The sequence below is a fragment of the Nocardia sp. NPDC004604 genome (genome assembly GCF_040609795.1).
In the GTDB taxonomy this organism is placed as follows: domain Bacteria; phylum Actinomycetota; class Actinomycetes; order Mycobacteriales; family Mycobacteriaceae; genus Nocardia.
Genome location: NZ_JBEXLC010000062.1, coordinates 1 through 51,304 on the forward strand (window position 1 = coordinate 1; position 51,304 = coordinate 51,304).

Below are 51,304 nucleotides of genomic sequence, written 5' to 3' on the forward strand. Positions count from 1 at the left end.
GGCCGGGCTCGCGGCGGGCAGCGCGCGGGACAGATCATCGAGTTGCCAGTAGCGGCCGTCGAAATCGTTTGCGCCAAGTGGTCCTCCAGTCCGGCGCGGATGATTTGCTTTCCGTCGTAGAGGTATTCGGGTCCGATGAAGCCGACAACGGTATTGATCAACAGCGGGTCGAGGTCTCGCGCGATGGCGTAGGCGCGGGTTTCCAAGGTCTGCTGGTCGACTGGTCTGCCGCCGACACCCAAGTGCGCCCCCGCCGAAAGCGCGGAGCCCTGACCGGTTTCCAGGTACATGACATTCTCGCCGACGGTGCCGCGCCGTAGTGCGCGCCCGGCCTCGTTGGCTTCGCGCAGCAGCGAAATATTCACGCCGAAACCTGAATTCGCCCCCTCGGTGCCGGCGATGGACTGGAACACCAGGTCCACTGGCGCGCCCGCTTCAATGAGTCCCAGCGTGGTGGTCACGTGCGCGAGCACACACGATTGGGTGGGAATGTCGAAGCGCTGCCGCACCTCGTCGAGTAGGTGCAGCAGGTCCGTGGTGGCCTTCGGCGAGTCGGTCGCGGGATTGATGCCGATGACCGCGTCACCGCAGCCCAGCAACAGCCCGTCCAGAACGGCGGCGGCAATGCCATGCGGATCGTCGGTGGGATGGTTGGGTTGCAGCCGGGTGGCCAGCGTGCCGGGCAGGCCGATCGTGGTCCGGAATCCGCTGCGCACGCGCACGGCGCTCGCCACCGCGATCAGATCCTGATTGCGCATGAGTTTGCTGACAGCCGCCACCATTTCGGGGGTGAGTCCGGGTGCGACCGCCGCCAGCGTGTCGGCGGCGTACTGCTCGGCCGCCACGGTGAGCAGCCAGTCGCGCAGCCCGCCCACGGTCAGATGCGAAATCGGTTGGAATGCGGCGCGATCGTGGGTATCGATGATCAGCCTGGTGACCTCGTCGGTCTCGTACGGCACCACAGGATCGTTCAGGAAGGTGGTGAGCGGCACCTCGGCCAGGGTCCACTGGGCCGCAGCGCGTTCGGCGTCGGAATGCGCCGCGCATCCGGCGAGTTCGTCGCCGCTGCGCCGGGGTGTGGCCTTCGCGAGCAGATCGATCAGACCGTCGAAGGTATAGGTCGTCCCGCCGATTCGCTGGTGGTACACGGTCATAGAGGTTTCCTTTTCAGCGCGGACAGTCGCCGCTCGGAAAACCGATAGTCAGCACCGTGTATTTCTGCAATGTAACCGACGCCTACCTGCCGCGTTAATACACGTAACGCCGCCTGACCCGCTGCGAATTGGTTACTACTTCGCGCCGATGCCGTCGCGGAAGAAGTCGCCGAGCTGCTCGCCGAACGGTTTGGCGATCTGGGTGTGGTAGTCGTTCCAGCCCTCTTGCTGTGCCTGCTGCAGGTAATCGGGCAGCGGTCGGTGCAGTTCTTCGCTGACGGCCTGGTCGTGCAGTCGGCTCATTGCCTCGCGCAGGCTCCCGCCTCTCGCGGCGGTGTTGTCCAGTTCGAGTTCACCACCGCGGGTCGAGTAGTCGTAGAGCTCGTATTCCTCCTCGAGCGATGGGTCGATCTCCGCGGAGCCCTGCACCCAGTGCGAATAGCGGACGTACTTCGCGTCGGCGGTCCGGACGGCCACCACATGGCCGGGTGCGTTGTGGTCGAACAGCACCGCGGCTTCCTCGATGGAGTGTTCGTCGGTGGTGTGCACGATCCAGGGCCGCCCCGGCGCGCTCGGGTCGCGGCAGACCGCGGCGATGTCGTGTCTGCCTGCCAGATGGGCGTAGCGGTTGTCGCCGCGCCAGCCGTTGCCGCCCGCGCCGATGGTCAGGAGCAGCGGGGCGAGGTCGACGCTGGAGGTCAGCTGGGTGCGGGTGCCGGCTGCCGGAGTGAGGTCAGCGCGCGGGTCGTAGACGAACAGCGGCACCCGGATGGCCTCGTCGTAGGCCCCGCCGCCCTTGCCGTGTAGGCCGTGGGAGCCGGCGTAGTCACCGTGATCGGAGGTGAACACCACCACGGTATTGGCCGCCACCTCCGGACGAGTCGCCAGTTCCGTCAGTACCCGACCGATCTGGATGTCCACCTGCTGCTGGAACCACAGGTAGAGATTGAGCAGGTCGATCCACTCCTGGTCGGCGTCGGGCGTGCCGTACGGGGCGACGCCGAAGGTCGCCGCCGACACCTGCACCAGGGCCATCTGCAACCGAGGCTTGCGCGAGAGTTGTTCGAGGGTCTCGTGATTGGCGGGCAGGGTGTCGATCCAGCGCGGAATGTTGTTGAACGCCAAGGTGCGCCGGGTCCACCGCGGCCACCACTGGACATCGTGCGGGTTGACCAGCGACACCGTCGTGCACCAGGGGCCTTGGCCCGCATCGGTATTGAACCAGTCGACGAACTGGTCGACGATCCGGCCGTCCATCTGCAGGCCCTGCTCGGGCGTGCCGTTGGGCGAGGGGTAGGTGCCGCCGTCGAAGCCGTGACGCGCCAACCCGCCCGGCGTCGTGTCGGCGTCGTGGCCCAAGTGCCATTTGCCCCACCACGAGGTGCGGTAACCCTGTTCGCGCAGCATCGAGCCCCAGGTCGGGAAGCTCGGCGACAGCTGCGAGGTCGAGGTCGACAGGCAGCCGGTCTGATGTGAGTACAGGCCGGTCACCAGCGCGCCGCGGGAGGGCGTGCAGTCGTTGGCGGCGGTGTAGTGCTGTTCGAACGAGACCGACTTGGCTCGCAATCCGGCGATATTCGGCAGGATGGTGTCGAGCACGGCCTGGTCTGGGAACCACATGGGGGTCCGCATCTCGTCGACGATGACGACGAGAATATTCGGCTTGTCGGGGTGAATGTCCATCCGCGGCTCGGCGGATGCGCTCGGGCTCCCGGTGGCCATGGCAGCGGTCGCCATGGCGGCGGTCGCCGCCGCTCCGCTACCGAAGAACCCACGCCTGCTGATCGACACGTGTCCTACTGCCTTTCGGTCGGGTGCTGAGAAGAAGCGTCCATGAAGTGGTTCACCACCGATGCGAGCCGAGGACCGCTGTCCTCCTGTAGAAAATGTCCCGCGCCCTCGATCACCGTGTGCGGTTGACCGGACGCTCCGGGAATCTTGCGCTGGAAGACCTTCTCGCCGCCGGCGGTGATCGGGTCGCCATCGGAGAAGGCGGTGAGGAACGGTTTGTCGAAGCGGGCCAGCTGCTCCCAGGCCCGGCGGTTCGCCGCGGCGGCCGGATCGTCGGGCCGGGTCGGGACCAGGAGGGGGAAGGCGCGGGCACCGGCCTTGTAGCTCTCATCGGGAAACGGAGCGTCGTAGGCGGCCACCGCCTCGGGGGAAAGATTTGTCCGGCAACCATTTTCGATAATGGCACCGACCGGGAACTGCGGCGTCTCCTGGGAGAACCGCTGCCAGGCGAGAAAGGCGTCGGTCAGCTTTGCCGTTCCGTCGGGAAGTCCGGTGTTGGCCGTGACCACCCTGGCGAAGCGTTCGGGATGTTCGGCGACGAGCCGCAGCCCGATCAGACCGCCCCAGTCCTGGCAGACCAGCGTGATGGACGCGAGATCCAGGTGGTCGAAGAGCGCTTCTCGCAGCCATTCGACGTGGCGGGCATAGGTGTAGTCGGCTCGGTCGACGGGCTTGTCGCTGCGGCCGAAGCCGATCAGATCCGGCGCGACACATCGCCGGCCCGCCGCGACGAGCACCGGAATCATGCTGCGGTAGAGGAAACTCCAGGACGGCTCGCCGTGCAGCAGCACGACGACTTCGCCGTCTCGCGGACCTTCGTCGAGGTAGTGCACCCGCAGGCGGGTGTCGCCGCCGTCACCGGCCGCAACCTCGACATAGTGCGGCGAGAACGGAAAGTCGGGCAGGCCGGCAAACCGTTCCTCGGGCGTGCGCAGTGCGTGCATGGTCCTGACCCTAAATGTTCTTGCATCATGAGTGCAACTTTTTCTCCGGCTTGTTAAGGTGATCCGCGATGGATGGACGCACCGCTCGGGCGGCAAGGAACCGTCAGGCGGTACTCGATGCCGTGCTGGCGCTCACGGAAGAAGGCAATCTGCAGCCGACCGCGCGGGCCGTGGCCGAGCGGGCCGGAGTCGCGACCAGGTCGGTGTTCCATCACTTCACCGATCTCGAGTCGTTGTATGTCGACGCTGCGCAGACGCAAATGGAGCGACACTGGCTCCCCCTGCTCCGTCCGGTGACCGGCGATCCGGGCCATCGCATCGAGACCCTGGTCGAGCTGCGCGCCGAACTGTACGAGCGCATTTCGGGCACCCGCCGCGCCGCCGTGCTGCGCGAGCACGAATCCGTCTTCCTCGCCGAGCGTTTACACGAAAGCCGCGCCGCCCTGCGCGCCCACCTGCGCGCCAACCTCCCCGAACTAGAGCGCCTCGACCGCCCCGCCCGCGAGGCCGCCTACGCCGCCGCTTCATGGGAGACCTGGGACGTACTCCGCCGCCATCAAGGCCTCTCCGTGGCGGCCGCCCGAGCCGCCGTCGGCGCTACCCTTACCGCCCTGCTCGCCCCCGCACCGACCACTACCGACGGAACCCGGAAGTAGGAGCTACCGCGATCAGGCTCGTCGACCAGGATGATCTGCAACGTTCCTGACCGCGACCACCCATGAGACTCCTCACGGCCTTCGGGGTCTTCAGCAGTGATGCTGGTTGATGGGATGGGATGAGTGTCAGACAGGTGTGATGTCCGAGATGAGCCATTGGTCGGCGACTTTCGTCATGCTCACTCGCACCCGGCTGCCATCCAGGCGTGGTCCCTGGTACTTGCTGCTGGTGGTCTCCTGATCGAGGAACAGTAACAGCGTGACCTTGCCCGGGTCGGCCGCTACCACGGACGTGCCGACGACTTTCGCATGCGTGATGATCGAATCACGGTGTGCCGCAGGCACGATGACCCGCGAGCTGAGCTGAGCGAAATCCGCTCGGAACGGGCCGGTGAGATTGTCTGTGGCGGAGGCGAATTCACTGTCCATGGTGTTGAAGTCATAGGACAGCACCCGAGGAATACGCGACTCCGCGGAATCCTTGGCCGCCTGCCCGGCAGCAACCGTCGCGCGATGATCGGCCGCACTGCGTTCCAGCAGCATCGTGGCTGTTGCCAACGCGACCAATAGGATTCCCAGCACGGCAAAAGTGGCGACGGTGGTGCGGGGGCTCAGGGTCGATGCGCACTGAAGCCAACCGCGTGGACCGCGCGGTACCGGCCTGACGGGCGCGGACTCCACACCGGTCGGGGCGGCGGTGTCGGACTCGGGTGCGTCGTCATCGCTGGAGCCGACGGCGCCGGTGATATCGGTGCTGCTGGTGGTCATGCGACGAACTCCACGTTCGAGACGAGCCATCGACCGTCGTTGTGGTCGAGGGTCATCTTCATGCGGTAGACCCGCTGCTGTCCCTCGGGAGCTTCGGTGTTCTTGACCACGGAAGTGACCGCGGTCAGCACGGTGGCATGGTGATCGTCGATCGCGACGATGCCGGATTCCTTTATTTCGCCGGTGGATTCGACCTGACCGCTCTGTAGCACCGAGGCGAAGTTGCCGGAGATCTTGTCCCACTGGTCGCGGAACGATCCCGTCGAATCGGCCGCGATCGTGTCGAGATTCTGCTTCGCCGAGGTGTGGTTGAGTGAGACCAACTGAACTGCGATTCGACGAGCGGTGTCCGCAACGGCCTGGTCGCGGTTATCGTCGTGCTGGTTGTCGCGGACTTCGAGCGCGAGCTTCACACTCACCACACCCAGCGTCAGCACCGCGACGGTGAGCGCGATGATCGCCCACGCTCGCCACCGTGGACCCGGCGGATTCAGCGAATTCACCGACTCGGTACTGGATTCCACCTCGAGTGGGGTCGCGACCTCAGCTACTTGATCAGTAGTGACTGCCATCCCTGGTACTCCTTTCCTTGGGTGGCGAACTGGGCTGATTGCCCCAGGACGTAGGTAAGACCGTCGGGTCCCCGGAACGTTCCATCTCCTTCGGCGTAGGGGGCGGTCACGGCCGCCGGAGTGTCCGGAGCCCGCGGCGGAGCCGCGGCCGGAACCTGCGGCGGTGCCGCACCAGGAGCGGGCGGTGCCGTGGGAACCGGTTCGCCGGGACGGGCCAGCATCTCCGGCCAGGTAGCGGGCAACCCGCCAGGGCAGTTCGCGACATCGGCGGTACGGACGGCCGGATCGGTAGCACACGGTACGTTTCGAGCGCCTCGCGCGGCCTTCGGATTGTCCGGCGCGACTTTGCAATAGTTGTCGCGCGGGACCTCAGCCGGGCTGGTATCGGACGGGTCGCGCCGCTGGGTGGCTTGATACCCCTCGGTGCACGGCGGCGGGTTGAGTGTGTCGCCCAGTTTGACATCCAGTGCCGCCGCCGGCGCGCGCAAATCGTCGTCGGTCTGAAATCCAGCGCCAACCACGCTGTAGGCCGTGGCGGTCGCAAGGGCTGGATAGACGACGAGGATCTGGCGCAGTTGCGGCACATTGACCCGAAGTACCTGACCGACGGTCTGCAGATCCGCCAGCAGCACCGGCAATGGTGTGGTCAGGTCGGCGAGCGTGCCCGTGACGGTGTCGGCGGCGAGCGGCCCCTGGTCCAGTATGTCGCGAACCTGGGCGTCGTTGCGCACCAGCTGTTCGGTGAAGGATGCGAGATCACGTGTTGCGGAAGGGATCTCGGTACGCACCGAGTTCCCGGTCCGCAGCAACGGCTCCGCGTCGTCGAGTAGCGCGATGGTCGGGCCGATATCGGCTTGCGCGAGATCGAGCAACTCGGCCGAGGACTCGATCAGCGATGCCAGCGCCGGCCCGGTGCCATTGACCGCCTGGTAGGTCTCGTCGAGCGCGGTGCGCAGGGAATCGGTGGATACGCTGCGCAGCAACATCTGTGTCTTGTCGAGCACCTGTCCCGTCGTAATCGGCACGGTGGTCTTCGTGCGGCGGATGACGGCTCGGTCCTCGAGATAGGGACCGTGGTCCTCGGACGGAACAAGATCCACGTACTGCTCACCGATGGCGGACATGCTCTTGATCGCGGCCGCGGCACTCGCCGGGATATTCCGGCCGTGACGCAACTGCATCCGAACCAGGACGGAACCGGAGTCCAGGTCTACACCGCTGACCCGGCCGACCTCGACGCCGCGGTAGGTGACCACCGCGGACTCGTAGATCCCACCCGCGTCGGCGAACTCGGCTGTCACCGTATACGTTCCGAGCCCGGTGACACGCTGGACGCTCACGTAGTGGATCGAACCGTAGACCAGGCTGACCACCGCGAGAATCGCAAAGACGATCAGCTGACCCCTGACCAATCGGGTTTTCATCACCGTCCCCCGTTCTGGTCGCCGGTACCCGGTGCGGGCAGGGTCGGCGCGACCAATGGATCCACCGCCCGGTTCGACATCGGTACCAGGTCCTTGAACGGGATGCTGCCGATGATCTTCTTGTCGATGGCCTCCACACTGAGGTCGAGGGTGAGGAACAGGTTGACGTAGTCACCCTTGATGGCTTTGTCGGCAACGGTGACCGGGAACGGGAAGGTCAGACCGACGAGCAGCGCGCCGGTCAAATCCGAACCGGCAGCGGCGAGTTGAGTCAACGCTGGTTCGAGATTGTGCAGGTCGGCGGTGAGGTCGGCCTTGCTGGTACGCAGCACCTGAGCGGCTCGGTCACCGAAGTTGCCGACGCTGTCGAGCATGGTGACAAGTTGTGCCTTCTGATCATCGAGAATGGCCAGCGCCGGCTGGATCTGTTCGATGCCGGTGCGGAGTGTGTCCTTCTGGTCGGCGAGTTCCCGGGAGAAGGCGTCGAGACTGTCGATCGCGCGCACGATGCTGTCGCGTTGGACGTCGAGCCCGTTGACGAATGTCGCGATTCGCTCGAAGGACTCGTTGATGGCACCTTCCCGACCGCCGAACGCACCGTTCAGCTCGGTCATGATGGTCCGGATCTGTTGCAGCCCACTTCCATTGAGAACCAGCGACAGCGCGGCGAGAACCTCTTCGGTCGCGGGGTATTCCGCACTGGCGGCGAGGGGAATCACATCGCCATCGCGCAGTTGCCGATTTGTCCTGCCGTCCTTCGGGGTGGTCAGCTCGAGATACTGAGCGCCGAGCACACTGGTCTGCGCCAGTTGGGCTTTCACATCGGCGCGCAGGTGGACGTCGTTGTCGATCTCGACGGTGGCCACCGCAATGTTGTCGTGCACCGCGATCGAGGTGATCGTGCCGACGGTGACGTTATCGGCCTTGACGAATGAGTTGCCGACCAGATTCTGGATGTCTCGCAGTTCCACCCGCACGGTGTATGAGCCGTTATGGATCGAGTTGCCCGGCAGCGGAATCGAATTGGCTCCGTTGAACCGGCAGCCAGCGGACAGTAGCGCGCTGAGCAGCAGTACGCCGCCGGCCCGCAGTGCTGTCGAGGGTTTCATCGTCCTGCTCCTGGAATGAGTAGCTCGGTGAGCCCGGGAATGGCTGGCAGACCGGGAATACCGGGAGCCGCCGCGGCGGGACCGGGAGCGGACCCCGAACTGCCCATTGCCGCACGCGTGGCGGCACCGAAGAGGTCGCCGAAGTGTGCGCTGGCGCGCGTGCATTCCTCCTGTGGCGCATCGACAGTGGTGAGCAGCGCGCAGATCAGCGACATGGGGTCGGGGAAGTCCGGAAGTGCGACGTTGCCGGTCAGCGAGTTCGATTGGGGGTCGTAGATGTTGTAGAGGTTGTCCACTACGGTCGGCGCGAGATGCAGGATCTGGGCGAGGTCGTCCGCACGGTTCACCAGCAGCGAGGTAATGCGCGTGAGCGATGCGACGTCTTTGTTGAGCGCATCGCGGTTGTCGGCGACGAAGCTGCGGATCTCCGGCAGCATCGCCTGCATCGACTGCAATGCCGCGTCGAGCTGAGTGCGATTATCGTTCAACAGATTCGATACTCCGGCAAGCTGGTTGACGAACATCCGAACCTGACCGTCGTTGGCTGCGAGTGCGGACACTACGGCTTGCAGGTTGCGTATCGTCCCGAACAGATCTGGACCGCCATCGGCAAGGGTCCGCATGGCCTGCGACAGGTTCGTCACGGTGTTGTTGAGGGTTGCTCCGTTGCCGCCCAGGGCCTTGGCGGTGGCATCGGTGAACCGGGTCAACGTGCCGGTGGGGTCGCCGTCCTTGGGGCCGAGTTGGTCGGCGAGGTCGGTGACCTGCCGCTTGATCTGGTCGTATTCGACGGGCACCGCAGTGCGCTCGAGTGGAATCACCGCTCCGTCCCGAAGTTCCGGCTCGGTCCCGTGCTTCGGCATGAGCTGGATGTAGCGGCCCGACACCAGCGTCGGTGCAACGATCACCGCGTGTGTGTCGGCGCTGACCGGATGCGATGAGTCGAAGTGCATGGTGATGCGGACGCGGTCACCGATCGGTGTGATGTCGTCGATTTCGCCGACCGGAACGCCACGGATCGTCACCCGGTCACCGGGATAGACGCCGACCGAGTTGGTGAAGTACGCGGTAACCCGCACCGTGGCGGCCCGGGCCAGCCACGGTGTGGCGCCGACAGCGATGACCGCCAAGGCGATCAGGACGGCGAGAATCCGTCCGGGCAAGGGTACGCGGGACAGGCCCGCGCGCAGTGCTGTCATCGGTGACTGTCTCCTCCAGGGCTTCCCGGCTGTTGTCCGTTGAGATTCGCGGGAGTGATGTTGTGCAGCAGTGCCCCGAAGAATGGCCCGCTGGCAACCGCCTCGCCGAGCTGGGTGATGTAGGGCCGCAACCCGAGGATGGCAGCGTTCAGATTGTCGTAGTTGGCGTTGAGCAGCCCGAGCACGCGATCTACCTCGGCAAGCATCGGAGCGGTCGTGCCCTTGTTGTCCCGGGCCAGTCCGTGCAGTTCGTCGCTGACCGCACGGACATTGGCCAGCAGGGTCCGGATCATTGCGGCGCGGTCGTTGAGCGCGGCGAACAGCGATCCGCCGTCGGTCATCAGTGCGGTGAGGTTCTGGTTGCGTTCGGCGAGAATGCCGGTGACCGAATTGGCATGGGCCAGCAGATCCCGCAGGGCACCGTCGCGGGAGGCGATGGTGGCCGACAGCCGCGAGACACCATCCAAGGACGAGCGCAGATTGTCCGGGAGAGTATCGAGCACGCGCGACACACTGTCGACCGCATCGGCGAGCTGCTTCTTGTCGGTGCCTGCCAACCGGCTGGTCAACTGGTTCAGTGATTCGGTGATGTCGTAGCCAGAGGTGGTGTGGTCCAACGGAATCCGGTCACCGATGCCACCGTCACCGTCCGGACGCAGCTCCACGAACCGACGTCCGAGAGCGGTTTCGACCTTGATCGCCGCAGTAGTTCGCCTGCCGAAGGTTCGACCGTGCGTGTCGACCCGCATCGCAATATCGACGTGGTCGTCGGTCAGCGTAATGTGTTCGATCCTGCCGACTTCGATACCCGAAATCTGCACGGCATCACCGGGTTTCAATCCGCTGGCATCCGCGAATTCGGCCACCATCGACTTCGCGCCGGGCCATCCTGGAATGCTCTCGTAGTTGAACGCCAGGACGAGCAGCGCGAGGACGACACCGGTTCCGATGAGACTCATCCGGACCGGATTGCGTTCCGAGAACGGTTTCATGGCTTGCACCTTTCGGCGGGCGCGGTGAACATCGGCGTGTCCTGATGGCCGCCGCCGATCGCCGGGTAGCGAATCGCGAGTCCGCAGACGAACCAGTTCACGAAACTTCCGTAACTACCGACGCGGGTGATCAGCGGGTACGTCGTGGGCAGCTTGGACAGCAGCAGCGCCAGCGTGTCCGAATCCGCGTTGAGATTGCCGGCCAACTGCTGTAGTTCGGTGATGTCACCGGCAATAGCGGGCCGGTTGTCCGTGAGAATCTGCGCCAACTCGGCCGTGCCCGCGTCGATCCGCTCCAGGCCCGTGATAAGGGTGGCTCGGTCGTTGTCGAGGCCGCTGACCAGCGACTGCAGGTTGACGACCAGTTTGTCGAATTGATCACCGGTCTGGTGGATCGCACCCAACGCGGTATCGAGCCTCGCAATGGTCTGGCCGATGACCTGGTCGCGGTCTGCCAGCGAATTGCCGAGTGTGCCGATCTGTTCCACCAGCGCGGCGATGTTCTGTTCCTGGCCGTTGAGCACGGCGATCAGCGACCCGGACAATTTATTGGTCTGGTCCGGGTCGAGACCTTGCAGCAGGGGTTTGAACCCGTTGACGAGACTGTCGATGTCGAGGGCAGGTTTGGTTTGCGCCGCCGGAATCGGATCGTGCTCGGATCGGATACCGGAACCGTCCGGCTTGACGGTGACCTCGAGGTAGCGGTCGCCGATGAGGTTCTTGTATTTGATGGCGACGGTGGAACTCTGGAGCACATCGATGTCACGGGAGACGGTGAACGCGACCTCGATCAGCTTGTCGTGCGCGAATGCCACCGACTTCACCTTGCCGACCGGGACACCGGCGAGCTTCACATCGTCACCGGACTTCATGCCCGAGGCCGAGGTGAACAGCGCACGGTAGCTGCGTGTGGGGACGAAGCGCAGGTCACCTACGACCACGACGAGCAAGGCGGTGATGATCGAGGTGATCGTCAGGAAGATCACGAGCTTGATTCCGGAATGACGGGCGTTCATCGGGTGAGTCCGTAGATCAGTGCGGCGAATGGGTTGCCGAGCAGGTCTTCGGGTGCCCGTACCGGACCGTAAACTGTGGTGCCGGTGTTGAAGTCGGTGTGGCCAGGGGGTGTGCTGCCGGGCCCATACGGGTATCCGAAGCAGCTGGGCGGGTTGTCGGCACCGTTCACGGGGAGGTCTTTCTGGTAGGTGTACGGCGGGTCGCCCATCAGGATCGTGCCGAGGGCGTTCAGGCCGGGCCTGCCGCCGCCGAATGCCCGCTCGAGATACTTTCGGTCTTGGTTGAGGGCGGACAGGAAACACGGGAACGACGGCGACTGCTCGGCGAGCAGCCGAGTGGTCGGTTCCAGTGCCTCGACGGCACCGACAATCGGTGTGGCCGAGAAGTCCAGGAACTTCTCGCCGGTATTGCCGAAGTTGGTGAAGGAGAGCAGGAATGCGGTCAAGCTCGCCTGCTTCTCGACGATGGTGTTGCTGGTGGTCGACAGATTCCGCATCGTGGCCAGGAAATCGGGTGTGGCCGCGGCGAAGGTATCCAGGTTGTCGGCGAGCAACGGAACATCGCGCTGTAACACCGGGATCGAGTCGTTGAACTGTCCGAGGTATCGATCCAGGGCGACCATCAGGTCACCGAAGCGGCCGCCATGCCCATCGAGTGCGGTGCTGAGCGCGGTAAGGGTGGCGTTCACCTTTTGTGGCTCAACGGTTTTCAGCACTGTCAGCAACGCATGGAAGATGTCGTTGATCTCGACGGTCACCTTCGAGCCGTCGATCACCGAGCCGGCGGACAGGTTCGCCGGGACCGGTTGCTCGGGCCACATCAGGGTGACGAACTTGCGCCCGAACAGTGTGGTCGGCGTGATTTCGGCGCCGACATTGGCCGGAATCTGTTGCGCCAGGCCGGGATTCAGATCGAGGGTCAGCTTCGCCCGCTCGTTGTCGAGGTCGACCGCACTGACCCTCCCGATAACGACGCCGTGCACCTTGACGTCCGACCCTGGCGCCATCAACAACCCGGCCCGGTCGGCATACATATAGACGCGCATACTCGCGACGAACGTCCCACTGCAGGACGCTACGGCGCCGGATACGGCAAGGACGAACGCGGCCAGCGCGCTGATGCCGAGCAGAAGTGCGCGACGACGGGAGACCTCGAGCTTCATCCGGACACCCGCACAGTGGAGTGGATACCGCCGTAGACGGCGATCCCGATGATCAGGTCGATGATCATGATCGAGATGAGCGAAGTGCGCACCGCGCGACCGACGGCGATACCGACACCGGCGGGGCCGCCGGAGGCGTGATAACCGTGATAGCAGTGCACGGACATGATGACCAACGAGAACGCCACCACTTTGACCAGCGACCACAGCACGTCGCCCGGCACGAGGAAGATATTGAAGTAGTGCGTGTAGGTGCCCTGGGATTGATCGGAGAGCACAATGCTGACGAATTCGGTTGAGGCGTATCCCATGAACAGCGCGATACCGTAGAGCGGCACGATGGCGATGAGGCCGGCGAGAATTCGGGTGGTCACCAGGTACGGAACGGCGGGTATCGACATCACCTCGAGCGCGTCGATTTCCTCGCTGACCCGCATCGCCCCGAGCTGCGCGGTGAAGCCGGCGCCGACCGTCGCGGTGAGCGCGACACCGGCGACCACCGGGATGGCCTCGCGGGTGTTGAAAAAGGCGGAGATGAACCCGGACATCGCCTCCATGCCGACCCGGCCCAGTGAGTCACTTCCCTGCTGTCCGACCTCGTATCCTGCTGCGGCGGTGAGGAATCCGACGATCACGATGGTGCCGCCGATCACCGCGAGCGCACCGGTGCCCAAGCTGACCTCGGCAATGAGGCGGACGACTTCGCGACGATAGCGGCCGAGCGTCCGCGGAATCCAGCCGATGCCGTGCAGATGAAACGAGAGCTGATCGCCGAGTCCGACGACGCCGTGTACCGGGCTCGCCGCGGCCCGAACGGCTTTGCGTCCCAATGATTTCCGACCGAGTGCCGCTACGGCACCGGATTCGCTAGTGGTGGTCATTTCGTTGATCCGTTCAGCGCAGCGACAGGGTGGTGATAACGGAGTTGGCCAGGAATAACAGGACAAAGCTGAAGACCACGGTTTGGTTCACCGCGTCACCAACGCCCTTTGGGCCGCCCTTCGCATGCAGCCCCAAATGACAGGCGACCAGTGCGGCGAGCAGCCCGAAAACACCGGCCTTGAGCTCGCTGATCAACAGGTCGGGGATCCCGGTGAGGATCGGGATCGCGGTGATGAACTGCCCCGGAGTCGCACCCTGCAGGAACACCGCATAGAGGTATCCGCCGGTGAGGCCGACCGCGGTCACCAATCCGTTCAGGAAGAGCGCGACCACCGTGGAAGCGAGCACCCGCGGCACAGCCAGCCGCTGCAGCGGGTCGATGCCCAGCACTCGCATCGCATCGATCTCCTCGCGGATGGTTCGTGAACCCAGATCGGCGCAGATCGCGGTGGCACCACACCCCGCGACCACCAGCACCGTGGCCACCGGGCCGATCTCGCGGATGACGGCCAAGCCCGCGCCTGCACCGGACAGATCGATGGCGCCGACCTCGTTGAGCAGCACATTGATCTGGAAAATCACCATGACGCAGAACGGAATCGCGATCAGCAGGGTGGGCACAATCGAGACGCTGGCGATGAACCACGCCTGGTCGATGAATTCGCGCAACTGGAAAGGGCGGCGCGGGACCATCCGCAAGGTGTCCAGTGTGGTGCCGTAGAACTGCCCCACCGCCCGTGGGGCGATCTTCGCCTTCGCCAGCATCGTGTCCCAGCGCGTCTGCGATGACGTCTCAACGGACGCAGAGCTGTTCACCGTCATCGAGCCTTTCCGCTCCGACTGTGGGTCGATCGACCGACAGTTTCATTTGCTATTGACCGGAATCAGCCCGCGGGGCGGCCCCGGTTCCGATAATCGAAAATCTCGACTCCGGCGCCGCCCGCCCGGGCGTATGGGATGTCGGTCCGCATACGCCGCCTCGGCCTTCGCCCCGCACGGCGACGTTCGGTGCGTGGCACACCTGGCCGATGCCCAGCTGGGCGAATATTCACGGAAGTCGCCGACGACATTCCCGGGACGCGCGGAGCTGCGCCGCGGTCAGTAGGGTTTCGAGCCCACGATCACGCGCGCATCTACTGAGTTCTGTCGAGCTCGCCGACCTGTTCCCGCAGGAACGGCACGACGAACTTCGCGACCTTCTCCGGTTGCTCGAGCCAGGCCCAGTGGCCGACGCCGGACAGCGTCTCGATGCGTCGTTCCGCACCGCCGAAGCCGGGCATGTCCGGAGCGATGACCCGCGCGAAGGTCGCGACCTGTGTCAGCAGCGGCATCCAGTCCCTCCGGCGTCCGGATTTCCGTGCACGAACACCACCGCTTCGTCGGTGCCGTCCGGGCCACCGACCAACACGGGTGAGCGCACATCGCCGACGACGAGTTGCCGCTGCTCGAGCATCGCGGCATCGGTCATCGGCCGACCGGCCATGGGTCGGTCGCGATCAGATGGGTGCTCTCCAGCGCTGCCGCCCGGTAGGGGTGGGCCTTTTCCTGGTAGTCCTGGCTGGTCACCATGGTGACGAACGCGGTCCGTGAGGGGTACTGGACGACGACGATCGCGTCCCACCACGCCTTGTCGACGTCGCCGGCTACGACGTGACTGGCGTCGCCCGCATACAGAATGGTGGCACCGACGGCGTCGAGATGGGGCTGGACGGCCTCGGCGTATTGCTGATAGGTAGCCGCACCGTCGTTTTCGTCGAACTTCAACAGGTTGATCATCACGACCGGGTCGCTGTTGTCGGACGCGGCCGAAAACAGGGTCGCGATCTGGTCCGGGTTCGGTTCGATGGCGCTCATCGCTCAGGCCTCCCAGCTGCGCAGATCGCGCGGGTAGCTGACGTCGAGTTGTTGCACGGACTGCATGATGGCCCTCCATTGGATGCGCTGCGGGGCCGAGCGGCCCGCTGCGCAGCAACGTTAAGAGACCCAGGTCACATTCTCTCAGCGCCGGGCAACAACGTTCGCCGCGCTCGTTGTGCTCACGTCACAGTTCGTCGGGACGGGGACGCGCGAGGCCGGGTCGAGCGGGGAGCATCGCCAGCGCGACCTGAAGGTCCAAGGAGTCGTTGGCAACGCTGCGTCCGAGCAGTGCCTCGGCCTGGTGGACTCGGTAGCTGACCGTGTTGGGATGAACCATGAGACGCTCGGCAGCGCGACTGCGGCTGCGGTTTTCGTCGAGATACACCGACAGCGTCATCGCCAGCCGGGAGGTGGCCTCGTCGTCTGCGGCCAGCGGCCCGAGCACCCAGGTAATGAACGACAGTGCGTGATCGCGGTCGGTGGTGCCGAGCGCCGCGACGGCGACGCTGCGGTAGCGAGTGATCGCTGCCCCACGCGGCCCCACCAGCGATACAACCCGCCGCGCATGGTCTGCCTCGAGGTGCGTGCGGCGAAAGCCCTCCAGGCCGCGGCCCGCCTCGCCCACCGCGATCCTGACGCCGGGGATCACACCCGGCACTTGTTTGCCACGAACCACCGCATCGAGGCTGTCGGCGGTGAAGGCGTCTCTGCGGCTCATCCAGCTCGCGACCGCAAGCGAGCCCAGGGAATGGATGAGGGTGCTCTCGGCACCCAGCGTCTGGGCGAGCCCCGCGAGAGCTTCGCCCAGAGCCGCCTGGGTTTCGCCACCCTCGGAAGCCTGCTCGACCCACGCGATGGCCCCGACATGGTGCCGATTCACGTCGTAGCGCAGTCTTTTCGATGCCCGCTGTGCATTGCGCTCGCGGTCGGCCAGAATCTCCTCGACCGCGGCCGCGCGGACCGCGGCGGCGCTGCGCAGCCAGGCCTCGCGCTCGACCTCATACGCTTTCTCGGCTCGGACCATCGCCTCATCGACATACGCGAACAGCCAACCCGTGGCCAGATCCAGCGCTACCGCCTGATCGGCTGCGTCCGACGCCTTATCGACAATGTGCGCGAACATCCACTGCCATACCCGTTCCTGAGCCAGCCGGTAAAGCCGCATCAAATCCGCGAGTGCGACCTGTCGGTGCACCGCTGACCGTGCGATGGCCAGGGTTGACGGCGGCAACTCGACCTGCCGAGGGTCGCCGGCGAGTTCGATGATCTGAGCCAGCTGCCGCAGGCTCGCCTCGGTGCTGACCAGGTTCTCCTGGACGATCTGCGGATCGGAGAACAGTTCTGGCAACTCGGTCTGCATCCGGGCGACCGACCGCCGCGCGAGGTCACTGGCGGAGGCACGCATCTGCGTGCCCATCGGCCGCAATATCTCCCGCCAGACCCGTTGCGCAGACGGCTCACGCACCGGCGGCCATTCGACCTCCATGCCGGCCGAATATAGTCACAGTTATCGCTCCGCGACAATCAGCCGCGACCAAGCTGGCATCGAGTGCCCTGCCCCAACTGTGATCGCGCCGGGTAGGACAGCTCAGCCATCCGCTACCCCCGCCGGTGACCATGGGCCTCGGTTACGACGCGACCGGTTGCGTTCGGCCGGTGAAGGGGTTGTAGACCGGGAGCGGCTTGATGAGGGGGTCGAGCAGTCTGCCGGACTGCTCGACGGTGAGGACCTCACTCGGGTCGAGCGGGATGACTTCACGCAGCGATTCGTCGTATTCCCAGACGTCCTCGCCGACCAAGCGGCCCTCATCGTCGTAGGGCCAGATCATGTGCTCGCGGGTCTTCATCAAATAGGTGGCGTCCGGGTCCACGTCCACACCGGCCTCGGCGAGGATGCTGCCCGGTGTCTGCTGGTACAGCGTGGCCGACGAGACGATCATGTCGTCGCTCACCGCCAACTTCTCGTCGCCTCCGGTGTAGAAGACGCACTGGGCCGTGCCGGTCCACTCGCGATAGACCCCCTTGACGGCCTCGGCCCCAACGAGCGTGGTGATCGTGCCGAACAAGTTGAAGTGGTAGACGGGCTCGGCGACCGTCATATCGGGCGCGAAGATCTCTTCGAAGCGGCCCGCCATCTCCAGATAGCGGTGGCGGTTATAGGCGTGCAGGAGATAGAGGTGGCGGGGGTTCTCCGTGGTCTCGATCAGTCGCTCCACGGCGATGTTGGTCTGGGTGATATCGAAGCGGCTCATTTATTGATTCCTTTGTGCCAGATCATTGTTTGTTGTTGAGCCCGGGTCAGGCTGATGGACCGGCCGCCAAGAACTCGACGATGTGCCCGGCGAGTTCCTCACCGGAGTCCTCCTGCAGGAAATGACCGGCTCCGTGAATTACCGGATGTTCGATGCCCTGAGCGCCACGCATCTCGCTTTGCAAGACGCCCGCCATCGGACCGGTGATCGGATCGGCGTCGCTGAACGCCACCAACATCGGTGTCGTGCTCTGGCTCAGCACCGCCCAGGCCGCCCGGTTGGCCGGCGCGGCCGGGTCGTCGGGCGAGGTGGGCACCAGGCCGGGCATTACCCGCGGCCCGGCGCAGTAGCTGTCGTCGGGGAACGGTGCGTTGTATCCGGCGCGTACCGCGCCGCTCATCACCTTGGTGCAACCCCACTGGATGAATTCGCCGATGTCGATCGTCGGTTGGCTCTGGATGGCCTCCCGGAACTGCCACCAGATCTCGGGCATCGGGAAGTCACCGGCCGGCAGACCGCTGTTGGCGACCACGATGCGCGAAAACCGTTCCGGGTGTTCGGCGGCCAGCCGCAACCCGATCAACCCACCCCAGTCCTGGCCGACCAGGGTGACGTTGTGCAGGTCCAACGCGTCGAAGGCGAGCGCGCGCATCCATTCGACATGCCGGGCGTAGGTGTGATCTTCACGGCGGGTCGGTTTGTCGGAGCGACCGAAGCCGACCAGATCCGGGCAGATGACCCGATGGCCGGCGGCGGCCAGGATCGGGATCATCCGCCGGTATAGAAACGACCACGATGGCTCGCCGTGCAGCATCAGGATCGGGTCTGCGTCTTCGGGCCCGGCCTCGACCCACGCCATCCGCAGCGATCCGCCCTCGGTGTCATCGACCTCGCAATACCGAGGTTCGTAGGGAAAGTCGGGCAGCTCAGCGAACCGCTCCTCGGGGGTGCGCAGCGTCAGCATGGCCGAACCTGACCGGCCTGCTTGTCCACGGTATGCATCGAATCTCCTTACTCCTGTTTCACGGCGGCTGTTGGCCGCGGACCCGAAGTTAGGTGGCCGCACACCGGTTGTCTCGGCGCTCTGCGCCAAAGTTCGGTGCCAAGGTTGTGCCCGCGCCACTAGCGCCGGCGGATTTGGGTGAAATGAAGTTCCCCCGCTCAACGGAGGCTCTGATCGTGGTCCGATTGGACAGGAAAAAGCCTTTCGCGGCAGCTCCCGCGGCTCGGCCCACACCGCCATAAGATTCGCAAATAGGTTGGCCGACAACGGAATTGCTTAATCGATGGAGTCGGTCGGCAACCGTTCAACGGGGAACCTCAACATCACCGGGCAAGAGGTTGCACGTCGAGATTCGGGATCTAGATGTGAGCATGGCCGGAAGTTAGAGCGCTGTCGTATTGGTGGCTCATGCGCCCACTCCAGTATTTACGTCCTCCATTGTGAGCGTGCCACAGTTCGCAGTCGGAATTGGCCGGTCGGCCGGTCGCGGATGTGTGATGCGGGCACAATTGACATCGGGAAGCTTGTTGTCCCGCAACGAGCAGATTGTGAACTGCATCTCTTACTGTGGCGTGTCGTGGCCGGTCGGTCACGTTCCCTTCGGAGGTCGCACGCAGATGTCCTGCGGCCCGCAGACCTTCGCATTACGCCGCGGATCGGTGGCAGGAAGGAACCGCGACATGAGCCGGTTCGACATCACCAAGACCAACCTCGCTGTGGAGCGACTGATCGAGATCACTGACAACCCGCGCCACCTGTACCTGCTGCATGCCTACAACAGGCACCGCTACCTGGAGATGGCCGGCCGCTGGCGAGAGATCTTCGACCCGGAGATGACCGTCGCGCACCCCGTCTACAACTTCAACGTGTTCGGCATCAGTACCGTCTTGGACGGTGCCGAAGCAGTGCAGGCCGTCTACAACGAATGGTCCGGCACCGGACAGTGCATCTTCTACGTCGATGACGAAAAGCTCGCGGTCGGCGACAACACGATCTGCTCGACCGCGGCGATCTATCAGCAGACACCCGGCGTCATCCTCGCCGAGGCCGGCGCGGACGTGGACCCGGACGCCACCTATCTCGTCAAGAACGTCGAGCACATGATCTGGCCCTACGACGACCAGGGCCGTCTGATCGGTGAGGACGTGTGGGAGATCGACGAATCCAAGCGCGAGATCATCAAGCTCGACCCGTCGGAGGTGCTCACGGTCGAGCAGTCCGAAGTCCTGCTGGCCCCGCTGATCAAGCCGCTGCCCGTCCGCACATTCTGAACGCAGACGACAGACCAGCCGAGGATGTCATCGCGTCAGCGGGCGTTCCCCGGTGGCCCGTTGCGCCCAGATCATTCAGGAGTTGTACGTGATCAATGGACTGACCATGGATGACTATCCGCTGTCGCTGACCGCGGTGGTGGAACGCGCCGAGCGCTTCCACGACAGAGCGAAGGTCGTCTCACGCCGCCCCGACGGCAGCGTCGAGCGGACCACGCTCGGGGCGTGCGCCGTACGCGCGCGCCAGCTGGCCTCGGCCTTGGCAGAACTCGGAGTCGGCGACGGCGACCGGGTCGCGACGCTGTTGTGGAATCAGTCCGAGCACCTCGAGCTGTACTTCGCGGTTCCTGCGATGGGGGCGGTCGTACACACCCTCAACCCCAGGCTGCATCCCGACGAACTCGCCTTCATCGTGGGAGACGCCCAGGACCGGGTGATCGTGGTCGACGAATCCCTCCTCGAGGTGTTCGAAAGCTTCCGCCACGCGCACCCGTTCGAGCACATCATCTCCATCACCCGCGATGGCCCGACACCGGACGGGATGCTCGACTACGAGACGTTGATCGACGCCGCGGGGCCGATGGTCTGGCCGATGCTCGACGAACGACGCGCCGCCGCAATGTGTTACACGTCCGGCACCACGGGCCGACCGAAAGGGGTGGTGTATTCGCACCGGGCGCTGGTGCTGCATTCGCTGGCCGCGGCACTCCCCGATGCGCTGGGGGTATCGGCACGGGACACACTGCTGCCGGTCGTGCCCATGTTCCACGCCAACGCCTGGGGTCTCCCCTATGCCGCCGCGCTGCTCGGGGCGGGGCTGGTACTGCCCGGATCGCGGCTGGACTCGGCCAGCGTGCTCGATCTGCTCGCCGCCGAACGGGTCACCATGACGGCGGGGGTCCCGACCGTGTGGATGGCGATGCTCGACGCACTCGACGCCGAACCGCAACGCTGGGACCTCAGCTGCCTCGACCGGCTGATCGTCGGCGGTGCCGCGGTGCCGCGCAGCATGCTCGAGGGATACGACCGCCACGGCCTCACGGTCGTGCAGGCGTGGGGAATGACCGAGACCGCGCCGCTGGGCGCCGTCAGCCGTCTGCCCGCCGACCTCCAGGAGAGCAGCACGGATGAGCGGTACAAGTTCCGTGCCCGGCAGGGAGTCGCTATGCCGTTCTTCGACATTCGCGCACGTAGCGAGACAGGCGAGTTCATCGAGTGGGACGACCGCGCCATGGGTGAACTGGAAGTACGCGGACCGTGGGTGGCCGCCGCATATCACAGCGGCAAGGGAGCGGACAGTTTCACACCGGATGGCTGGTTCCGCACGGGGGACATCGTCCGCATCGACCACCGTGGCTGCATCTGGATCTGCGACCGGGCCAAGGACCTGGTGAAATCCGGTGGCGAGTGGATCTCCTCGGTGGACCTGGAGAATCACCTGATGGCGCACCCGGCGGTGGCGGAGGCGGCGGTGATCGCCATTCCCGACTCGCGGTGGGGCGAGCGCCCGCTGGCGGTCATCGCGCTGCGCGACGGCGCGACGACGGATCCGGACCAGTTGCGCGAGCATCTGGCGGCGGAATTCGCCCGTTGGCAGCTGCCAGAACGATTCGAGTTCGTTTCCGCGATTCCCCGGACGGCCACTGGAAAGTTCAAGAAAATCGCTTTGCGCGAAAGGTTTTCGGCTGCCGATCGACCGTGACCTGCAATCCTGCGGGTGGCTGAACGTCGTCGGGCCAGCCGCTTCGGCACTGGCGGTCGACCAGGTCGGCAGTCTCGCGGTGCACTGCGTGACGCGCGAATCCCTGCTCCATCCCGTCGCGACGCTCGATGCGACCGGCCCCGTCACGGGCGATCGCATCGAGCAGGCCGCCGTTGTACCCCCTGAAATACGTACGGCTCGGCACGATTGGGCCCGGCGGCGTCACCCAGCCGTGGCGACGTCCGGGCAGGACGGTAGCCCGGACGTCCGTCCAGGAAATCACCGAATCCTTCGGTGCCCGAACGGCAATCACCGTCGATCGGGCCGATTTGCCAACGACGGCGACGAACCCGCACGGCGTCACTGGCATCTGCGCGACCATTTGGGCCGACCGCGCACGATCATCGATCCGGTCGGTCATCGGATCATTGACCGGCACAACACAGTGCGGCGATCAGCATCCGCTGTCGCGCATAAGAATCGACCCTCGAGACGTTGACGACGCACCCCAGGATGTCCACCACCGGACGCCGCACAATCGGCGCACGGCAAAAGGGTTCGCCCCGTGCGTTCGGGTTCAGTAGCTCTGCCCGGGCGGCGGTATCCGCCACTCACCAGACGATGGCGGTAGCACGGCGGTGTCAGCGGTCGGGTCGGCCCGTAGGAAGCGGATGAACCCATCCACGGTGAAGCCGGCGGCAAGGATCTCTGCGAGCAACCGCGCAGCGGCGTTCCTCGAATCCATGCGCTACATCGTCACCCGAGCACGCCCACCGCAACCAGGAAATCACGCGAATAACAATAAAATTCCATCACACAGGTGGCGGCGGGTAATGATTCGGCAACCCGGCGCGGGTGGCACGAAGGCGCCCACCGCAGGCAGCCGGGGGGCTCCAAACCGCGCGCGCTGGTCACGGCGCGCGTGCTGCGGCGCGGACACATCGGTCCCGTCTTTCGCGCGGAGATGGCCGTTGTTCGGGTGGACAATGGGAAGATGCACCCGCACGGGACGGTGCCCGGCTCGGGAAAGGGTCTGAGCAGAGCCGAACTGCTCGCCGCGATATCGCTTGCGATCGACCTCGGTCTCGGTCAGCCGATGGAACACATGCTTCGGTCGTCCTTGATCGCGACACGTATCGCCGAGCGGATGAGGCTCGACCTGCACCAGCGGGCGACCGTGTACTACGCCAATCTGGTCGGGTGGATCGGTTGTCACGCCGACTCCCACGAACTCTCCGCACTCTTCGGCGACGACATCGCCTTCCGGGCCGACACCTACACGGTGGACACGACCGGCCTGCCGTATCTGCGGCTGATGATGAGTCATGTCGGACGCGGATTGCCGGGCTGGGAGCGCAGCATCCGTGCCACTGCCTTTCTGATCACGGCTCGCAGCCAGGTCGCCACACTGATCCAATCGCATTGCAGCTCCGCCGGGGTTCTCTCCGATCGGATGGGCTTGGACGAGCAGGTCGGAAAGGCGTTGGCCTACGCCTTCGAACGGTGGGACGGCCGGGGGTTGCCCAACGGTTCTCGCGGAGACGATATCCCGGTCGAGATCCACATCGCGCACGTTGCAGACGTCGTCGAGGTGCACCTGCGGACGGGTGGGCTCGAGCACGCGAAGGATGTTCTCCGTTCTCGGCGCGGCAGTCAGTTCAGCCCAGCCGTGGCGGCGGTGTTCGATCACGACGCGGCGGCGATCGTGGACGGGTTGCTCGAAATCGACGTCTGGACCACAGCGTTGGCCCAAGCACCGGATCGTGACCGAACCATGACGGCCGAGGAGAGCGACGAGTTACTCGAGGCCATGGCTGATTTCGTCGATCTCAAATCTCCGTTCACGCTGGGGCATTCGCGTGGCGTCGCGAATCTGGTGGCCGGGGCGGCCCGACACCTGGGCATGTCGCCGTCGGACATCACGCATCTCTACCGTGCCGGCCTAGTGCACGGCCTCGGCAAAATGGGAGTGTCCAACCGGATCTTGGAGAAGAAGGGGCCGCTCACTACGGCTGAATGGGAACGGGTACGGATGTATCCGGATCTGACCGGCCGGATACTGAGTCGAGTCAACGGCCTGGAGTCGGTGGTGCCCATCGCGATGAAGCACCGGGAACGGATCGACGGGTCCGGCTTTCCCCGGGGGATCGCCGGCGCGGAGTTGACCGCGCAGGACCGGTTGCTTGCCACGGCGGAGGCTTATCAGGGACTGCTCGAGCCGCGTCCCGACCGGCCGCCGCTCGATCCTCGCGGCGCCGCCGATCAGTTGCGAAAGGAGGCGCGCGCCGGACGCTTCGACGCCGAGTCGGTTGCGGCCGTGCTTGCGGTGGCCGGTCCGCGGAACTCGCGGCGAACGCCCTGGCCGGCCGGGCTGACCGACCGCGAGGTCGAGATCCTGCGACTCGTCGCGCAGGGCCGATCGAACAAAGAAATCGCCGCCGAACTGTTCATCGCCGAGAAAACGGCACGCAACCACGTCGAACGTGTCTACGCCAAACTCGGCGTCAACAACCGCACGCAGGCCAGTCTCGCCGCGATCGATCGGGGTCTGGCGGGGTTCCCGGTCAATGCGGCCGTCCGAAATTGAAACATCCACTGCGCCAGGTACTTCAGCTCGGCAACCACCAATGATGCTGCCCGGGTGCGATATTGACGTCACATGGCGCAGCGGCGCAGTCGATGCCCGTCCGGTGGACGGGCAAGTCGGGATGCGGAGCGCGCCGGAGACCCGGCTGATTACGCACAGTCGGGACCCGGTAACGGGTTGGCCGAGCCGACAGCGGGACCGACTGCGCGGGGCCTTCATCGCCGGGATGCGCTGGGCCGGGACCGCCGGTCCAAGACCCATATCGTGGCCAGCATGAGGCCAACGGCAAACGAGGCGAGCGCGATGAGACTGGCGCCGGTGCCTCCGTGGAAGGTATCGCCGTAGGCGGACATGGCCGGCAGCTTGGCGGTGTACCGGTCGAGATCCAGGTCACGACCCAGCGCTTCGAATGCGTGGCGGTTGGACAGGCCGAGACTCATCAGGCGTCCCGGTAGAGCCATCTTGTCAACGGGGACTATGGCGCCACCGAACAGAACCTGCGGGAAGCAGAGCATCGGCAGGGCGAGGGCGGCCTGCGCGGCGTTGGAGACCGCGGCCGAGGCGAGCAATCCGAGGGCCAGTGCCGAGGTCGCCTCGATCACAATCGTCACGAACAGGAAGGCGGACACGTCCCATCCGACGGCGGGGAGCCGACCGAGCGCCCGTAGCACACCGAGGAGCACCGCGCTCACTCCAGCCAGCACCGGAAGCAGCGCGGTCACCTTGGATGCCACGTAGGCGCCGACGCTGAGCCCGGCCAGGCGCTCCCGCCGGAAGACGGCCATCTCCCCGACGATCTGGAGCAGGCCGTAGGTAAGGCCGAAGAAGAAGCCCGCGAATGCGATCCAGAACACGATCTGGGCCGGGCCGAGGTCGGCTTCGCTACGCGGATCGAACGCGTCTCGCTTGAACAGCGTCGCCATCATCGCAGTGACCAGCACCGGTGAGCCGAGCAGGACCGCCAGGGTCAGCCGGTTGCGTAGGAGAACATCAACATTGCGTCGGGTGAGTAGCCACCATTGCCGGACCATGTCTGTGCGCTTGACGTCTGAACGGGCGGCGGGGCTGGGCAGTAGAGCCAAGCCAGGCTGGGTTATCGACTCCCCGCTGTCCGCGAATCGCTCCGCCCAGATCTGCGGGGTGTGCTCACGAGCCAGCCGGTCGTACACCTCGGCGAGATCATCGACGCCGAAGTAGCGCCGCGCCTCGGTCGGGCTGCCGGTGAAGGCCAGGTGGCCGTCGCGTGCCAGGAATACCACCCGGTCACACCGGTCGATGGAGTTCGGCTCATGCGTCGTGAGGACGACTGTGACCCCGCGCTGGCTGAGTCGGCGCAGCAGGCGCATCACGTCGGCTGCGGTCGACGGATCGAGCCCGGAGGTGGGTTCGTCGAGGAAGAAAAGGTGTGGCCGGGTCAGTAGCTCCACGGCGATACTGGCCCGCTTGCGCTGGCCGCCGGAGAGCGCACGGACCGGCACCTCGGCCCGATCAGCCAGGTCGAGGTCATGCATGGTCTCTTCGACTACCCGGTCCGCCTCGGCCGCCGATGTGCCTGCGGGCAGCCGCAGCCGCGCCGCGTAGCGAAGCGTGCGGCGCAGGGGCATCTCGAGGTGGATGATGTCCTCTTGGGGCACGTAGCCGATACGGGAATCGGCGCTGACTCGTGCCCCGCGAACGACGCCGTCATGCCGAACCTCCCCGGCAGACGGTGGTCGCAGTCCCGCGAGGATCTCCAGCAATGTGCTCTTTCCTGCTCCACTGCCGCCGGCAATGGCGACCAACTCGCCTGGTTCGACCGACAGCGACAGCTGCTGGAGAATCTGCCGCGCCCCGACATGCCGGCTTACGTTGACTGCATCGACTCGCCCGCCGTTAGGTGCGTGATCTGAAGTGCGCGTACCGAACCGCTCGACGGTCGGTGGTTCGAATGTCAATTCGGTCATGACGGTAACCTCCGTGATTCCTGAACTCGCTTGGACATGCCCTGATCATCGGTCCGCCGCCTCCGTGGTCGCATGAGGCGTTTGCCTCAAATCGCGCCACCAGGAAGCGATCGCAGCACCGGGCAGCGGGGCCACGCGGTGGCCCGGGCAGCAGGGATGCGCGAGGCGACCGTGTTACACCGTCATCCGGACAGACCCCAGCGCGACGCGGGACCGGTGCCACGGCTCTTGCACCACGCCATGCCGACCTCAGTCGCCGAGCGTGGCGACACCCGCGCGGGCGTATTTCTCGTCCAGATCACCACTGGGTGCACCCGCTACACCGATGCCGGCGATCGGTGCGCCGCCCGTGGCCACCGGGACACCGCCACCCAGGAACAGGGTGCCGGGAATGGCGGCCAGCTGCGGGGTCTTGTCCAGACGCTCGGCCAGCTGGGAGGTCGGCGCGTTCCAGGAAACTGCGGTGAAGGCCTTCCGCTCCGCGGACTCGTAGGACTGCGGTCCCGCGCCGTCCCCGCGCAGCAGCACGATGGTGTTGCCGTCACGGTCGACGACAGCGACGCTGACTCGCTGATTCTCCTGGCTCGCAGCGGCGAGCGCGGCCTGCGCGGCCTCGGTGGCGGCAGCAATCGTGAGGTGATCGGTCTGCCGCAGGTCGGCTGGCTCGACCTTGCCGGCGAGCACCGGTTGCACCGCCGGGCCCGCGTCCACGCCGCCTACCGCGAATGCGCCGATGGTGCCCGCGGCGACGACGGCGAGCGCTCCGCCGACGAGGGCGCCGGTACGCTTGCCGGTCTTCTTGCGAATGTCCATGGTTACGTTCTCCTTTGGTTTGTCGATGGCGGCTGGATAGCCGGTGCGAGATGGCCATCTGCTCGCTGATACCGTCCGTCGCCATCGCCACACCAGCTGCTTTCGGCGGGCTGTTCGGACGGCTTGGGCATTGGGGTTCAGTTGGCGGTTGGCGCGCCGGCGACGCGACGCTCGCCGCCGTTCGCCTCCTGCCAGAGGCGGTACACGTCCACCGCTTCGTCGCGGGGCTCATGGCGCATGGGCAGGCGTCGCTGGTCCCAGGGTTTGGCGAACTCGTCGTAGAAGGTGTTGAGCTCGAAGTACTTTCGGTCGTCGACGTAGTGCGGTTGGTAGGCGTCGCGGGTGGTGAGGAAGACGACCTCGTCGGGTGAGCAGTAGTACAGCGCGCCCAGGCACATCGGGCAGGGCAGGGCGAGGATGTAGATCGTGGTGCCGGTCAGGTGCTCGGTGCCGAGCTTGGTGCATGCCTCGCGGATGGCAAGGATCTCCGCGTGCGCGGTGGGGTCGTTGGTCTGCGCGACCCTGTTCGGGCTCTCCGCCAGAATCTGGCCGTCCTTGACGACAACGGTCGCGAACGGACGCCCGCCCTCGGCGACGTTGCGGCGCGCGAGGTCGATGGTGTGGCGTGCGAAATCGGTCATCGGTTGTCCTCGTTTCTCAGAACGGCTTGGTGGGCAGGTACTTGCCGTCGAGGGTGATGACGGCGCGCTCGCCGCCCTCGGGGTCTGCGACCTTCTGCACGTCGAGCTTGAAGTTGATCGCGCTGATGATCCCGTCCCCGAACTGCTCGTGGACCAGGGCCTTGAGGGTGGTGCCGTAGACCTGCAGCATCTCGTAGAAGCGGTAGATCGTCGGATCGGTCGGGACACCTCCGGCGATGGATCCGCGGGTCGGGATCGTCTGGAGCAGCATCGCTGCGTGGTCGTCCATCCCCAGCAGTTCGGCAACCGCCGTCGCGGCCTGCTCGGGGAGGGCGTGTTGGCCGAGGACCGCGGCGGTCACGAAGGCCACCGAGTAGCCGGCGGCATCCGCGATCTGCTGCCAGGTGAGATGTTTCGCGGTCTTGGCCTCCACCGCCGCGGCGGCCAGTGCCAGGCGGGCGGTGGGGTCGAGCTGTGCGTGCACCATCTGTGTGCTTCCTTTCTGGTCGAATACCGACCCGACGGCAAGGGTGGGTCGGCGTTCTGGAGGGTGATTCCCGCGCGGCGCGCGGAGACCGTGACTATGCGGTCAGGCGGCCGGTGCGGCTTCGGATCCAGAGGCGTCGAACACGGTGACCGCGCCGGTGCCGATGTCGAACACCCATCCCTCGACGGTCACGGTGCCGGCATCGACGCCGCGGGACACCGATGGATGGGTCGACAGGTTGGCCAGCTGCGCAACGACATTCGATCGCACGAGTATCGAGACGCGGCCGTCCGGCTCGGGGCCGGTGGCCGACGCGTCGGTGGCATCGACTTGTTCGAGCCATTCGGCGATGGCCGGTGTGCCGCTGAGGTCATGGCGTTCCGCCAAGGCGGTCATCGCACCGCACCCGGAGTGGCCGCACACCACGATGCGGAAAACTCCCAGCACCGCTATGGCGAACTCGATGCTCGCCGCCACGCCGTCGGCTCCGGACGTGTGGACCGGGACGAGATTGCCTGCCGTGCGGATCACGAACAAGTCACCCGGCTCGCTGTTGGTGATCAGTTCCGGAACGACGCGTGCGTCGGAGCAGCCGATGAACAGGGTGTCGGGACGGTGGGTCGTCGCGAGGCGGGCGAACAGATCCGCCTTGGCGGGGAAGACATCGCGTTGAAAGTGCATGACTCCGGCGGTGAGGTCGTGCATGGATCGCTCCCTTCGAGGGTCGCTCGGCGGGCTGGTCCCGACCGATCCCACCATGCACAACCTGTCGCTATAGAGTCCAATACTTGTTGCCCATCGTGATTATTGGTCTCATCTATAGTCGATCGACTGCGATCCGACTTTTGTTGGTACGGCTCGCTCAGTTCGACCGTGTGGCTGCCTGGGCGATCGCGGCAAAGGCGCGTGCGGCTGCCGAGTGATAGGTGCTACTGCGACGCAAGAGTTCCACGGTTCGGGTGGGTAACGCGGGGGTGAGCGCGGTGGGTAGCAGGTCCGGCTGGGCACGCGTGATGGCGTCGGGTAGGACGGTGGCGAGCCGACCTCGGCGAACGAACTCGATCAGTGCGCCGATGGAGTTGGCCTCGACCCCGATGCTCGGCGTGATCTCGCATTGATCGAAGTAGGCGTCGATGTGGGCTCTGGTTGCGAAGTCGCGACTGAGCAGCGCCAACGGATGGTGTGCGAGTTCCTGAACCGGCAGCGGCTCCGATCGCGCGGCGAGGGTGTGGCTCGATCCGACCACCAGGCTGAGGTTCTCGGTGCACAACGCGGAGTTCTCGATCCCGGCGGCGTGGGTGCCGGTGAATGCGATGCCGAGATCGACGCGGTCGGCGAGCAGGTCCGCCTCGATCCGATCCTGGGTGGTCTCCACAACGGTGAGGGTCACGCCCGGGTGCGCGACATGGAACTGATGCACCAGCGGGCCGATGAGGTAGGCGGTGATGGTCGGCGTCATCGCCACCCGCAGGTGCCCTCGGGACAGGTCCTGCACGTCGTGAATCGCGCGCTCGCCAGCGTCGAGGTCGCGCAGGGCGAGTCGCGCGTGATGCGCGTAGGCCGCGCCGGCTTCGGTGAGGCGTACGGTGCGGCCGGACCGGTCGAGCAGCTCCACTCCCAGCGCCCGCTCGGCCTGCCTGACCTGCTGCGACAAGGTGGGTTGGGAGATGTGCAACGCCTCGGCCGCGCGGGTGAAGTTGCCGTGATCGGCGACCGCCAACAGGTACCGGATGTGACGCAGCTCCATGACCGTTCCTATAGATGCAATCTATCGTGATGATGGAAAGTAAGTCTTGGACTCTATCGGACGCGCTGGGCATTGTGGAAGTCAGCAACCACTGGTCGTGACCGCCCTGCTCGACGCCGGCGCCGACCCGTCGATCCGCGACGGAGCCGGCCGCACCGCGCTCGACAACGCGCAGCGCCGTGGGCAGACCGCGATCGTCTCGATTTTGCGTGGCCACGAATGAGCGAAGGAACAGCATGATCAAGGACGAGGAAACCCATCTGCGGCAGGCGATCTCGCTCGCCGAGCACGCCGGTCACCAGGGCAATCGTCCGTTCGGCGCCGTCATCGTCGCGGCCGGCGGAGCGGTGATCGCCGAGGGCCGCAACCAGGTCGCCAGCGCTGGCATCGTCACCGCTCACGCGGAACTGGTCGCCATCACGGCCGCGATCGAGGCCGGGCACGCCAGGGAGCTGATCGACGCCACGATCTACGCGAGTGGTGAACCCTGTCCCATGTGCAGTGCGGCGATCGTCTGGGCCGGAATCACGCGCGTCGTCTTCGGCGCCGCCGAGCCCGATTTCACCGCGATCATCGGCGGGCACCCACGATTCACCCTGCGCTGCGCCGAGGTCATCGGGTCCAGCGACACGTCGGTCACCGTCTCGGGCCCGAATCTGGGCGATGAGGCGCTCGCACCGTTCCGGCGCCACGCCGCGAACCCATGACCGCATCTACCGAGTTCGACTGCACGCCTTGCCATTCGCGCATCCACGCCGAGTCGGGGCGGGGCACTGTCGAGGCGCGGCACCACGACCGCCTCCACCACCAGGCGATTGTGGTGAACAGCATCATCCGACCTGCGGCGCGGCAACTAGTGCCGCGTCCAGATAACTCCTGCCGTATCGCCCTCCAGGGGGCCGGTCGAAGGTAGTCGAATGGTGGTCACCCAGGCCGTATCGACCGCCGTACGACTACGCTCGGCGAGCAGCCGAAGTGGGTAGCGCAGCAATCTATCTGGACGGGGCGCTAGCTCGAAACACTGGGCCGACGCGCACAGGCGTCGGCTGGTCAGCGCAGCAGGGACCGCGACGTCGGCGCCAAACGCAATTGCTGTAGCGGCTCCGACAGTCGCTTCGACAGCTCTGGCCGCACTTGTTCCACCCACACTTGCGAACGAGCGAGCGCATTGAGGTGCTCATCGAGCCGGTCCGCATTCTCGAACAACGCGAATGAAACGAACACAGTCTCGGCGCGAACCGGAAGCATCGCGAAGGTATTCGGCGCGGGCTCGGTGACGTAGCTGCCGATCAGCGCTGCCCCGGTGCCGGCAAGAACGGGCTGCACTCGGCTGGCGAAGAATTCGGCGAACTCGCCGGTCGCGATATCGAGTTTGTAAATCGTGGCCAGGACACGCGATTTCGGCAACATCGTCGCTTCCACCCCGGGGCGATCGGCAGGGAGCGAGAATTCGGAGGTCGACGTCGCCGGGCGCAGTAGCAGCGCGTTCGTGGTATCGACCATCGTGGCGCGGGCGGCCGCGGCGTGCTCTTGCCAGGCAGCTCCATCGATATAGAAGGCCGTCAAACCCGCGGTGCGGGCGGTCATGTCACGGAAGGCACGTATCCAGACGAAGCGGTCCGGATCATCCTCGTCGCGGAACTGGGCAATTACGCGAATACCCACGGCCTCTTGGGTTTCTACGAACTCTCGATCGAACAGGTCGATGAGCACATCACGGCTGCCCGGTCGCAGCGTGTACTGCCTGAGCTCGACGACCGGCCAGTGGTTTTGGGTCACCATTCCCACAATGCCACTGTCGATACGCGCATCGCGAGCGGTTGGCAGGCCTAGGGGAATCGAACCCCTGTGGTGCATCCTTTCTACCTGCAGCAACCGGTTGTCGCACCGCTCTGTCCTGCGGTTACTCGGGACTAGCGCACCTCGGCGGCGTACGGAAATGCCGAAGAGCGAGTGTTCGCGTGGTGGTGTCAGTGCAGTTGCGAGCCGACATCAGTCCGGCATATCCACCACCGCCGTGCAGCACTGGTGCTGTGTCCGGTAACTCGATTGCCAGACGAGCCGCGCGCAGGGCACAAGGGTGGTGTGATGCCTAGCGCGCAAGTCGGGGGACAGGCAACTGGGGTGAGCGACAATTCCGCCCACCCAGTTGCGAGAATCAATCTAGTGGGGCCAGCACCTGGGAGCAGTGCTGTCCATCCAACAGTCCGAGCTTCCTGTGGGTACCAGCAGTGGGCCGAACATCCCTAACGCCATCGAGATGAGAAGCATGGCTTCGAACCTTTCGTAATGTGAATAGAACCTGCACGGTAGTTCGCCGCCGCGTCGGTGTGCAGCCCCGACTCCCTGGGGCGCCGTTTCGCGGCCTCAGGTACTGCCGACGAGGCCGCCGCGACTTCCCAAGGAAGGTGCGAAGATTCGTGGCCAGGGGGAGAGAACAATGCCAGGCGTCGTCACCGGCACGGAGAGAATGCGTTCCGACTCGGTCGGCGTCGATTCGACGTGAGACCGTTCAGAATCAGTGCGCCGCTCCGTCTTCATTCACATGAAGCTCACCGTTCAGACGTTCCTGACCCTCGACGGCGTGATGCAGGCCCCCCGACGGACCTGAGGAAGATCTCAACGGCGCCTTCACCCACGGCGGCTGACAAGCCCCGTTCCCGGACCGGGCCGTCGGCGAGTTCGTCACCGCGCTCAACAGCCACGCCAGCGCGTTTCTGTTCGGTCGCAGAACGTTCGAGATCTTCCGCGGCTAGCTAGTCGGGTTTCAGCCGGATACGGTCGGGATTCAGAATAGGCGTTTCGTGGACGGCGTCCACGAAACCGGAGCCCTACGCCGTGCGTCACCAGCTCGGCCGCGAGATTGCGGACTGACGCCGCAAGTCTGCATGAATTTGATTGGTACCTTCGACTTGTGAGCCGAACCAAGTGGACTATCCATGGCGAGCACCTCGTCGACGAGAACCGCCACATCCGACTGTCCACCGTTGATATCGAGCTGCCCGACGGTGTCAGGTTCACGCAATATGTGGCGCGGATGCCGCGGTGCGCGATGACCCTGGTACTGAACGACAAGCGCGAGGCGTTGTTGATGTACCGGCATCGGTTCATCATCGACCGCTGGGTGTGGGAGCTGCCCGGAGGCTATGTCGACGGCGCCGAAGACGTTGCGGTGGCGGCGGCCCGGGAAGTCGAAGAAGAGACCGGCTGGCGTCCACGCACGATGAAACACCTGGTTACCTACCAGCCCGCGATCGGCACGCTCGATCAGCCCCAGTTGATCTACCTCGCACACGGCGCCGACCTGACCGACAAACAGCCGGACATCAACGAGGCAGAGCAGATCGAGTGGATCCCGCTACGGGATGCGGTCGCGATGATCGACGGCGGAGAGATTGTCGGCGCCGCGACTGTCGTCGCGCTGTACCGCGCTGTCAGCCTGTCGCTCTAGTCGCAGCGAGCACACGGCGGCGGAAGTCCGCGACCTCGTCGAGTTCGTCGTACGGTGCGAGGCGAAACCGGACCTCGCGAAGGTAGGAGTAGCTGCGCTGGGACTCGAGGCTACCCGCCAGATCGAGCGCCTCGTTGCCGATGTGGACCGCCTCATGTGGATCCGTATCCGCGACGGCTGATGCCAGTAGGCACAGGTTGAATGCCCGCCCTCGCAGATAGCCGTCGGACATGTCGAGGGATTGCTCGGCATAGCGAGCTGCACGGGCGAGGTCGCCCAGATCCCGGAAGCAGTGAGCGGTCTTGGCCGACAAATATGCGTCATCGAAATAGTCCAGCCATTCGGGGTGGCCGGAATCGCGTCGGCCGAACGCGCGCTCGGCAGCGTTCAAGGATGTCGCGCAGGACGATTCGTCCAACCGCGCGGCATGACCGTGTGCCTCGACCATCAGGCACTCCGACTCCAGTGCGGCGAGGCCAGCGTTGCGGGCTGCCATCTGCGCCGCCCGGGCTAGGTCGACGGCGTCGCCAGGACGGCCGACGTAGGTCGCTTGATGGCTCATCGCCGCTAGGATCTCCGCACCGAGGCCAGCATCGCCCGCGGCGCGCGACATCCTCAGCGCCTGGATGAGATAGCGCTGCGCGAGGCCGTGCTCCTCGAGATCGTAGGCGGCCCAGCCTGCGAGCTTGGTGAGTTCGGCAGTGGTTGCGAACAGCTGTCGCCCGATGCGCTCGTTGTAGCTTCCGCGCAGCAGCGGGGCGACGGAGCTGTGCAGGTAATGCACGATCGTCGACCGCACCTTCCCGCCGCCGACCCGATTGTCGAGGTCCCGGAACGCGGTTGTCATGGTCCGGACCGCATCGACGTCGCTCTGTCCGATCCGGCGATACCCGGCCGAGACCGGGTGCTCGGGTCCTGGCAGGGTCAGCCACCGCATTGACGCGGCCGGGTAGACCGCTACCACATACGACGCGCCGACCAGGAACCGCCTGCGCTCCACATCACTCCTCCACAACGCAGCCGCCGAAGCGGTCGCCTCGGTGAGACTCAACGAAAACTCCAGTCCAAGATCGGCAGCCTCTCCCCTGCCGCTCATCCCGCACTCGGCAGCCGTGACCCGACGCCCTGCCACCTCGGTGAGACACTCCGCAATCAGCTCGGGCCCAGGCGGATTGGGTTGTTCGCCCGCCAGCCACCGCCCCACCGAAGTGTGGTCGTAGCGCAACTCGACACCGACCGCGCGGCCTCGCTCGACGACTCGGCGAGCAAGCGCCTTGTTCGATAGGCCCGTTTCCTCGAGCAGCTCGGCGAGCTGCGTGTTGGGTTGCTTGGGCTGCCGTCCCATTTCAGAAGTTTGGCACGCGAAATGCCTTGCACGCCATGAACTCGCTGCCGCGCACACCCCCTGTGCACACACCCGCCCAGGCTGCACGCCTTACCGCAAGGCACCCGCTCAGCGTGTCCTTGATCTAGGCACCCGGCGCCGGGGTGATGCCTATGAGCCCTCGGCGCCGGGCGGCCCGCCAAACCGAACGAACACCGAGGCGGACATCCAATGCCGTTCAACCCGCAAGATTCGCGGCGTCACGAGCGAGGTAACCATGCCTAATTCAAAGCTGCCGCAACGTGATCCCTTCGTCGGCCCACCCGGTACCTACAACGGCGCACCGGGCGATGTCGTCGAGCTGTTCGCGGACGCAATCCGCCAGTGGGCACATCAGCCTGCGACCGAGCAACAGCCACACGAGGGGGCGCGTCATGGCGCTCAGTGAGCCGAAAGCGAAGCTCTGCCCCCGCTGTACCTATGAGGCCGCCGAGTCGGACACCGGCATTTGCCGCTACTGCGCCGCCGATATAGAGCGCGCAAGCCGCGCAATCGTTGTCGCGATGAGCAATGCCAACGCCGGAACTGGTCGCCCGGCGGGGTGGTTGCAGCGCGACGACGGATCATGGGCGCCTGTCGACAATCACGGGTTTGTCGGCCAGACGTTCGCGTTCGAGTTGGATGACCACCACGAGATCGACGAGCACGCCGTGATCACGGTCGAGCCGATCTCGATCGACGACACGGAGGTTGACTAGCCGTGTCGACGACCGGACTTGTATGCGGCACGGTCGCCGGGGTTTTGACGTTGGGCGTCGTGCTCTTTTACGTACTGCCGTACCTCGTCGACCGCCCGGTGCACGTCGACGGTGAGCGTCCCACCGCGGAGATACTCGCGCGCATCGCTCGCGACCAGTGCCACCGTGCGCCGGATCATCCGTACAGCGTCGATGAAGCGCGCCGCGTGTTCCGTCAGCGCATCAACTGCGACGCCGACTCATGCGGCGCAAAACATGAGGCTGTCTGGACCTTGATCGACGCGGGGGTGCTGCGGCCCGCCGCATATGTCGAGCGGTAGGGCGGCTCGTTCGAGGCGGTTCTGATCTCGCCCGTGGGGTGCGGGAGTAGTAGGTAATGGAGGGATATCCATGAGATTCAACGTGATTCGGGCAGCCGTCACGGTTGTCGCTGTCAGCGCCGCATTGCTCGGCGGGCAGACACTCACCACCACACCGGTCGCGCACGCCGGGCCGTGCCTGCTCGGGCACGTCGACCCCAACAACGACAACAGCGCATGCAAGGGCAGCGACTCGGCGAACTGGCCGGAATCTGAGGCGAATCCAGACGGAAGCCCCACGCTGTCGTGTTCCCGGCTCAATAAGGGAGCGGGCGTCAAGACCTGGACCGGTAAGGGCTGGCGGAAATGGAAATGCATGCAGATAACCGAGCTGGGGCAGACCTACTTTAAGTGGTATGAAGTCCTCGGCACCTAAGGAAGGTGAGTCCATGGCGAACGATATCCCCCGCACGCCAGAGGTCGATCAGATCATCGCCGCCGCCGAGCAGCTCGGGCAGCGAGACGGGTACGTGGGCGTCGAGCATCTGTTTCTCGCCATCCTCGGCGACCTCGAAACGGTGCCCACGCGACAGCTGCAACGCATGGGAATCGATCTCGACGGCATCACCGCGCAGCTGAGGGAAACCATGGACAGCGAGAGCTTCCGAGAGGTCCGCAACCGCGCTCGTTTCCTCGATGGTCGCGAGGTCGAGCACTTCCCGGATGGTCGGGTCGTCACGCAGTATCCAGACGGCACGATCACCGAGCACTATGAGCCGCCGCAGTCCTGAAACGCCGATAGCGCCCCGACCCGCAACAGGGGCGGGACGCCTTCGTATCACCAAGTTGTCAATCACTCTCAGCCACAGGGGAAACCGATGCGCCGCACCGCCCTGCTCGCCACCATGCTTGCCGCTATCGCGCTGCCCGCGTGCAGCAACTCGACCACCGCGCCGACCGCGACCACACCGGCGACCAGCATGCCGGGCGTCGACAATCCGCTCGGGCCGACCGCTACCGTGCCGGCCGGGCTATCGTGCGCGGATATCGGCGGCGTGTTCGAGCCCCATGGCACCGACGGCCGCGGCTCCTGCGTGCCGGCCGACCAGCGCGCGCACTGCCATGTGCCGCCCGCGGCGCAGGACAATCACTATGTACCCGATTTCACGCTCACCCCACCGTTTCCGCAGGGCACTGTCGCCCCCGCGGTGGTGCAGGTGATGCTCGAGGGTGCCAGCAATGCGGACTGCTGGAAACCGCCCGCGAAGTAGCCGCTAGTAGCCGGGCTGTGGTGCACCCTTTCTACCTGCGGCAACGGGTTGCCACACCGCTCTGTCCTGCGGCAACTCATTCATCCAGTGCTAAGTTGGGCGCGATGAAGCTGCTCCATGTCAGCAGCGGCCCTGCCACATGGTCGAGTCGCTGGTTCTGGCTGCGCCATAACCTGTACTACCGGTTTCGGCATGTCTCCCGGGAGCCCGGCTACACCGGTGAGAACCAGTGGAATCCTCACCGTGAATACGGCTGGTGGGTCATCCGTCCGGCCAGCGGATGGCGTCGGATCCGCTGGATAACCCCGGCCCTGCACTACACGCGCGCCATCCCCGCTGATGACATGTACGCCGTCGGCAGTTGGAAGCTGGAGAAGTAGGGCCGGTAATCCGGATACAGCGACCCCATCCGATCCCGATCCGGCCCGACCGTGAGTGGAAGGTGTTCTACACCTGTACGGTCGTCCGCTGGGACCGCGACTTCCAAACCAGCAGTGCGGCTTGTGCGATGAAGAAGATGCCGCCACCAGTGGCGTAGACGGACAGGACATCCAGAGATGGGGCGGGGCCGATGGCTTGGCTGACGTAGACGGCGCCGACCAGGAAGGATAGGCCGCCGGAGATCAGGGTCGGCCATTGCTTGCCCAGGGTGGGGCCGCGGCGGTAGAGGCCGACGGCCAGTTGAGCCGCACCGGATATCGTTGCCCAGATACCGAATACGGCCAGCACCGCGGCCACACCGCCAATGGTTCCGGCAACGCCGAGGGCGAGGGCGACCAGGGTGCTCAGTGCGCCGTTGAGGGCGGTCACGTGACGTTCGGAGCCGTCCGGCACCGCGAGGTAGTCGATGGCGGAGGACACCGCATCGATGAGGGGGTAGGCGATCAGGAGGGTGAGCGCGACGGCGTTCAGGGGGTCGCGGGCCGCGGCGAAGGCGATTGCCCACGCTATCGCCAGGAAGCCGCGGACCAGATACAGGCGGATCATCGACGAACGTTCGGACGTCGAAACAGGCTGTACCGCAGTGGTGTTCATGAAAACTCTTCCATTCGATCGGTGTGAATGAACAAAGGCAGTGGAATCGCTAGCCGATGAGATCGCGTACGGTGGGTCCCCGCCCGTGCAGTACCGCGAGCTCGGCCCAGATCCACAGCGCCGCCGTACCCGCGAAAACCGCTGCCGCACTGCGCTGCTCGCCCCATCGGAACGCGCGAAACGGGGACATATCGATCACTCCTTGGGTGCGAAGACGAATTCCCGGACCGCGGAGTCGAAGCGCTGGGGTTCCTCCAGATGCCCCATGTGCCCGCTGTGTTCCAGAACGACCAGTCGCGAATCGGGGATCAGTTCGTGCAGTTCCCGTCCCCAGCGCGGCCCGCAGATGACATCATGGCGACCCACGACGACCAGGGCCGGGACGGTCAGATTCGGCAGATCGGCGCGGTCATCGATGAGATCGGGAGACAGGTCCGCGTCCAGTCCCGAGATATAGCTCGCCCGCAGGCCTGCCCGGAAGCGAGCCCACCGCTGTTCATTTCCCCAGTAGTCGGCGAAGTAGGACGGCAGGATGCCGCGCGCGACGGCGAGGGTCTGTTCGTCGCTCGAAATATCCTGCATGGCAGCGAATGCCGCGAGTACCTCATCCAGTTCGGGCCGGTCCGCGTGCGCGGCGGCGAACTCCTGGATTCGGCGCGTGGCTTCGGCCCCGTGCTCGGGGCCGGTGACCGGTGCGCTCTCGTACAGGACCACGCCCGCGAGCCCGGTCGGTCGGTGCAGTGCGTGATAGGCGGCGACGAACGCCCCGTGCGAGTGGCCGAGCAGATACACCTCGGGCACGCCCAGGTGGTCGATCAGCCGTTGCAGGGCGCGGCTGTAGCGCTCCCGGATGTAGCCGTGCGGATGCGCGGGCAGGCGACCGGATTCGCCGGTGCCGAGCGCTTCGACGTACACCATGGTCAGGTGTTCCTCCAGCGCGGGCATGCGCAGGTAGTCCCAGAAGATCCCGGGTCCGCCGGGGTGCGCGAGGCATACCGGTCCACTGCCGTGCACGTGGTACCGCTGTGCGATGCCATCGGAGTCGAAGGTGTGGGTGCCGGGCGCGAGGGTCTCGCGGATCGAAGGTGGTGTGGACATCACGCCGCCCGCAGCGGGCCGACGAACGACTTGCGCAGCGCGGACGGCCCGACCAGGGGCAGCAGTGCCGCCAGGATCTTGCCCTTGAACGCCTGCGGGGTCCGGGTCAGTTCGACATCGACGCGGCAGCCGGGCAGATCCGGTGTGATTCGGAAGACCCAGCCACCGCCCGCGCCGAAGAGCTTGGAATCCAGCGTGGTGACGGTGACGGTGTCACCGGCCGGATCCCAGTCGTAGCGGGCGCGTTCCCACGCGGCGGCGGTGCCCTCGGTGACCTCGGCCCAGGTGTCGCCGCGATCGTGGACGACGAAGTGTTCGGCGTCGATGCTCGGCCACACCTCGGGACGGGTGGGCCCGAAGTCGGTGAGCACGTGCATGACCTCGGCGGGCGGCAGCGTGGACATCAGGTGAAAACGGACGGTAGCCATGGAAATACCTTCGCCGCCGACGGCATGGCGCCGAATCTGTCAGATGACGCTGTCTTGACGTAATCCAGTTTCGGTAGGGTCTCCGCGGGACCCGCATATCCTCTCGGGGCTCGGAGGAGGATTCCGCACCATGCCGTTGTTCGGACGCGATACCGAACTGAAAGACCTGTCCGCCCTCGTGGACGGCCCCGGCGACCGGAGCGGCGTCCTGATCGAAGGCGAACCCGGGATCGGGAAGTCGACGCTCGTCGAGCAGATGGCCGCCGCCGCGGCCGTCGCGAGCCTGCGGGTGCTGCGAACCGCCGGGGTGGAAGCCGAACGCAACCTCGTCTTCGCCGGACTGCATCGACTCCTGTACCCGCTGCGCCGCGAGTTCGACGCCCTGCCGCCGCGTCAGTTCGACGCGCTGGCGACCGCTTTGGGCATGTCGGATGCCACCGACGAGCCGAGCATCCACCTGGTCGGGCTCGCCGCCCTGACCCTGCTCGCCGATACGGCGGCGGACCGAGCGGTGCTGGTTGTCGCCGAGGACGTGCACTGGCTCGATCTCGCCAGCGCCGAGGTGCTCGCCTTCGTCGCACGCCGCATCGACTCCGAACCCGTTGCCATGCTCGCTACCCTGCGTGACGGGCGAACTGGCCACGCTTGCGGCCTCCGTCGCCGCCGATGGGTTTCCGGATGCCGCGCTGCGGATCCTGTGGGGTGCGGCAGCGCGGTGCTTCTGGTCCGAACCCGGACCCGATACCCGGCGCGCGGTGCTCGCGGTCGCCGATACCTTCGGCATTCCCGACGGTGATCCGCGCAAGCTCGCGATCGACTCGATCGTGGCCCCGTTCGAGCGCGGAGCACAGGTCCTCGGCGACCTGCGGGCGCTGGCCGCGACCACGGGGCGCGATACGGAGGTCGATCACTTCCTCGGCAGCGCGGCCTACCAGGTCGGCGCTTTCGACCTCGCGGCACACTTCTCCGGTGCGGCCGCACCCGGATTCCGTTCCGCCGGGCGGCTGGGGCTGCTGACCCGGGCACTCGCAATCCAGGCCTGGAGCCTGGCCCGGGTCGGTGACCTCGCCGCCGCCGCGCCTATCGCAGCCGAGGCCGCGGCCTTCGCCCGGGAAACCGGGCAACCCTTTATGCATGCGTCCGTTACCGCGGTACAGGCCGAAATCGCGGCTCTGCGTGGGGATTACACCGAGGCCGCGGCGCTCGCGGCCGACGCCGAACGGACCGGACTGGCCGCTGCCGTACGTCCCGTGCTGGCCACAGTGCAACTCACCCGCGGGCTCATCGCGCTCGGCGAAGGCCGATTCGACGACGCATTCGCCGATCTGGCCCGCATCCACGATCCGCGCGACCCGTCGCATTCACCGGCGCTGTGCGCGTACTTCCTCACCGAGCTCGCCGAGGCCGCGGTCCGCGCCGGGCGGGCCGATGCCATGGCGGAACTGCTGCGCAGACTGGAACCGGCGGCCGCGTCCACACCGTCGCCCGCCCTGCACATCGGAATGCGTTACGCCCGAGCGGTTCTCGCCGGTGACAAGGCCGGGGAGTTGTTCGCCGCCGCGGTGGCGGCCGATCTCACCGGCTGGCCCGCCGAACGCGGCCGCCTGCACCTGGCCTACGGCGAATGGCTGCGGCGACAGCGCCGGGTCGTGGAATCTCGGACCCATTTGCGCATGGCCCGAGAGATTTTCGACGCCCTCGGCTTCGCCGCGTGGAGTGAACGGGCCCGCCTGGAGCTGCGTAGCGCGGGAGAATCCAGCCCGAATCGCGACCCGGACGCCCGGGAACGGCTCACCCCGCACGAGCTGAGCATCGCGCAACTGGCGGCACACGGGCTGACCAATCGGGAGATCGGGCAACGGCTCTACCTGTCGCACCGGACCGTCAGCACCCACCTGCACCGCATCTTCCCGAAGCTCGGCATCAGTTCACGCGGGGACCTCGCGGCACTGCTGCCCGCCTCGGACGAAACGGCCGATTGATCAGCCGGTCGCCGGTGCGACCGATCGACACCGATTACGTCATCCGACGCACGCGGCGGCGCCGGTGCGCTGCCTAGCGTCGATGGCATGAACATCAACCGACGACGACTTTTCAGTGGAGTGCTGGCGGCGGTCCTGGCCGCGGCTACCCTCAGCGCCTGCTCCACGGACTCCTCCACCACGCCCGCGACCGCCACGCCAGGCGCGGCCCTGCGGGCGGGATCGGGAGCCAACACCAGCCTGGGCCCCATCAAGAAGATCGACGCCGGTGTCCTCTCCGTCGCCTACGCCGAATTCGGGCCCGCCACCGGGCAACCCGTGATCCTGCTGCACGGTTGGCCCTACGACGCGTACAGCTACGCCGATGTCGGCCCGCTGCTGGCCGCGGCTGGATATCGGGTGCTCGTCCCGTTCCTGCGCGGCTACGGTGAGACCACCTTCCTGTCCGCGCAGACCGTGCGCAACGGACAGCAGTCGGCCATCGCGCGCGACATCATCGACTTCATGGACGCCCTGCACATCGACAAGGCCGTCCTCGGCGGATTCGACTGGGGCGCACGCACGGTCGACATCATTGCCGCACTGTGGCCGCAACGCGTCAAGGCAATGGTCGCGGTGAGCGGATACATCATCACCCAGCAGGCCGCACAGCAGCAGCCGCTGGCACCCGAAGCCGAACTCGGCTGGTGGTATCAGTACTACTTCGCCACCGAACGCGGCCGCCTCGGCTACAACCGCAACCGACACGATTTCAACAAGCTCATCTGGCAGCGTGCCTCCCCAGCATGGAATTTCGACGACGCCACCTACGACCGCAGCGCAACCGCCTTCGACAATCCCGACCACGTCGACATCGTCATCTCCAACTACCGGTGGCGGCTGAGCCTGGCACCGGGCGAACCACAATACGACGCCTACGAACAGCAACTCGCCACCGGACCGGCCATCACTGTGCCCGCCATCACCATCGGCAGCGACTTCGACGGCGCGGTCAAGGACGGAAAACCCTACGCCGCCAAGTACACCGGCAAACATGAGCACCGCATCCTCGACGGCATCGGGCATAACGTCCCGCAGGAAGCTCCGCACCCGTTCGCACAGGCGATCATCGACGCCGACCGTCTGTGAGGGCGCGAAACCCTTGCCGTGCAGCCGATATCCGGCTCCGGGCACTGCGTGTGCCCGGAGCCGGACGCGGTTACAGGGCGGCGCGCTGCTGGATGCGGCCGCTGCGTTCGAGCTCCACGACGGTGTCGATCCCGATCCTGCGCAGGAACGGGTAGTCGTGGCTGACCACCAGGATCGCGCCACGATAGTCGGCGAGAGCTTCGACCAGTTGCTCGACACTGGCGATGTCGAGGTTGTTGGTCGGCTCGTCCAGAATCAGCAGCTGTGCCGGCGGGTCGCCGAATAACAAGCGCGCCAGCGACACTCGAAAGCGTTCACCGCCCGACAGCGTCGAGACGGGCCGTTCCACACTGCTGCCACGGAGCAGCAGGCGGGCCAACCGATTGCGGATCGTGGCGGGCGCGGTGGCGGTGGCTACCGCGTGGACGTTGTCGAGCGCACTGGCGTGCTCGTCCAGGCTGTCCAGACGTTGCGGCAGATATCCCACCCGGTCGGTGAGCAGGGTGCCGCGTTCCGGGTGGCGGCCCGCGAGCAGATTCTCGATCAGCGTCGACTTGCCCGCACCGTTGGGGCCGATCAGGGCGACGCGTTCCGGGCCCTGAATGACGACGCGCCGGTCACCGTCGCTCAGTTCCGCAATGCGGCGACTGCGCGGTACATCCGGATCGGGCAGTTCGAGATGGATGTGTTCGTCGCGGCGGACCCGAGCGGACGCGGCATCCAGGATATCCTGGGCCGCACGGATTTTCGCATCGTGAGTGGTGCGCATGGCCCCGGCCGACCCTTGCGCCCTGCTGGCCCGGTTGCCCGCGAGAATCCGCGGAATTCCCCCGTCCCGCTGTGTCGCGCGGGCGGTGCGCTCACGTCTGGCGAGCTTGGTCTCGGCCTCGATCCGCTGCCGCTGCTCGACCTTCAACGCCTGTTCAGCGGTCCGAGCCGCCTGTAGGGCCGCCGCCTGCTCCTGTTCGACGTACTGTTTCCAGGCGCTGTAGGGCCCATCGAACACCTCCAGCGCCGCGCTATGCAATTCCGCGGTGGCATCCATCCGCTCGAGCAATTCGAGATCATGACTCACCACGACGAGGGTGCCCGGCCACGAATCCACGAATTCGGCCAGCCTGGCTCGGGTTTCGCGGTCGAGGTTATTGGTCGGCTCGTCGAGCAGCGTGATCGGGGTGCGCTGGATCCGCAGTCCCGTGATCGCGACGAGCACGGCTTCACCACCCGAGATCTCCCCTACCTTGCGGTCCAGATCGCCGGCGCTGAAACCGATTTCGTGTAGCGCCTCGTCAGCGCGGGATTCGATGTCCCAGTCGTCACCGATCGTCTCGAAGTGCTCGTCCGCGGTTTCGCCGGACTCGATCGCGTGCAGTGCTGCGAGTTTGCCTGCGATACAGAGTAATTGCGCGATGGTGGCCTCGCGGCCGAGGGTGAGGGTCTGCGGGAGGTATCCCACTGCACCGGTGGTTTCGATGCGCCCGGACGTCGGCGTCAGGATTCCGGCGATCAGCCGCAACAGCGTCGATTTCCCGGCGCCGTTGTGGCCGACCAAACCGGTGCGCCCGGTGGTCAACGTTCCGTTGAGCCCGGACAGCGCGACGGTGCCGTCGGGCCATTCGAAGGACAGATTCTGCAAGGTGATCGCAGCGGACATGGGGGTGGACATGGGTCGTCGACTCTTTCCTGCTCGCGAACGAGCGGCCGCAAGTTTCACGCCGTGGTCGAGGTGACCGTCGGCGCGCGTGATTCCGGAACTTTGCGGAGGCAGGCGAAGGCGAGAATGTCTCGGGCCGTTCGAAGACACCGAGGGAGAATGTGCGATGGGAAGCGCCGCCTTCGACTGGGCGGCTAGATTCTGTCGACTTCCTCGATGAGCACGTGACCACCCTACCAGCGGTGTCAGACGGTGATGGTCTGGTATTCGGTGTACTGGCCCAGCCCCACGGCCCCGTATTCGCGACCGATCCCGCTGGCCTTGAAGCCCCCGAAGGGACCGTCGAATCCGATCGGTGCACCGTTGATGGTGACCGTACCGGTCCGGATTCGGCGGGCGACGGCCACGGCGGCGGCCTCGTCCGCCGACCACACGCCACCGGAGAGCCCGTAGTCGGAGTCGTTGGCGATGCGTATTGCGTCGTCGATGTCGTCGTAGGCGAGGACGACCAGGACCGGGCCGAAGATCTCCTCCCGCGCGATGCGCATGGTCGGCGTCACATCAGCGAAAACCGTTGGCGTGACATAGAAGCCGTCCCGCAGACCGGGTGGAAGCTGCGGGCCGCCGCAGACCAGGCGCGCGCCTTCGCCGATACCGACCTCGATATAGTCGCGGACCCGCTGTTGCTGATCGCCGCGGACCATGGGGCCGATGAAGGTGTCCGGGTCGCGTGGATCACCGACCGGCAAGGACTCGACCAGCGTTGCCAGCGCCGCGACGACCTCCTCGTAGCGGGAGCGCGGGGCGAGGATCCGCGTGTGGGCGATGCAGGACTCTCCGTTGTTCAGTAGGGAACCGAACTTCAGGCCATTCATCACCGCCGTCAGATCGGCATCGGGCAGGATCACCGCCGCCGATTTGCCGCCCAGTTCGAGACCGACCCGTTTGAGCTGCTCGCCCGCGATGGACGCGATCCGGCGACCGGCCCTGGTCGAGCCGGTGAACGCGATCTTGTCCACCAGTGGATGCGAGATCAGGTGCTCGCTCGTTTCCCGTTCGGCGGGCAGCACGCTGATCACTCCGTCCGGCAGGCCGATGCGATCCACCAGCTCGGCCAGCAGGCCCATGCTCAGTGAGTTCTCCGGAGATACCTTCAGCACCACCGAATTTCCGGCGAGCAGGGCGGGCAGGATCTTCGATGTCGCGGAGGAGAAGGGCGAGTTCCACGGGATCACCGCAGCCACCACGCCGACCGGTTCGCGCCGTACCACGCTGCGCACGCGCGCATCCGGGTCCGACGAGGTGAGCGTGCGCTCCCAGTCGAAATTCTCGGCGGCTGCGAGGTAGGCATTCGCCTGCCGGGTCAGACCGGCCTGACCGGCCTTGGTGAACCATGCGGCGGAACCGTTTTCGGCGGTAATGAGTTCGGCGATCCGGTCGGCCTGTTCCTCGCGCAGCTCATTGAACCGTCGCAGCACGGCGATTCGCTCGGCGGGCGGGATGTCGCGCCACACGCGGCTTTCGAAAGCCGTGTGCGCCGCCACCACCGCCCGATCCACATCGGGAGGTTGCGCCTGCGCCGCCCGGCCGATGAGCGATCGATCGTGCGGAGACAGGATCTCCAGCAGTGCCGGTTCGCTGGGTTCGGTCCACGAACCGCCGATGTAGAGCCGGTCGTAGATGATCATCTTTTTTCTCCTGGGGTAGGCGAATTGTGTTGGTCGCGATAGGTTTCCAGCAGCCGCAACCAGACTTCGCCGATGGTGGGGAACGCTGGCACCGCATGCCAGAGGCGGTCGATCCGGACCTCCCCGGTGATGGCGATGGTGGCCGAGTGCAGCAGTTCGGCGACGCCCGGTCCGGCGAAGGTGGCGCCGACGATCACTCGGCGCTCCGGGTCGATGAGGACCCGGGCGTGTCCTCGATAGCCCGGATCGTGCTGGATTGCGCCCGCGACCCTTCCGATGTCGTAATCGACAACGTCCACCACCCGCCCGGCGCGGGCGGCGTCCTCGGTGGTGAGGCCGACCGCCGCGATCTCCGGATCGGTGAACACCACCTGCGGCACTGCCTCGAGGTCGGCGGTCCCGGTGTGCGGGCCCCATCGCCCGGTGTCCAACGTGAGCCCGCGTGCCCGGGCGGCGATGACCGCCCCGGCGATTCGGGCCTGGTATTTGCCCTGATGGGTGAACAGCGCACGGTGATTGACATCGCCGACCGCGTACAGCCACTGGCCGTCGACCGCGGTCACGGTGAAGGTGTCGTCGGTGATCAGCCACTGGCCGGGTGTCAGGCCGACGGTGTCGATGCCGAGGTCCTCGGTGCGAGGTGCGCGTCCGGTCGCGAGCAGCAGCTCGTCGGCGACCAGCCGCGTGCCGTCGGCGAGGGTGAGGTGGATGCCGTCATCGGGTTCACCCGCCCGTTCGGCCGCGGTGATGGTCGTGCCGAACCGCAGCTCTACACCGGCCTCCCGGAGCCGCTCGGCGACCAGGTTCGCGGCGAATGCCTCCATACGACCCAGCAGCCGGGACTCGCGGGCGATGAGGGTGACCCGCGCACCGAGCGCTTGCCAGGCGGTGGCCATTTCGACGGCGACCACCCCGGCTCCGAGAATCGCGAGCCGGTCGGGTACTTCCCGGGCACCGGTGGCTTCGCGACTTGTCCACGGCCGCACCGCATTCAGGCCCGGCAGCGGCGGCAGGGCCGCGGACGTGCCGGTGCACACAGCCACCGCGCGCCGAGCGGCGAGCCGCACGATGCCGCCCTCGGGCGTGTGCACGGTCACCTGCCGCGGTCCATCGAGTCGGCCGTGGCCACGCATGAGGTCGACCCGCACGGAGTCGAGCCAGTCGACCTGGTCCCGGTCGTTCCAGTCGGCCGCCATGCGGTCACGGTGTTTCAGCACCGCGGGCACGTCCAAGCGGCCGGTGACCGCGCTACCGACTCCCGGAAAGCGTACGGCCTCGCCGTAGAGTAGGGCGGGGCGCAGCAGGGCCTTGCTGGGTTCGCAGGCCCAGTACGAGCATTCGCCGCCGACCAGCTCGGATTCAACGATCACGGTGCTCAATCCGGCGGCGCGGGTGCGGTCGGCGACATTCTCACCGACCGGCCCGGCCCCGATGACCACGACGTCGTAGGTACGAACTTCCTTGTCGGACATGATGTTCCCGATCCGTGTTCTCCTCGAAGGTCTTCAGGGATCAGTGGGCGGAATTCTTTGCGGCCTGCTCGATCACCTCGGCCACCCGATCGGGATGCGAGACGGCGACCGAGTGCGAGGCCGCCACCTCGGTGACCTGCGCGTGCGCCCGTTCAGCCATGAACCGCTGCGCCGCGACCGGGATATTGAGGTCCTCGGTGGTGATCACGTCCCAGCTGGGCCTATCGGTCCAGGCGGCGACGGTGGCCTTCTCCTCGAGCGCGGCTTGCAGGATCGGGCGCTGGGAGGCGGCGGCCAGGGCGGCGCGGTCGGCGGGGACGTCGGCGGCGAACTGGTCGTGGAACTTGGCCTGCTGGATGTACAGATCGGTACCGATGCTGCCGTCCGGATCGGTGAACGGGACCGGGTCAAGCGTTGGGGGCAGGGTGGACCCGGGGAACTTGCCGGTCAGCTCCAGCGCGGTCTCGCCCGGCGCGGGCAGGAACGCCGCCACGTACACCAGCGCCTTGACCTGATCACTTCCGGCCGCGGCGGCGCTGATGACCGATCCGCCGTAGGAGTGCCCGACCAGCACGACGGGTCCGTTGATGTGGCTGATCAACCCACGCAGGGTGATGGCGTCGGCAGCGGGCCCGCGCAGCGGATTCGCCGCCGCGACAACCGGATAGTGGTCCTTGCGGAGTTTGTCGATGACGTCGTTCCAGCTCGATCCGTCCGCGAACGCGCCGTGCACCAGGACGATGGTCGGCTTCGGCGCGTCCTCGGTCGGCCCGGCGTGAGTGGTGGTGCTGGCGGTGCACGCGACGGCGAGGCTACCGGCCGCGACTGCGGCCGTGACCGCCGCGATCGCCCGGCCCGCACGCCACATCCGGGGGCGTCGAATGTCGACCATGTCATTGTCCCTTCGAGGAGCGGTGAAGCACGTTGTGCGGCTTCCACTCTGGTGCCCGCTCCCCCGCCGCCACATCTGTCAACCGACGCAGACCATGACGTAGTCATCACCCGACGCCCGCCTAGCGCCGGGACCCGGCCGGTCACCGTACCGGTACGGCGGCCGAGAGCCGCCGAAGCTGGTCGTCGGAGAGCCGCAGATCTCCCGCGGCGATGTTCTCCGCGAGGTGGGACTGCGAGGTCGTGCCCGGAATCGGCAGCATCACCGGCGATCGGTGCAGCAGCCAGGCCAGCGAGACCTGTGCGGGTGTCGCGCCGACCTCGGCCGCCACCTCGGCCACGGGACCGTCGGCGACGGCGTGCGCTCCGGCCCCGATCGGGAACCAGGGAATGAACGCGATGCCCTGTGCCGCAGCGTATTCCACCACGTCCTCGTGACCGCGCTCACCGATGTTGTACAGGTTCTGCACACTGGCGACCGGAGTGATCGCGGCCGCCTCGCGCAACTGCTCGACGCTCACCTCGGAGAGACCGATATGACGCACCTTGCCCTCGTCGACGAGTAGCTTCAATGCGCCGACCTGGTCCGCCAGCGGGAACGCAGGGTCGGCGCGATGCAGTTGCAGCAGGTCGATGCGGTCGAGTCGCAGTCGGCGCAGCGACAATTCGGCCTGCTGACGCAGATAAGCCGGATGCCCGAGCGGAATCCACTCCGGCGGCGCGGGCCGCACCGCACCAACCTTGGTCGCAATGACCACCTCGTCCCGATACGGCGACAGCGCCTCCGCGATCAGCGACTCGTTCTCGCCGAGTCCGTAGGAATCAGCGGTGTCGAACAGATCCACCCCGAGCTCCACGGCACGGCGCAAAACCGCGATGGCGGCCCGCCGATCATCCGGCGCTTTCCAGATATGAAACATGGCGTTCGAGCAGCCCGGCACCTGCGGTGCGGTCAATCGCATGGTGCCGTAACCAATTCGGCGCACCGCCAGGTCTGCGCCCAGCTGAAATGTTGTTGTCATCGGCTCGATCCCTTCCTCTTCGTGAGCTGCGAATCGCGGCCGGCAGCGGCCGCGTCGACGAAGCTAGGTTTCGCGGGAGCGCCGCCGCGAGCGTCGAATGACGTAATCACTGTCGGTGCGGCCGGTTCACCGGTCTTGACAATTGCCCGCGCCGGATGGTGAATGGCAGTGCGCCGGTTCGAGGAAGGGTCCATAGTGCAGCCTGGGGATGACAGTGTGTTGGATGGCTTTGCCCGACGGGCGGTTTCGCTGGAGGGTGCGGAGAAGACCGTCTACGTGGCCGGGTCCGGTCCGGCGGTGATCCTGATGCCGGAGATGCCCGGCATCAGCCCCGACGTGGTGCGGCTCGCCCGGTGGGTGCGCGATGCCGGATTCACGGTGTACATGCCGTCGCTGTTCGGGGTCGACGGCGCATACCCCACCGTCGAACTCGGGGACCGGATCGCAAGACGGGCGTGTATCAGCAAGGAGTTCCGTGCCTTCGGCGGCGGGGAGACCAGCCCGATCGCGGTGTGGCTGCGAGCATTGGCGCGGGTCGCACACGAAGAGTGCGGCGGTCCGGGTGTCGGCGCGATCGGTATGTGTTTCACAGGCAATTTCGCACTCACGATGACTCTCGAGCCCTCCGTCATCGCGCCGGTCGTCAACCACCCCTCACTCCCCCTGGACAACCCCGCCGCCCTGGAGCTGTCCCCGGACGACGCTTCCGCAATCAAGCGACGCTTCGAACGCGACGACCTCCAAGCGCTCGCCTACCGCTTCGAGGGCGACAAGTGGTGCACGGCCCAACGTTTCGCCGCCTACCGCCAACTCCTCGGCGACCGCTTCGACGGCCGCGTAATCCCGGCCGAGTACGCCAACCCGGAACCGCCCCCCTTCTTCCGCGACACGGTCGAGACCCCGCACAGCGTGGTGACCGCCCACTTCGTGGACGAGGAAGGGCACCCCACGGTGCAGGCTCGGGACGAGATCCTGGCGTACCTCCGCAGCAGGCTCCTCACGTCCTGAGTCGGCTGTGCGCGCCGAGCGATCAGCAGACCGGCGTCAAGGCCGTATCTGCCGAGGTAGATGACAAGATCCGGCACCCGTGAGTGACGTAGGTGCGGTCATCTAGGTAGGTGCACGGTGAGTATGAGCCATTCGGTGATGGCGATGGCGCCGCGCCCCTCGGGACCGGGCGCTCGACCTTCATAGCGGCGTCAGCATTGATGGTCGCAGTAGTGTGGCTGCCCGAACACGGCGGCACGAGTCAGCCCCCGGACTGTGATGGCTGTGGAAGAAGTACCCCAGTCGAGCTGCGTGAGTGGACTGCCGCCAACTGCGAACGACGGTCGAAGGTCCGAGCGCCGCATCGGGGACACCAGCGCGGCATCCGCAAAACCTCGAGACGATCCCACAACCAGCCGACCCACCACCCTTACCAACTCTCCCGAACCAACAAATCCACCAACCAGCCACGAACCTGATCGGTCGAGAATGCGCTGATGCAGGGGCGCTCTCGGCGTTTGCCTGCATCAGCGCATGGTGATCGCTTGTCCAATATCGGGGGTGTTGGGTGGGTGGCTGTGGTAGACCTGCCAGCGACAGCGGGGGCATCGTGCGCCGCGAGATCGCGACACGTTGGCAGGCCAGCGCGCCCGGATGCCCGTGGCCGCAAGTGAGCTGCGGGGATATTCTGGCTGGTGCCCGCCGGGTAGCTCACGAGTAGCCAATGGTTGAGATCGATCCGCTCGAGACACAGCGTGATGTTGGTGTTGATGTCGTCACGGAGTTGAATGCTGCCGGTTTCGCGGACGCGGAGGAGATCGGGCGGGGCGGGTTCGGGGAGGT

The 51,304-nt window shown here is 66.0% G+C and carries 56 protein-coding genes; 18 read left to right on the forward strand and 38 right to left on the reverse strand.

The annotated features are described in order from the left end of the window. The 3 genes from ABZW16_RS22440 to ABZW16_RS22450 form a co-directional block, all read right to left on the reverse strand. Positions 1-1,154: ethanolamine ammonia-lyase subunit EutB (locus tag ABZW16_RS22440; protein WP_354957907.1), on the reverse strand; the 1,154-nt coding region annotated here is incomplete at its 3' end. A 135-nt stretch (positions 1,155-1,289) separates the two neighbouring features. Continuing rightward, positions 1,290-2,945 carry a sulfatase-like hydrolase/transferase gene (locus tag ABZW16_RS22445; RefSeq protein ID WP_354957908.1) on the reverse strand — a complete coding sequence of 552 codons (1,656 nt, stop codon included), beginning with the start codon at positions 2,943-2,945 and terminating at the stop codon, positions 1,290-1,292. 5 nt (positions 2,946-2,950) lie between these two features. After that, the gene (locus ABZW16_RS22450; RefSeq protein WP_354957909.1) at positions 2,951-3,889 is read right to left on the reverse strand and encodes a haloalkane dehalogenase; all 939 of its coding nucleotides are present in this window, start codon (positions 3,887-3,889) and stop codon (positions 2,951-2,953) included. A 68-nt stretch (positions 3,890-3,957) separates the two neighbouring features. Between ABZW16_RS22450 and ABZW16_RS22455 the strand changes: the two genes are divergently transcribed. After that, positions 3,958-4,545: a TetR/AcrR family transcriptional regulator gene (locus tag ABZW16_RS22455; protein WP_354957910.1), complete on the forward strand. Its 588-nt coding sequence runs from the start codon at positions 3,958-3,960 to the stop codon at positions 4,543-4,545. 126 nt (positions 4,546-4,671) lie between these two features. On the opposite strand, the gene ABZW16_RS22460 is transcribed toward ABZW16_RS22455, so the two are convergent. The 16 genes from ABZW16_RS22460 to ABZW16_RS22535 all read right to left on the reverse strand — a co-directional run bounded on the left by ABZW16_RS22460 (position 4,672) and on the right by ABZW16_RS22535 (position 18,743). After that, on the reverse strand, positions 4,672-5,313 hold the full coding sequence (locus tag ABZW16_RS22460; RefSeq protein WP_354957911.1) for a hypothetical protein: 642 nt from the start codon (positions 5,311-5,313) through the stop codon (positions 4,672-4,674). Continuing rightward, positions 5,310-5,885: a hypothetical protein gene (locus ABZW16_RS22465; protein WP_354957912.1), complete on the reverse strand. Its 576-nt coding sequence runs from the start codon at positions 5,883-5,885 to the stop codon at positions 5,310-5,312. The genes ABZW16_RS22460 and ABZW16_RS22465 overlap by 4 nt, the downstream gene beginning before the upstream one ends. Further along, entirely contained in the window at positions 5,861-7,309 is a 1,449-nt protein-coding gene (locus tag ABZW16_RS22470) for an MlaD family protein (RefSeq protein ID WP_354957913.1), read from the reverse strand. Before ABZW16_RS22470 ends, ABZW16_RS22465 begins: the two co-directional genes overlap by 25 nt. Further along, the gene (locus tag ABZW16_RS22475) at positions 7,309-8,418 is read right to left on the reverse strand and encodes an MCE family protein (protein WP_354957914.1); all 1,110 of its coding nucleotides are present in this window, start codon (positions 8,416-8,418) and stop codon (positions 7,309-7,311) included. Before ABZW16_RS22475 ends, ABZW16_RS22470 begins: the two co-directional genes overlap by 1 nt. Beyond that, complete coding sequence (locus tag ABZW16_RS22480) at positions 8,415-9,617, reverse strand: MCE family protein (RefSeq protein WP_354957915.1); 1,203 nt, start codon at positions 9,615-9,617, stop codon at positions 8,415-8,417. Before ABZW16_RS22480 ends, ABZW16_RS22475 begins: the two co-directional genes overlap by 4 nt. Further along, positions 9,614-10,609 carry an MCE family protein gene (locus tag ABZW16_RS22485; protein ID WP_354957916.1) on the reverse strand — a complete coding sequence of 332 codons (996 nt, stop codon included), beginning with the start codon at positions 10,607-10,609 and terminating at the stop codon, positions 9,614-9,616. Before ABZW16_RS22485 ends, ABZW16_RS22480 begins: the two co-directional genes overlap by 4 nt. Further along, positions 10,606-11,625 carry an MCE family protein gene (locus ABZW16_RS22490; RefSeq protein ID WP_354957917.1) on the reverse strand — a complete coding sequence of 340 codons (1,020 nt, stop codon included), beginning with the start codon at positions 11,623-11,625 and terminating at the stop codon, positions 10,606-10,608. The genes ABZW16_RS22485 and ABZW16_RS22490 overlap by 4 nt, the downstream gene beginning before the upstream one ends. Beyond that, complete coding sequence (locus ABZW16_RS22495; protein WP_354957918.1) at positions 11,622-12,788, reverse strand: MCE family protein; 1,167 nt, start codon at positions 12,786-12,788, stop codon at positions 11,622-11,624. The genes ABZW16_RS22490 and ABZW16_RS22495 overlap by 4 nt, the downstream gene beginning before the upstream one ends. Next, positions 12,785-13,669, reverse strand: a complete 885-nt coding sequence (locus ABZW16_RS22500) for an ABC transporter permease (protein ID WP_354957919.1) — start codon at positions 13,667-13,669, stop codon at positions 12,785-12,787. Before ABZW16_RS22500 ends, ABZW16_RS22495 begins: the two co-directional genes overlap by 4 nt. A 13-nt stretch (positions 13,670-13,682) precedes the next feature. Then, positions 13,683-14,435, reverse strand: coding sequence for an ABC transporter permease (locus ABZW16_RS22505; RefSeq protein ID WP_354957960.1), 753 nt, complete (start codon positions 14,433-14,435; stop codon positions 13,683-13,685). Between the two features lie 368 nt (positions 14,436-14,803). Beyond that, positions 14,804-15,001, reverse strand: coding sequence for a hypothetical protein (locus ABZW16_RS22510; protein WP_354957920.1), 198 nt, complete (start codon positions 14,999-15,001; stop codon positions 14,804-14,806). Then, complete coding sequence (locus ABZW16_RS22515; RefSeq protein ID WP_354957921.1) at positions 14,989-15,138, reverse strand: hypothetical protein; 150 nt, start codon at positions 15,136-15,138, stop codon at positions 14,989-14,991. Before ABZW16_RS22515 ends, ABZW16_RS22510 begins: the two co-directional genes overlap by 13 nt. Further along, positions 15,135-15,524 carry a DUF1330 domain-containing protein gene (locus tag ABZW16_RS22520; RefSeq protein WP_354957922.1) on the reverse strand — a complete coding sequence of 130 codons (390 nt, stop codon included), beginning with the start codon at positions 15,522-15,524 and terminating at the stop codon, positions 15,135-15,137. Before ABZW16_RS22520 ends, ABZW16_RS22515 begins: the two co-directional genes overlap by 4 nt. A gap of 187 nt (positions 15,525-15,711) precedes the next feature. Continuing rightward, entirely contained in the window at positions 15,712-17,013 is a 1,302-nt protein-coding gene (locus tag ABZW16_RS22525; RefSeq protein ID WP_354957923.1) for a helix-turn-helix domain-containing protein, read from the reverse strand. A gap of 142 nt (positions 17,014-17,155) precedes the next feature. After that, positions 17,156-17,779: a hypothetical protein gene (locus ABZW16_RS22530; protein ID WP_354957924.1), complete on the reverse strand. Its 624-nt coding sequence runs from the start codon at positions 17,777-17,779 to the stop codon at positions 17,156-17,158. A 46-nt stretch (positions 17,780-17,825) separates the two neighbouring features. Then, positions 17,826-18,743: a haloalkane dehalogenase gene (locus ABZW16_RS22535; protein ID WP_354957925.1), complete on the reverse strand. Its 918-nt coding sequence runs from the start codon at positions 18,741-18,743 to the stop codon at positions 17,826-17,828. A gap of 719 nt (positions 18,744-19,462) precedes the next feature. On the opposite strand from ABZW16_RS22535, the gene ABZW16_RS22540 reads away from it, so the two are divergent. Beyond that, the gene (locus tag ABZW16_RS22540) at positions 19,463-20,053 is read left to right on the forward strand and encodes a hypothetical protein (RefSeq protein WP_354957926.1); all 591 of its coding nucleotides are present in this window, start codon (positions 19,463-19,465) and stop codon (positions 20,051-20,053) included. Between the two features lie 88 nt (positions 20,054-20,141). Continuing rightward, entirely contained in the window at positions 20,142-21,755 is a 1,614-nt protein-coding gene (locus tag ABZW16_RS22545) for a long-chain fatty acid--CoA ligase (protein ID WP_354957927.1), read from the forward strand. Here the strand turns inward: ABZW16_RS22545 and ABZW16_RS22550 are convergent. Beyond that, positions 21,706-22,176, reverse strand: coding sequence for a hypothetical protein (locus ABZW16_RS22550; protein WP_354957928.1), 471 nt, complete (start codon positions 22,174-22,176; stop codon positions 21,706-21,708). The two genes, ABZW16_RS22545 and ABZW16_RS22550, sit on opposite strands and share 50 nt — an antisense overlap. 156 nt (positions 22,177-22,332) lie before the next feature. Further along, on the reverse strand, positions 22,333-22,500 hold the full coding sequence (locus ABZW16_RS22555; protein ID WP_354957929.1) for a hypothetical protein: 168 nt from the start codon (positions 22,498-22,500) through the stop codon (positions 22,333-22,335). Between the two features lie 249 nt (positions 22,501-22,749). Here ABZW16_RS22555 and ABZW16_RS22560 point away from each other — a divergent pair, with 249 nt between their 5' ends. Next, entirely contained in the window at positions 22,750-24,342 is a 1,593-nt protein-coding gene (locus ABZW16_RS22560; protein WP_354957961.1) for an HD domain-containing phosphohydrolase, read from the forward strand. Positions 24,343-24,557: 215 nt separating this feature from the next. Here ABZW16_RS22560 and ABZW16_RS22565 read toward each other — a convergent pair whose 3' ends face one another. From ABZW16_RS22565 to cynR, 6 genes are all read right to left on the reverse strand, one after another. Next, positions 24,558-26,285 carry an ATP-binding cassette domain-containing protein gene (locus tag ABZW16_RS22565; RefSeq protein ID WP_354957930.1) on the reverse strand — a complete coding sequence of 576 codons (1,728 nt, stop codon included), beginning with the start codon at positions 26,283-26,285 and terminating at the stop codon, positions 24,558-24,560. Between the two features lie 249 nt (positions 26,286-26,534). Next, positions 26,535-27,098 carry a heme-binding protein gene (locus tag ABZW16_RS22570; RefSeq protein ID WP_354957931.1) on the reverse strand — a complete coding sequence of 188 codons (564 nt, stop codon included), beginning with the start codon at positions 27,096-27,098 and terminating at the stop codon, positions 26,535-26,537. A 137-nt stretch (positions 27,099-27,235) separates the two neighbouring features. Continuing rightward, positions 27,236-27,739 carry a nucleoside deaminase gene (locus tag ABZW16_RS22575; protein ID WP_354957932.1) on the reverse strand — a complete coding sequence of 168 codons (504 nt, stop codon included), beginning with the start codon at positions 27,737-27,739 and terminating at the stop codon, positions 27,236-27,238. 16 nt (positions 27,740-27,755) lie between these two features. Then, positions 27,756-28,226 (reverse strand): cyanase, encoded by a 471-nt coding sequence (cynS, locus tag ABZW16_RS22580; RefSeq protein ID WP_354957933.1) that lies wholly within the window; start codon positions 28,224-28,226, stop codon positions 27,756-27,758. A gap of 102 nt (positions 28,227-28,328) precedes the next feature. Continuing rightward, complete coding sequence (locus ABZW16_RS22585) at positions 28,329-28,931, reverse strand: carbonic anhydrase (protein WP_354957934.1); 603 nt, start codon at positions 28,929-28,931, stop codon at positions 28,329-28,331. A gap of 157 nt (positions 28,932-29,088) precedes the next feature. Beyond that, complete coding sequence (gene cynR, locus ABZW16_RS22590; RefSeq protein ID WP_354957935.1) at positions 29,089-29,973, reverse strand: transcriptional regulator CynR; 885 nt, start codon at positions 29,971-29,973, stop codon at positions 29,089-29,091. A 97-nt stretch (positions 29,974-30,070) separates the two neighbouring features. Between cynR and ABZW16_RS22595 the strand changes: the two genes are divergently transcribed. After that, positions 30,071-30,196, forward strand: a complete 126-nt coding sequence (locus tag ABZW16_RS22595) for an ankyrin repeat domain-containing protein (protein ID WP_354957936.1) — start codon at positions 30,071-30,073, stop codon at positions 30,194-30,196. Between the two features lie 13 nt (positions 30,197-30,209). After that, positions 30,210-30,680 carry a nucleoside deaminase gene (locus ABZW16_RS22600; protein WP_354957937.1) on the forward strand — a complete coding sequence of 157 codons (471 nt, stop codon included), beginning with the start codon at positions 30,210-30,212 and terminating at the stop codon, positions 30,678-30,680. Between the two features lie 343 nt (positions 30,681-31,023). Here the strand turns inward: ABZW16_RS22600 and ABZW16_RS22605 are convergent, their stop codons facing one another. Continuing rightward, a complete protein-coding gene (locus ABZW16_RS22605; RefSeq protein ID WP_354957938.1) occupies positions 31,024-31,752 on the reverse strand; it encodes an NIPSNAP family protein in 729 nt (242 codons plus the stop codon). Between the two features lie 1,135 nt (positions 31,753-32,887). Between ABZW16_RS22605 and ABZW16_RS22610 the strand changes: the two genes are divergently transcribed. Further along, complete coding sequence (locus ABZW16_RS22610; RefSeq protein ID WP_354957939.1) at positions 32,888-33,424, forward strand: NUDIX hydrolase; 537 nt, start codon at positions 32,888-32,890, stop codon at positions 33,422-33,424. Here the strand turns inward: ABZW16_RS22610 and ABZW16_RS22615 are convergent. After that, on the reverse strand, positions 33,408-34,769 hold the full coding sequence (locus tag ABZW16_RS22615) for a hypothetical protein (protein WP_354957940.1): 1,362 nt from the start codon (positions 34,767-34,769) through the stop codon (positions 33,408-33,410). The genes ABZW16_RS22610 and ABZW16_RS22615 overlap by 17 nt on opposite strands. Before the next feature lie 256 nt (positions 34,770-35,025). Between ABZW16_RS22615 and ABZW16_RS22620 the strand changes: the two genes are divergently transcribed. From ABZW16_RS22620 to ABZW16_RS22650, 7 genes are all read left to right on the forward strand, one after another. Continuing rightward, positions 35,026-35,196, forward strand: coding sequence for a hypothetical protein (locus ABZW16_RS22620; RefSeq protein WP_354957941.1), 171 nt, complete (start codon positions 35,026-35,028; stop codon positions 35,194-35,196). Beyond that, entirely contained in the window at positions 35,183-35,506 is a 324-nt protein-coding gene (locus ABZW16_RS22625) for a hypothetical protein (RefSeq protein ID WP_354957942.1), read from the forward strand. Before ABZW16_RS22620 ends, ABZW16_RS22625 begins: the two co-directional genes overlap by 14 nt. Positions 35,507-35,508: 2 nt before the next feature. Continuing rightward, positions 35,509-35,826, forward strand: coding sequence for a hypothetical protein (locus ABZW16_RS22630; protein ID WP_354957943.1), 318 nt, complete (start codon positions 35,509-35,511; stop codon positions 35,824-35,826). Positions 35,827-35,896: 70 nt separating this feature from the next. After that, on the forward strand, positions 35,897-36,241 hold the full coding sequence (locus ABZW16_RS22635) for a hypothetical protein (RefSeq protein WP_354957944.1): 345 nt from the start codon (positions 35,897-35,899) through the stop codon (positions 36,239-36,241). 13 nt (positions 36,242-36,254) lie between these two features. Beyond that, positions 36,255-36,596, forward strand: coding sequence for a Clp protease N-terminal domain-containing protein (locus ABZW16_RS22640; protein ID WP_354957945.1), 342 nt, complete (start codon positions 36,255-36,257; stop codon positions 36,594-36,596). A gap of 87 nt (positions 36,597-36,683) precedes the next feature. Then, positions 36,684-37,076: a hypothetical protein gene (locus ABZW16_RS22645; RefSeq protein WP_354957946.1), complete on the forward strand. Its 393-nt coding sequence runs from the start codon at positions 36,684-36,686 to the stop codon at positions 37,074-37,076. Positions 37,077-37,180: 104 nt separating this feature from the next. After that, on the forward strand, positions 37,181-37,456 hold the full coding sequence (locus ABZW16_RS22650) for a hypothetical protein (protein ID WP_354957947.1): 276 nt from the start codon (positions 37,181-37,183) through the stop codon (positions 37,454-37,456). Between the two features lie 67 nt (positions 37,457-37,523). On the opposite strand, the gene ABZW16_RS22655 is transcribed toward ABZW16_RS22650, so the two are convergent. From ABZW16_RS22655 to ABZW16_RS22670, 4 genes are read right to left on the reverse strand one after another with little or no spacing between them, the layout of a single operon-like run. Further along, on the reverse strand, positions 37,524-38,111 hold the full coding sequence (locus ABZW16_RS22655; RefSeq protein ID WP_354957948.1) for a DUF308 domain-containing protein: 588 nt from the start codon (positions 38,109-38,111) through the stop codon (positions 37,524-37,526). 49 nt (positions 38,112-38,160) lie between these two features. Further along, the gene (locus ABZW16_RS22660; RefSeq protein ID WP_354957949.1) at positions 38,161-38,301 is read right to left on the reverse strand and encodes a hypothetical protein; all 141 of its coding nucleotides are present in this window, start codon (positions 38,299-38,301) and stop codon (positions 38,161-38,163) included. A gap of 5 nt (positions 38,302-38,306) precedes the next feature. Continuing rightward, the gene (locus ABZW16_RS22665; protein ID WP_354957950.1) at positions 38,307-39,209 is read right to left on the reverse strand and encodes an alpha/beta hydrolase; all 903 of its coding nucleotides are present in this window, start codon (positions 39,207-39,209) and stop codon (positions 38,307-38,309) included. Next, positions 39,209-39,637, reverse strand: coding sequence for a hypothetical protein (locus ABZW16_RS22670; protein ID WP_354957951.1), 429 nt, complete (start codon positions 39,635-39,637; stop codon positions 39,209-39,211). Before ABZW16_RS22670 ends, ABZW16_RS22665 begins: the two co-directional genes overlap by 1 nt. A gap of 130 nt (positions 39,638-39,767) precedes the next feature. Here ABZW16_RS22670 and ABZW16_RS22675 point away from each other — a divergent pair, with 130 nt between their 5' ends. From ABZW16_RS22675 to ABZW16_RS22685, 3 genes are all read left to right on the forward strand, one after another. Then, positions 39,768-40,433: an ATP-binding protein gene (locus tag ABZW16_RS22675; RefSeq protein ID WP_354957952.1), complete on the forward strand. Its 666-nt coding sequence runs from the start codon at positions 39,768-39,770 to the stop codon at positions 40,431-40,433. An 877-nt stretch (positions 40,434-41,310) separates the two neighbouring features. After that, complete coding sequence (locus ABZW16_RS22680; protein WP_354957962.1) at positions 41,311-41,619, forward strand: helix-turn-helix transcriptional regulator; 309 nt, start codon at positions 41,311-41,313, stop codon at positions 41,617-41,619. An 87-nt stretch (positions 41,620-41,706) separates the two neighbouring features. After that, entirely contained in the window at positions 41,707-42,747 is a 1,041-nt protein-coding gene (locus ABZW16_RS22685) for an alpha/beta hydrolase (protein WP_354957953.1), read from the forward strand. Positions 42,748-42,817: 70 nt separating this feature from the next. Here the strand turns inward: ABZW16_RS22685 and ABZW16_RS22690 are convergent, their stop codons facing one another. From ABZW16_RS22690 to ABZW16_RS22710, 5 genes are all read right to left on the reverse strand, one after another. Next, a complete protein-coding gene (locus tag ABZW16_RS22690) occupies positions 42,818-44,413 on the reverse strand; it encodes an ATP-binding cassette domain-containing protein (RefSeq protein WP_354957954.1) in 1,596 nt (531 codons plus the stop codon). Between the two features lie 233 nt (positions 44,414-44,646). Beyond that, on the reverse strand, positions 44,647-46,089 hold the full coding sequence (locus tag ABZW16_RS22695; RefSeq protein WP_354957955.1) for an aldehyde dehydrogenase: 1,443 nt from the start codon (positions 46,087-46,089) through the stop codon (positions 44,647-44,649). Continuing rightward, positions 46,086-47,561, reverse strand: coding sequence for an NAD(P)/FAD-dependent oxidoreductase (locus tag ABZW16_RS22700; RefSeq protein WP_354957956.1), 1,476 nt, complete (start codon positions 47,559-47,561; stop codon positions 46,086-46,088). The genes ABZW16_RS22695 and ABZW16_RS22700 overlap by 4 nt, the downstream gene beginning before the upstream one ends. A 40-nt stretch (positions 47,562-47,601) precedes the next feature. Further along, positions 47,602-48,453, reverse strand: a complete 852-nt coding sequence (locus ABZW16_RS22705; protein ID WP_354957957.1) for an alpha/beta hydrolase — start codon at positions 48,451-48,453, stop codon at positions 47,602-47,604. A 142-nt stretch (positions 48,454-48,595) separates the two neighbouring features. Further along, positions 48,596-49,474: an aldo/keto reductase gene (locus tag ABZW16_RS22710; protein WP_354957958.1), complete on the reverse strand. Its 879-nt coding sequence runs from the start codon at positions 49,472-49,474 to the stop codon at positions 48,596-48,598. 162 nt (positions 49,475-49,636) lie between these two features. Between ABZW16_RS22710 and ABZW16_RS22715 the strand changes: the two genes are divergently transcribed. Next, positions 49,637-50,482, forward strand: coding sequence for a dienelactone hydrolase family protein (locus ABZW16_RS22715; protein ID WP_354957959.1), 846 nt, complete (start codon positions 49,637-49,639; stop codon positions 50,480-50,482). Positions 50,483-51,304 lie beyond the last annotated feature (822 nt).

Bases quoted from the DNA above. Each gene is read 5' to 3' on its own strand.
- ABZW16_RS22450 (WP_354957909.1), bottom strand. From the start codon at position 3,889: ATGCACGCACTGCGCACGCCCGAGGAACGGTTTGCCGGCCTGCCCGAC.
- ABZW16_RS22455 (WP_354957910.1), top strand. From the start codon at position 3,958: ATGGATGGACGCACCGCTCGGGCGGCAAGGAACCGTCAGGCGGTACTC.
- ABZW16_RS22460 (WP_354957911.1), bottom strand. From the start codon at position 5,313: ATGACCACCAGCAGCACCGATATCACCGGCGCCGTCGGCTCCAGCGAT.
- ABZW16_RS22465 (WP_354957912.1), bottom strand. From the start codon at position 5,885: ATGGCAGTCACTACTGATCAAGTAGCTGAGGTCGCGACCCCACTCGAG.
- ABZW16_RS22470 (WP_354957913.1), bottom strand. From the start codon at position 7,309: ATGAAAACCCGATTGGTCAGGGGTCAGCTGATCGTCTTTGCGATTCTC.
- ABZW16_RS22475 (WP_354957914.1), bottom strand. From the start codon at position 8,418: ATGAAACCCTCGACAGCACTGCGGGCCGGCGGCGTACTGCTGCTCAGC.
- ABZW16_RS22480 (WP_354957915.1), bottom strand. From the start codon at position 9,617: ATGACAGCACTGCGCGCGGGCCTGTCCCGCGTACCCTTGCCCGGACGG.
- ABZW16_RS22485 (WP_354957916.1), bottom strand. From the start codon at position 10,609: ATGAAACCGTTCTCGGAACGCAATCCGGTCCGGATGAGTCTCATCGGA.
- ABZW16_RS22490 (WP_354957917.1), bottom strand. From the start codon at position 11,625: ATGAACGCCCGTCATTCCGGAATCAAGCTCGTGATCTTCCTGACGATC.
- ABZW16_RS22495 (WP_354957918.1), bottom strand. From the start codon at position 12,788: ATGAAGCTCGAGGTCTCCCGTCGTCGCGCACTTCTGCTCGGCATCAGC.
- ABZW16_RS22500 (WP_354957919.1), bottom strand. From the start codon at position 13,669: ATGACCACCACTAGCGAATCCGGTGCCGTAGCGGCACTCGGTCGGAAA.
- ABZW16_RS22505 (WP_354957960.1), bottom strand. From the start codon at position 14,435: ATGCTGGCGAAGGCGAAGATCGCCCCACGGGCGGTGGGGCAGTTCTAC.
- ABZW16_RS22510 (WP_354957920.1), bottom strand. From the start codon at position 15,001: ATGCCGCTGCTGACACAGGTCGCGACCTTCGCGCGGGTCATCGCTCCG.
- ABZW16_RS22515 (WP_354957921.1), bottom strand. From the start codon at position 15,138: ATGACCGATGCCGCGATGCTCGAGCAGCGGCAACTCGTCGTCGGCGAT.
- ABZW16_RS22520 (WP_354957922.1), bottom strand. From the start codon at position 15,524: ATGAGCGCCATCGAACCGAACCCGGACCAGATCGCGACCCTGTTTTCG.
- ABZW16_RS22525 (WP_354957923.1), bottom strand. From the start codon at position 17,013: ATGGAGGTCGAATGGCCGCCGGTGCGTGAGCCGTCTGCGCAACGGGTC.
- ABZW16_RS22530 (WP_354957924.1), bottom strand. From the start codon at position 17,779: ATGAGCCGCTTCGATATCACCCAGACCAACATCGCCGTGGAGCGACTG.
- ABZW16_RS22535 (WP_354957925.1), bottom strand. From the start codon at position 18,743: ATGCTGACGCTGCGCACCCCCGAGGAGCGGTTCGCTGAGCTGCCCGAC.
- ABZW16_RS22540 (WP_354957926.1), top strand. From the start codon at position 19,463: ATGAGCCGGTTCGACATCACCAAGACCAACCTCGCTGTGGAGCGACTG.
- ABZW16_RS22550 (WP_354957928.1), bottom strand. From the start codon at position 22,176: ATGACCGACCGGATCGATGATCGTGCGCGGTCGGCCCAAATGGTCGCG.
- ABZW16_RS22555 (WP_354957929.1), bottom strand. From the start codon at position 22,500: ATGGATTCGAGGAACGCCGCTGCGCGGTTGCTCGCAGAGATCCTTGCC.
- ABZW16_RS22560 (WP_354957961.1), top strand. From the start codon at position 22,750: ATGCACCCGCACGGGACGGTGCCCGGCTCGGGAAAGGGTCTGAGCAGA.
- ABZW16_RS22565 (WP_354957930.1), bottom strand. From the start codon at position 26,285: ATGACCGAATTGACATTCGAACCACCGACCGTCGAGCGGTTCGGTACG.
- ABZW16_RS22570 (WP_354957931.1), bottom strand. From the start codon at position 27,098: ATGGACATTCGCAAGAAGACCGGCAAGCGTACCGGCGCCCTCGTCGGC.
- ABZW16_RS22575 (WP_354957932.1), bottom strand. From the start codon at position 27,739: ATGACCGATTTCGCACGCCACACCATCGACCTCGCGCGCCGCAACGTC.
- cynS (WP_354957933.1), bottom strand. From the start codon at position 28,226: ATGGTGCACGCACAGCTCGACCCCACCGCCCGCCTGGCACTGGCCGCC.
- ABZW16_RS22585 (WP_354957934.1), bottom strand. From the start codon at position 28,931: ATGCACGACCTCACCGCCGGAGTCATGCACTTTCAACGCGATGTCTTC.
- cynR (WP_354957935.1), bottom strand. From the start codon at position 29,973: ATGGAGCTGCGTCACATCCGGTACCTGTTGGCGGTCGCCGATCACGGC.
- ABZW16_RS22600 (WP_354957937.1), top strand. From the start codon at position 30,210: ATGATCAAGGACGAGGAAACCCATCTGCGGCAGGCGATCTCGCTCGCC.
- ABZW16_RS22615 (WP_354957940.1), bottom strand. From the start codon at position 34,769: ATGGGACGGCAGCCCAAGCAACCCAACACGCAGCTCGCCGAGCTGCTC.
- ABZW16_RS22620 (WP_354957941.1), top strand. From the start codon at position 35,026: ATGCCTAATTCAAAGCTGCCGCAACGTGATCCCTTCGTCGGCCCACCC.
- ABZW16_RS22625 (WP_354957942.1), top strand. From the start codon at position 35,183: ATGGCGCTCAGTGAGCCGAAAGCGAAGCTCTGCCCCCGCTGTACCTAT.
- ABZW16_RS22635 (WP_354957944.1), top strand. From the start codon at position 35,897: ATGAGATTCAACGTGATTCGGGCAGCCGTCACGGTTGTCGCTGTCAGC.
- ABZW16_RS22640 (WP_354957945.1), top strand. From the start codon at position 36,255: ATGGCGAACGATATCCCCCGCACGCCAGAGGTCGATCAGATCATCGCC.
- ABZW16_RS22645 (WP_354957946.1), top strand. From the start codon at position 36,684: ATGCGCCGCACCGCCCTGCTCGCCACCATGCTTGCCGCTATCGCGCTG.
- ABZW16_RS22650 (WP_354957947.1), top strand. From the start codon at position 37,181: ATGAAGCTGCTCCATGTCAGCAGCGGCCCTGCCACATGGTCGAGTCGC.
- ABZW16_RS22655 (WP_354957948.1), bottom strand. From the start codon at position 38,111: ATGAACACCACTGCGGTACAGCCTGTTTCGACGTCCGAACGTTCGTCG.
- ABZW16_RS22660 (WP_354957949.1), bottom strand. From the start codon at position 38,301: ATGTCCCCGTTTCGCGCGTTCCGATGGGGCGAGCAGCGCAGTGCGGCA.
- ABZW16_RS22665 (WP_354957950.1), bottom strand. From the start codon at position 39,209: ATGTCCACACCACCTTCGATCCGCGAGACCCTCGCGCCCGGCACCCAC.
- ABZW16_RS22670 (WP_354957951.1), bottom strand. From the start codon at position 39,637: ATGGCTACCGTCCGTTTTCACCTGATGTCCACGCTGCCGCCCGCCGAG.
- ABZW16_RS22675 (WP_354957952.1), top strand. From the start codon at position 39,768: ATGCCGTTGTTCGGACGCGATACCGAACTGAAAGACCTGTCCGCCCTC.
- ABZW16_RS22680 (WP_354957962.1), top strand. From the start codon at position 41,311: ATGGCCCGAGAGATTTTCGACGCCCTCGGCTTCGCCGCGTGGAGTGAA.
- ABZW16_RS22685 (WP_354957953.1), top strand. From the start codon at position 41,707: ATGAACATCAACCGACGACGACTTTTCAGTGGAGTGCTGGCGGCGGTC.
- ABZW16_RS22690 (WP_354957954.1), bottom strand. From the start codon at position 44,413: ATGTCCACCCCCATGTCCGCTGCGATCACCTTGCAGAATCTGTCCTTC.
- ABZW16_RS22695 (WP_354957955.1), bottom strand. From the start codon at position 46,089: ATGATCATCTACGACCGGCTCTACATCGGCGGTTCGTGGACCGAACCC.
- ABZW16_RS22700 (WP_354957956.1), bottom strand. From the start codon at position 47,561: ATGTCCGACAAGGAAGTTCGTACCTACGACGTCGTGGTCATCGGGGCC.
- ABZW16_RS22705 (WP_354957957.1), bottom strand. From the start codon at position 48,453: ATGGTCGACATTCGACGCCCCCGGATGTGGCGTGCGGGCCGGGCGATC.
- ABZW16_RS22710 (WP_354957958.1), bottom strand. From the start codon at position 49,474: ATGACAACAACATTTCAGCTGGGCGCAGACCTGGCGGTGCGCCGAATT.
- ABZW16_RS22715 (WP_354957959.1), top strand. From the start codon at position 49,637: ATGGCAGTGCGCCGGTTCGAGGAAGGGTCCATAGTGCAGCCTGGGGAT.